The organism is Methylobacter sp. Wu8 (genome assembly GCF_036440755.1).
Classification (GTDB): domain Bacteria; phylum Pseudomonadota; class Gammaproteobacteria; order Methylococcales; family Methylomonadaceae; genus Methylobacter_A; species Methylobacter_A tundripaludum_A.
Window position 1 is genome coordinate 1 of record NZ_JAZGVT010000074.1, and the last position, 57,671, is coordinate 57,671.

Sequence of the window (57,671 nt, forward strand, 5' to 3'; positions counted from 1 at the left end):
CTGCCCCATTACATGATTCCGGCCACCCTGACCGCGATTGAGCGTATTCCGCTAACCGTTAACGGCAAGGTGGACAGGGAGGCGCTATTGCAATTAGTCGGCGAAGCGCAGGTCGAGGTTATAAAAACACCGCCATCCACCTCGATGGAAGTGCTTATCGCGCCGATTTGGAGTGAATTGCTGGGCCAGGACGTTTGCCGCGAAGATAATTTCTTTGGCCTGGGCGGCAACAGCCTGCTGGCCGTCGCGATGGCGCATCGCCTGTCCAAGGCCTTGGCGGTCAGCATTCCTGCGCGTTATCTGTATACCGCGCCCACACTGGCCGCATTTGCCGCCCGTGTCGATGATACCCGGATTCAATATCAAAATCTTACCAAATCACCCGAAGCCAGCGACATAGCCACCGAAGGCGAGCTTGAATTCTGGGTGGCCGAGCAGGCAGGGATTAATACCACCCCCTTCATAATGCCTTTGATCCGCAAGGTGCAGGGTAATATTCCCGGACTGGAAAAATGGAACCGGGCATGGGCCAAGTTAACGGAACGACACGAATCATTGCGGACACAATTTGTCGAAGACGATCAAGGAACTTTACGCCGTGTCGTGACCCGGATAGCCCAGCCGGGACTTGAAGAAATAACAGTCAGCGACCTGGCAAGCGCCAATACGCTTATCCGCGAGCGTCAAAGCCGGCCTATTCCGCTCAATGTCGCGCCGCTTTGGCAAGGCGGCTTGGTGCATGTCGGACAAACAAACGAAACGCTGTTTTGGCTTGCGATGCATCATGCCGTTGGCGATGGAGTTTCCTTTAATATTTTACTGGATGAGCTGGCCCTGTTATTACAGGATAAAGAGCTGCCCCCGCTCGTGGGAAGCTATGCGCATTCCGCTGCCAGAGCCTTATCCTATCTGGCCGGTGATGAGTTTAAGCATGATTTTTCGTATTGGCGCAATAGTCTGGCGGCCTTGCCGGAAACGGCCTTTGAAGACTGGTCATTGGATATGCCCCGGTTGCAGACCGGCAAGCCCGGCTACCATCGGCTGCAAATATGCCTGCCGGCCGATATTACGTTAGGATTAAAGGCCATTGCCCAGCGCTACGACAGCAGCATGCATGCGCTGATGCTGACCCTTCTTGCGCTGGAAACCCGCCGACGTTCGCAACGGCGGCAATTTTTGATCGGCACGCCCGCCGACATGCGCGAAACCACCGAAGAAGCCGGCATCATCGGCTATTATGTCAACATGTTGCCGTTGATCATGGACGGCGATGCCGGCGATAGCTTTGAGACCCAATTAACCGGCACCCAACAGGTGTTGGCCGCCGCCTTGCACCACGGACGCGTGCCGTTTGCGCGCATTTATAACGACTTCCGCCAACAACGTCCCGGTTACCGCCATCCGTCCCGCTATCCGCTGTTTGACTTTGCGGTCAATGAAAACCCTCAAGCCCGGATAGATAAAGCCGATATAGGCTTCCGGTCTTTGGCGCGTTTTAGTGAGGCTATTGAATACGAATTGGTCGATGTCTCCCCGGGCCAGGATATGGTGTTCATCCATGAAATCCTGCCCGGCGGCGAACTCATGCTACAGCTGCAAGTAAACTCCGCTGTTTACTTGTTGGAGACCGCTACCGCCTGGTTCAACTCGTTGCGCTGGTGGGTTGAGTGGTTGTGTGCGGACAAAGGCCATGCCCGGATGCCTCTGCCTAAACTGTTGCCGCAAGAATCGAAACTTCTGGCGCAAAATGGATACGGCCGCACCGTTCACCGCCCCAACCAACGTTTTCATGAATTATTTGAATCGGTTATCGACAGCATGGGGGCCGACAGTTCAAAACGCCTGGCCGTCATGACGCCTGAAAGCCGATTTTCCTATTTATCGGTTGAGGAACAGGCCAATCGCTTGGCTAATGCGTTGATTCAATCGGGCATTAAACCCGGCGCGGTCATAGGCGTGCTGACCGGCCGTTCGCCGCAGTTGCCGTCGACAATTTTAGGCATTTGGAAAGCCGGGGCGATTTATCTTCCCTTGTCGATTGATCTGCCCGTTGAACGGCTGTGCCATATGGTGAACGATGCGGCAGTCCGGCAACTGATTGTTTTAGATGGGCTGGACATACCTCAAGCCATCGCCCAAGTTACCCCAACGCACTTACGGCCAGAACAGCTGGCAGATTTTCATAGCCATCGTCCCTCCATTTCAGGGGACGCCGGGGATACGGCCTATATCATCTACACTTCCGGCTCTACCGGATTGCCCAAGGGGGCGTTAATCGCTCACAAGAGCTATGTAAACATGGCGCTTGGCTGCGGGGAAATTCTGGGCATTAACTCAGACGATCGTTGCCTGATGTTCTATTCGCCGTCTTTCGATGTTTCCTTGTCGGATATTGGCGTACCCTTGCTTTTTGGCGCGACGGTTTGCCCTGTCCATGACGACTTGATTGATTCTCCCAATCAATTCATGAAGTTTTTAAACGACACCCAAATCACCGTTGCCGACATCAGCCCTACCTATTTAAGGCTGTTTGACAGTGCCGATTTCCAATATCTCAGGATTTTAGTCACGGGCGGTGAAGCGCCATTTCCTGACGACATTGTTAAATACTCAAAACAAATCAGCTACTTCAATGCTTATGGACCTACGGAAAACACGGTAACCTGTGCGTTGGGCCAACTGACCATAAACCACACCCGCACGCCATCGTGCGGCTTGCCTTTGCCCAACACCAGCATCCACATCTGCGATGCCAATGGCAACCTTCTGCCTCCGGGTGAAATAGGAGAGCTATGGCTAGGCGGCATGGGGCTGGCAAACGGCTATTTAGGACGGGAAGACCTGACTCTCGCCAGTTTTGTCGAGACACCTGAAGGACGCCGGTACCGATCCGGCGACATCGGCCGCTGGTTGACCAGACTGCCCAATAGTCCGGGCGCCGTCGATGAAGTGCAGTTCATGGGGCGCATGGACAGCCAGATTAAAATGAATGGCATCAGGATAGAGTTGGGGGAAATCGAACATATCGTCAACGGCCACCCTTCCGTATTTCAGGCTACGGTACTGGCCGATGAAATTGCGGACAAAAAACAGCGCCTGTCCGCTTTCATCCATCTTCGCAATAATCGGGCCTGCCCTTCCGATATCGAATGGCGGGACTATCTGTCCGCCCATTTACCGGCCGCCACGATTCCAACGTCTTTCATTATCGTCGATTCCATTCCGGTCAACAGTTCCGGCAAGGTCGATGTCGCCAGTCTGCGCGGTCTTGCCCATGCACAGCAAAACCATACTGTTTCGGAGAATCCGCCGCAAACGCCAATGGAAAAACGCGTGGCGGCGATATGGTGCGAACTTTTAAAGCTGGAAACAGTCCGTAAAGACGATAACTTTTTTGCGCTGGGCGGCCACAGTCTGGTGGCCATAGCCGCGGCTCATCGGCTTGAGCGCGACCTTAACCGTCCGGTTGCGGCCAGGGAATTATTCGCCTTTCCAATCCTGAGTGATTTTTCCCGCCGTATTGACGTGGAAGATCAAGCGCCTGCCGCTGATTTTACACCGACAGACAGGGCGACAACCGGCCAGTTGGAGTTTTGGGTGGCTGAAAAAATCGGCAAGGCGAACCGTGGCCTCAATCTGACATTCTCCGTCGCAGAGCAAGACCGTAAAGTGGCCGCCGAACAATGGCGACAGGCCTGGGGCGAACTGGTCGGCCGCCATCCTGCCTTGCGCACTTATTTTAAAGAGGATGCCGACGGCCAATTGCTACGGCAAATTTTGCCGGCGCTGGACATGGAACTGGAACGCCAATGCCTGCCCGACTTATCGGCCGCGCGTATCCATATTGCTAACCTGCAAGCCATGACCATCCCAATGTCCTCGGCCCCTTTATGGCGCGCCGGCCTGGTCTTTGTTGAAGATACCCGGCAAGAGGTTTTTTGGCTGGCCCTGCACCATGCCGTTGGCGACGGCCTATCCATCGGCATTTTGCTCGACGAATTGTCCCAGCTGTTGGCGGGGGAGAAATTACCGGCCCTGTCGGGCGACTATAATCATTTTGCCGGTCGCGAGCTGGCCTATCTTAAAGACCGGGCCGCCGCCGATGCGGAGTATTGGAGCGAAACCCTGGACGGCCTTGGCAACGGCGATGAAAACACGCCGCAGCCCTTCGACGAGTGGCCCCTGGATTTTAGCCGTCCAATTAACAGCGGCGACGGAAAAAACAAGGGCGGCCATTTCTTCCGCATCGCCCTTGAAGCCGCCACGGCCCAAAAACTTAAGGCTTTTGCCAGCCGACATGGGGCCAGCCTCCATGCGCTAATGATGGCGCTGGTGGCAATGGAAACATCCAGACGTACCGGGCGTCCGAATTTCGTCATGGGGACCGTAGGTTCAACCCGCGAATTGGCGGAAGACTCGGCCGTGGTCAATTATTTTCTCAATATGCTGCCGATAGCCTGCCGGATTAACCGAAACGATTCGGTAGAACAGTCGATGGCCGCCATGCAGCTTGGCATCAGCCGGGCCTTGCAGCATGAACGTTATCCGTTTGCCCAAATCTGCCAGGATTTTCGCAATCGCCATGCGGCATCAAACCACCCTACCCGCTTTCCGCTATTTGATCTGGCCGTTACGGAAAATCCGGGTTTAGGTTCGGTCTCCGAAAGACATATCAAGCTTGTGCCTGTCAATGACAGCGCGACCAAGGAGATGCGCTACGATCTCCGGCCTAACCCGCCGCCACAAGACATGGTGTTGATTCATGAAGCCCTTGCCGATGACGGACTTGGGTTGTATTGGTACGTTGATGCGAACCTTTACGAAAAAGATACCGCGTTGGCCTGGGTTAATGCTTTGCTGGAGTGGATGCGCTTTATCGTATCCCCGGAACGCCAAGCGCAAACAGCTTTGCCGTTGCTGACCGCAGCTGAAGAAAAGCTATTGGATAGTTGGCAATACGGCCCGTCTTTGCCCAAGCCCACCGGCTATTTACAAGACCAATTTATGCGGATAGCCGGGCAAGAACCGCATAGCCCTGCTTTGCTGTTAGATCAAGAAACTCAAAGTTATGGGCAAATAGACAAGCAAAGCAACGGTCTGGCGCAGGTTTTGCGAAGGCACGGCATTGGCCCGGGCGTTGCGGTGGGGGTACTGACCGAGCGATCAACAGCCTTGCCTGCGACTGTTTTGGCGATCTGGAAGGCCGGAGGCTGTTACCTGCCTTTGTCTGCCGAATTGCCCGGAGAACGGCTAAAATTTATCGCCGAAGATGCGGACATCAACTTGTTAGTGGCGCTGGACGGACTGGCGATACCCTCCGAACTGGCATCCTATGCGTTCCTGCGCCCGGAAACGCCGGCCTACGAATCGACCGCTCCAATCAACCACGGCTGCCGGGATACTGACCCGGCGTATATCATTTATACTTCCGGCTCCACCGGGGAGCCCAAGGGCGTGGTCATAACCTTCGAAGGCTACGCCAATTTTTGCCTGGGCATGAAACTGGCGCTGAGCATTTCCCCTGACGACAAACTATTGCAAATTTCTTCGCCCTCGTTTGACGCCTGGCTTCACGAACTGGGGCTGGCATGGTTTCATGGCGGCGCCTTAGCGCCCGTAGTCCGCAGAGAATTGGACGACATTCCAGGGATGCTTTTAAAAATGCAAGGCCTGGGCATTACCATAGCAACCCTGTCGCCATCGTACCTGGGATTATTCGGCAATGCCGAATTCCCCGGTTTGCGGATGTTGCTGACGATGGGCGAGCCGCCGGTGAAGGCCAATGCCCTGCACTACGCCGAGCGCCTGACTTACATTAACGGTTACGGCCCGTCGGAAAACAGCGTGGGTTCTTGTATTGGTCAGATCACTCCCCAATCCACGCGCATGACTGCGGGACGCCCATTAGCCAATACTTCCGCCCATATCCTGAACAAGGACCGGCAGCCGGTGCCGCCGGGATCGGCCGGCACCCTCTGGCTGGGTGGCCGCGGCCTTTCGCCCGGTTATTTGAACCGCCCGGAACTGACGGCTGAAAGCTTTGTCGAAACCCCGGAAGGGCGCTTTTATAACTCCGGCGATTTGGCGCGCTGGACGCAGCAGGGCGAAATTGAAATCCTCGGGCGGATAGACAACCAGGTAAAACTTCGCGGTCAACGTATCGAACTGGAAGAAATAGAACACCAAATCGGCCTGCATCCTGACGTATTGCAGGCCGCCGTGGTTATTCATGGTATGGCGGACGGGACACCGGGTTTGTACGGTTTTGTCTGTCTGCACCCGGAAGCGTCCGCAATCGGTAACGGCGAATGGCGTTCATTTTTGGCGAAGAAAGTACCCGATTATATGATCCCCTCGGCGATAAAGGCGGTGCCGGGCATTCCAGTATCGCTGGCCGGTAAAGTCGATCGTAAAAGACTGATTGCCGACTATCTTGATCAAGACATCGACATGATCGCGTCAAACGATTCCGATGTCGGCAGGCTAACGCCCCCTGGCAACCGGGTCGAAAAACTGATTGCCGAAGCATGGTCGGAAATTTTTCCAGGACGCACCATCTACAGCGAGGACAATTTCTTTGAACTCGGTGGCCACAGCCTTGCGGCCATTAGTGTCGTGAACCGTCTTCGGCTGGAATTTACCTGCACCATCAATAATCTTTACGAACACCCGGTACTGGCCGATTTTGCCAAAACTTGCCAACCCAGGCGCGAACATATTCGCGATCTATTGGCTAAAGTTAAAGTAGATTGGCAAGCCTATTCGGACCACTTAGAGGCCAACCCCAATCAGCGCATTGACGGGCTTAAGGCTGCACAAGAACAGTATTGCGCCCGTAACAAAAAATACAGCGACATCGACCTCGGCCCTCGTAAAGATTATGAAAATATCTTGCTGACAGGGGCAACCGGCTATGTCGGCTGCTATTTGCTTCGGGAAATGCTAAAGGAAGGTAAGCGAAAGATCACAGCCTTGGTCAGAGGGACCGATCATGCGGCCAGCCGGGACAGGCTGCATCAGGTATTGGCGCATTATTTCGGCCCTAAAACGGGAGAGGAACTGGCTTATCATCCCCGATTGCAGGTATTGTCCAGTGACTTGAGCCGGCCAAGCTTGGGCCTGAGTCAAGATCAATGGACATGGCTGGCTACCCGGACCCAGGCTATTTTCCATTGTGCGGCCAATGTAAAACATTATGGCCACTACCAGGAGTTTCATCGGGATAACATTAACTCGGTGCAGAATTTGCTGGAACTGGCCGCATACAATTTGGACGCTCCCATGGACTTCCATCTGATTTCCACTACCTCGGTCGTCGGCAAGCCCCCGGAAAGCGGGTTCAAGTTGTTCACCGAATATGACTTGCCCAACCCGGACTTAAGCGACAACTACTATATACGGACCAAACAGGAAGCCGAGCGACTGGTGTTGGATGCACGGGTCAAGCTGAGCAACGCCAGCATCTACCGTGTCGGCAATGTAGTGTTTGCGACCGATGACAGTAACTTGCAGATCAATCTCAAAGACAATGCTTTTTTTCGCTTAGTCGCTGCATTGATTGAATTAGGCGCGGTTCCGAAAAAAGTTGAGGCCTTATTCTGCCATGTCGATTTAGTCGCCAGGGCGGTAATGCTGCTTGCGGAAACGCAGGCTTTGTCCAACGAAACGCATCATATCGAACATTCCCAGGAAACGTCCTTGGCGGAATTCATTAGCACCGCATTTCCATTAGTTACCTGCGATTTCGGCATGTTTATCGATCATTTGCTCAAGGCCTTGGACAAACCCGAACAGCAACAGGCTTTTTACGAAGTGCTGGACGGCTTTAACCTGTATGGGGGACAAGCTCCCCAAGTCAAAGCCCAGCATATTGAATTGACCAGTGGCCGCACCAACGAACTGCTTAAACGCTTAGGGTTGGCGTGGACCGATACTTCATCTGACGGCCAGCTGCGGTTCCTGCGGGAAGCTGCTTTACATTTTAAAAATTAAGGAGATAGCATGTTGAAGCACGTTCGCAATTTGGGGTTGCGTATTGGCGAGTTCGACTCACCAAATTTTGATACAAAGGAAATAGCGGCTTCGCTCGATATTCTGCACAAATATTTTGGTACAGATAGCTCTTCTATTCGTCCCCATCCTAACGAAGACATTATTCGCGATGAAATCCGCTCAATTGCTCCAAAGATCGCGACGCTGGCTGACACACTGATTGAAACCTTGGAAAGTTCCCACAGCGGCATATTTATTCCAAAATTTAAATTGGATACTTTTGATGTTGAAACGCGTAAATTTGTGTTGTACGCATTGACGCTATGCATGGGGCACCCTTCCGCTACCGATCAGGTCGATAATCGTATAATTTGGGATATAAAAGCACGAGACGAGCTTTTGCAACCGAACCATATACCCACTTACTCAGAACACGCAAATGAAGCCGAATTACATACTGACACCCAATATCACCCCGAGCCTGAACGCTATTTAATCCTGTACTTTATCAGGCAAGCTAACTGTGGCGGCGGGGCTTCGATATTGCGTGATTTCAATTCCATTAAACAAAATATGCGCCAAAGCGCTGAGGGAGCCTGGGCGGTTGATTATCTGGAGAAAACCAACTTACCCTTCCAAGTCCCTACCAGCTTTACATCCAACCGGCGCTCGGATAGCGTGGAAGTCACTATCGCCCCAATTTTCGGTACATTTCCGAGTATCCGTTACCGGCGCGATACTCTAAAAAGAGGGCTTCAGGCACGAACGGAATACGATACATCCGAGACACGCTATGCTGTCAATCTCTTAGAAAGAGAACTTCAAAATACAGAGTTGCTGGTCAAAAATACTTGTCATTCAGATGGTTTTTTAATGCTTAACAATCATGAAGCGCTACACGGCAGAGAATTGTTTACAGATCGAGATCGCTATGCTGTCAGAATACGCATTTCGAACAAAAATATTAATGCCGGAGTTGCTTAATGAATTTTCAATTTTTCACTTTTCTTAATAATGAAACGGGGGAAGTCAATTTCAAACTGATTTTAATGACCGCCACATCGGGGCTATCCAATACTTTGAATTTAGCGCTGATTAACGCATCCGTAGCATCGATGAAAGAGGGTGGCCCTTTTTGGCAACATTTTGTGATTTTCGGCATCAGTCTGACACTGTTCGTGTATTCCCTTCGATACATCCTCTACGAATCCAGCCGCATCGCTGAAAAAGCTGTCTGTAACATTCGCGCCCGGTTAGGAGATAAAATCCGCCGGTGTGATTTACAGTCGCTAGAAAAAATCGGTGAATCGGACATTCTAGCCCGTATCAGCCGGGATACAGGCATGATCAGCCAGACGACAAGACCGCTTTTTGCCGCTACCCAAGCCGCATTCATGGTTATATTTACCTTGTTGTACATTGCCGTAGAATCGCCGATTGCTGTTGTGCTATGCGGAATTATGATTCTATGTGGCGCTATTTTTTATATGAAGGATCGAGATGCCTATGAAAAAGGCCTGTCGGATTCATCGGACTCGGAAGATGAATTAGCCAAATCATTGACTGGTTTATTGAGAGGATTCAAGGAAATTAGAATCAATCAGAAAAAAAGCGATGCTGTATTTGCCGATTTTTGTGATATCGCATCAACCGTAAGCATCGTCCGCACTAAAGTTATGCAGTTGTATGCTGATACAGTGGTATTCATAGAAATGTTCTTCGTCATCCTTCTTGGCGGCGTTGTGTTTATACTCCCGGTCATTTCCAATGAGTTTGCAGGAACAGTCACTCAGATCGTAGCGGCGATTCTGTTTTTTTTTGGTCCGCTAGCAACTGTTATCATGATGTATCCTGTCTATACGCAGGCTAACATGACAGTGGACAATCTCTATCGTCTGGAAAGGGATTTGGACAGAGATCAAAAAGTCAAAAATGATACACATAGCATTGTTCAACAGGAATTCAACGATTTTAAAACCATACGTTTTGATCAAGTCGGTTTTATCTATGCCGATCCCGATGGCTTACCCAGTTTTCAAATCGGCCCCATTACGACGACTGTAAACCGGGGGGAAATATTGTTTCTGATTGGCGGCAATGGGAGTGGTAAAACCAGTTTTATGAAACTTTTCACGTTACTCTATTTACCCACCTCCGGTACTATTTTTGTCGATGACCAGCCAATTGACGATGGCAATATCATTTCATACCGAAACCTTTTTTCAGCCATTTTTTCCGATTTTTATTTATTCGATAAACTATACGGTGTCGGTGATGTTCCGCCGGAACGTGTGCAAGAACTCTTAAAACTGATGGGCATTGCCCATAAAACCGGAATTAAAAACGGCTGCTTTACCAATACCAACTTATCAACCGGCCAACGCAAACGCTTGGCGCTGGTAATGGCTTATCTTGAAGACAAGCCTGTATATATCTTTGATGAAGTGGCGGCTGACCAAGATCCACAATTTCGCAGCTATTTCTACGAAACATTATTACCCGAACTCAAGGCGGCTGGCAAAACGATATTAGTTGTCTCTCACGACGACCGATATTTCCATGTAGCGGATCGGATTCTGCAAATGGATTACGGTCAGTTATTTGCCTACATGGATAAATGACATGACATCATTCAAAACTTCACGCACAAAAAAGAGTAAGCCGCTATGAGAAGTATCATAAACTGGTTTCAGAATCGTTACCGTGCCCTTGGGAACCTGATAAGCCGCCAAGCTCCGTATATCGTCATTTTCATAGTCCTATTAAGTTTCGGTGCTGTGCTGTGTTTTGACAGGATCGTTATATCAGTCCACTCCGGGGAATTGGGGGTGCTCTGGCGGCGCTTAGGAGGGGGGACTGTGTTAGATACCGTCTACCATGAAGGACTTCATGTCATTCTTCCTATCAACAAAATGTATGTTTATAATGTCCGTAAACAGCAGTACACCGATTCCATAGAGACTTTAACCACTGATGGCTTATCTGTCCATGTCCAGTTTCAAGTCCGTTATTTCATCGCCCCTGACATGCTTCCCCTGCTCCATCAACGTATCGGCCCGGATTATGTCGATGTCATGATTCGTCCGGAAGTTCGAGCGGCAATCCGCACGGTCTTTGGTCAATATAAACCCGAAGAGATTTACAATAACCAGAAATCCAATCAAGAACGCATCAGCGAATTATCCAGAATACGCCTGGAAGCGGGTTATGTTTCATTGGACGATGTATTGATTGTGAGTATCACCTTGCCCGATAAAATATCGCAAGCCATTGAAAACAAAATGACATACCAACAAATTGACGGCGAATACGCTTACAGGTTATCAATAGCCCAAAAGGAAGCCAGTCGCAGAAAAATTGAAGCCGATAGTCTCGCTCTGTACAACACTACCTTAAAGTCCAGTCTAAGCCCTGATGTGCTTCGCTGGCGAGGCATAGCCGCAACTGAAGAGTTGGCAAAATCGAACAATGCCAAGACCATTGTAATTGGTTCAGGCGCTTCAGGATTGCCGATTATTCTGGGTAAAGAATAGAATTATGGACCGTCTTATTCGAGTGTTGTTTATTTTTGCCTTGATGACGTTTGTTTTTATTCAGCAAGGAAGATCGCTGGACAAATATGCTTTAAAACGGCAACAACATACCGAAAATTCACTCGCGCCCTTGACAGTCGGCGTCAGCTGGCCGTTCAATAAGGCGCAAGACGGCTTTGCTCAGGGCCTGGAGCTTGCCAAAGAAGAGATTGAGTCAAACGGGGGGCCACGAATTAAACTCATTATTAGAGATGACCATAATGATTGGGAAACATCACGGAAGATTGCCCTTGAATTCGTAAGCAACCCGGACATGACGGCGGTAATTGGCTATCGTGATGACAGCATTGCCATTCGGGTGTCGGGTATTTATGAACAGGCGGAGCTTTTGCACATGATTGTAGGCGCCACAACTGCCAGCCTCACAGAGCATGATTTCGTTTATATCGTAAGAACCATCAACCCCATAGAAGACGATGTGGTCCCGCTGGTAAGGGCCGCGCCCAAATCAAATAATGGCGAGTTAAAATATGCAATGGTTTGGGAGGCGCAGGAACGCTCCAGTGAATTAGCCTATCAATATCAAATCGCTCAAAATAAAAATAATGGCGAATTGATTTATCAGAAACAATATGATCCCGAAACGATGGATATCCGGCATATAGTCAATGAACTGCGTGGCGCGGCCCCCGACGTTATTTATTTTTCTGGCTCTCCTGAAACTACCGGGGAATTTGTCCGCACTACACGAAACTTGGGAATTGACATCCCCATTACCTTGATCAGCAAAGGCATGAGTGAGTTGGAGAAAATTGCCGGTAAAAATGCAATGCGTAACATAATCTATTTGGATTTTTATGACAAAGATGCAAAAAATAAAGAGAATGTCTATTTCGTAGAAAAATTTTTGGCCCGTTTTGGCAAGTACCCTGACACATGGGCCGCACAAGGATATGATGCACTCAATATACTTGCCGGCGCCTCGCGTCTAAGCCATTCCAACTTTGCGCTTGATTTAGCCTCTGCAATAAAATTTTCCCATCCTTGGCATGGAGCCAATGGAATCTATCGTTTTGATCGAAAAGGCGAGTTAAGGTCTAAACCGGTTTTTGTACGTGTGCTAAATAGCAACGGTGAGCAAGAGGGGGATCTCAGGTAATGGATAGTTTGGCTTGTCAGCGAGATTGTGTGGTCAGTTGCCCCCACAAAAATATTTGATGCACTCGATTCCGGCGTTATGTGCCAAAATCTCTTCCTAAAAAAACAAGTACAATACTGGTAAAAATCTAGCGCATGTAGCGGCGTCTGGCTACGTCACTGCGATTCGTCTTAAATCGCATTCTTATCCAATGCCTTCAAATGTTTTAATTTTTCCTTAATCTTGATTTCCAGGCCTCTATCCACCGGTTGGTAATAGTGCCTCCCTGCCAACTCATCGGGAAAATAATTCTCCCCGGCTGCATAAGCTTCCGGTTCGTTATGGGCATAACGGTATTCCTTGCCGTAATCCAGCGATTTCATCAGTTTGGTCGGCGCATTTCTTAAATGAACCGGCACACCCAGGCTGCCGCTTTGTCTGGCATCCGCCATCGCCGCGTTGTAAGCCATATAAACCGCATTACTTTTCGGTGCGCAGGCCAAATAAACAACGGCTTGCGCCAAGGCTAACTCGCCTTCCGGGCTGCCTAATCGCTCCTGGGCTTCCCAGGCGTTGATGCAAATCTGCAAGGCCCTTGGATCGGCATTGCCAATATCTTCGGAGGCCATCCTGACGATACGCCGGGCCAGATAGGATAAGTCACAACCGCCATCCATCATCCTGCACAACCAGTACAGCGAGGCATCGGGTGAACTGCCGCGCACGGATTTATGCAACGCCGAGATTTGGTTATAAAATTCTTCGCCCTGGTTATCGAAACGTCGCACGCCGCCCGACAACACTTCTTTGGCAATCACTTCATTAACCACCTGCCCTCCTTTTGCGGAGGCAAGCTCCACGGCGATTTCAAGCAAGTTGAGCAGTCTTCGGGCGTCACCGTCGGCAGCCTGAGCGAACTGCTGTTTGATGTCAACGTCCATTTCGATCGCCAAGCCGCCCAAGCCTCGGACTTTATCAGTCAGCGATTTATCGATCACGGCCAATAAATCATCAGCCGTTAAAGCGTTAAGCACGTAGACCCGCGCCCGCGACAATAACGCATTGTTCAGCGCAAAAGATGGGTTTTCAGTCGTCGCACCGACAAAATAAACCGTGCCGTCTTCTACGTGCGGCAGGAAAGCATCCTGTTGCGATTTGTTAAAACGATGCACCTCATCGACGAATAAAATAGTGCGGCGATGTTGTTCCAGTTGGATTTTTTTTGCTTCCGCAACCGCCGCCCGTATTTCCTTAACGCCGGATAACACTGCCGAAATCGGCATAAACTCGGCATCGGAATGATGGGCGATGATGCGCGCCAGCGTGGTTTTTCCGGTTCCCGGCGGCCCCCAGAAAATCATCGAGTGTAAGCGACCCGTGGCAATAGCCTCGTAGAGCGGCTTGCCCGGCTTCAGGATATGTTGTTGACCGACATAATCGGCTAACTCTGTTGGCCGCATCCGGTCGGCCAAGGGCGTGGTTAAGTCATCAAATAGCATAAGAGCTGGCTAAAGGCAAAAGACGAAAGGCTAACGGTACATACAGCTTGCGCCTTTTGCCTATATCAATCCGAGAAAACATCGACACCCTTGGGCGCATTAAACTCAAACAAAGTCTGTTTTAACGGTGGATTCAAAATAACATTGGAAAAATAAATACGCGTGAGCTGACCGAAATTGTCACTCAACTCCATGCCGCCCAGTGAATCGTTATTCAAGCCGATCAACACATATTTAAAACTGCTTTCCTGGTTTTTGGGTAATAACTTTACCCACATCAAGTCGCCGTCAACCCCCTGGTGTTCCATCGTGAAGTTATCATCCAGCAATATTTCGCCGCTTAGCAGCAATGCCGGCGTCGACCCCACCGATTCGTCCAGTTTTTTAACGGTGACTTGTTCCAGGTCGGTATCGTAAAACCAGACTTTACCCGACGTAGAGACAATCTGTTGTTGAAAGGGTTTTAAATAATCCCAGCGAAATTTACCCGGCCGTTGCAGATAAAAAACGCCGTAACTGGTTTGGGTAGGATTGCCCGCTTCATTAATCAATACCTGTTTAAAATCGGCAGTCAGCGATTTTGTATTCTTTAAAAACGCCTTCAACTGCCTGACCGGTTTGTCTTCCGCATGGCCCGGAGCATTAAACAGCATCATGGCGATCAAACCGGCGAAAATTGTAATTTTACTCATAAATACCAATACCTTTGTTTAGTTATCCGGTAACAAATTATTAATCATCGTTTCAATTTGATTAACAGGTGAATCGACGCACGGTGAAGATTCTTCCGGCGCTGAACCGGCAATGAAGGGATATTCCTTCGCTCCAAAGCAATTTTCATTCGCCAGTAAGCCGTTGGCCGGATCAACCCAAGCCATCTTGATATTATCGGGAGGAATCAGGGTCACCGGCTGGGTTGAAACCTGCTTCATTAATGAAGTCCAGACTTGCAAAGCGCCGCTTGCTCCCGTCAATCCGGCCGGCTTGTTGTCGTCCCGGCCAATCCAGACTACGGCCAAATAATCTCCGGTGTAACCGGCAAACCAGCTGTCTTTTGAATCATTGGTCGTGCCGGTTTTGCCGACCAAGCCATAATTTTCCGGAAACGATGAATATGCTGAACGTCCGGTACCTTCATGCATGACTTCCTGCAATATGGTGTTAACGATATAGGTGACCGATGGATCGAGCACCTGTCTCACCGTAAATGGATAACTTTGCAGGCGTGTGCCGTCGGCCGCGACGACCGCACGAATACCTTTTAACGGCGTTGCAAAACCGTCACCGGCCAGCGTTTGGTAAATCTGGGTGACTTCCATCGGCGTTAAGTGCGCGGCTCCCAGCAGAAGCGATGGAAACAGGTCAACCGGCCGGGTAATGCCCATGCTTCTTAATGTTTTGGCGACCCTGGCCACTCCTATATCCATCCCTATCCGAACGGTAGCCAGATTGTAAGAGTGCGCCAACGCCGTATGAAAACCTACCGTGCCATGCTCTTGGTGATCGTAGTTGCTGGGGCTCCAATCGTTGCCCCCCGCTCCCTTAACCACAATCGCCGTATCGCTGACCGGCGTGGTAATGGTGTACTTGTCAGGATATTCCAACGCGGTCAAATACACGACCGGCTTAATTAATGAGCCGATCGGCCTGACCGCATCCATAGCGCGATTAAATCCGGCACCGGATTGCTCACGACCACTCATCAACGCGGCTATTTCACCGCTGTCCCTACGCGTCACTACCGCGGCGGCTTCAAGTTCGTTCGCTTTAGGCAGCTTTTCCAGCTGATTCAGCTTTTTAGTCGCCGTTTCCTCCAGCGCATCCTGAACCCGCGTATCCAGCGTGGTAAAAATTCTCAGCCCTTCGGAAGTTAAATCTTCCTCCTTATAATCCTGTCTTAATTGCCGCTTGACCAAATCAAGAAAACCCGGATAGCGGTTGGTTGACCGGTGGGTATTGGCAATTACGTTTAAAGGCTTTGCTCTTGCCTCGTCCGCCTGTTTTTTAGTGATATAGCCTTCCGCTTCCATCTCTTCCAGCACCAGATTGCGCCGCTGCATGGATCGATCGGCATAACGCCGTGGATCATACTCGGAGGGTCCGCGAACCAACGCAATCAACGAGGCTATATGTTCCAACGGCAAGTCCTTTAAAGAGCTGCCGAAATAGAATTCGCTGGCCAGGCCAAAGCCATGTACAGCGCTGGCGCCATCCTGGCCCAGATAGATTTCATTCAAATAGGCTTCCAGAATCTCGTCTTTGCTGTAGCGATATTCCAGAATCAGCGCCATCAAGGCTTCTTTTACTTTACGCGACAAGCTGCGTTCAGAGGTCAAATAAAAGTTCTTAACCAGCTGTTGCGTGATCGTGCTGCCGCCTTGCACCATATGCCCGGCCAGCACATTCATCCACATTGCCCTGGCAATGCCTTTAAATGAAATGCCGATGTGCTGATAAAAGTCCCGGTCTTCTGAAGCCAACAAGCCCTTAATCAGTGCATCCGGCGCTTCTTCCAGCTTAATTAAAATCCGGTCTTCCTTTATGGTGGGGTATAAGCTGCCGATTTGCACCGGATCCAGGCGCACAATGGCAAGGTCTTTGGTTTGCGACGCATCAACGATATTGGCAATGCCTGATACGGTAAAATTCACCCTGATAACACTGCTGGGTTGGGTTTGATCCCAAAAGGTAAACGCCCTGGTTTTTACGCTGATTTGCGAGCCGCTTTTAAAATACGTGCCTTCCGAAGACAGCTGCGCATCATGACGGTAATGCAGCGTTTGCAACAACTCTTCAAACTTCGCGGTCGTCAGGTTATAACCGGCATAGAGTTCTACCGGACTGGCATAAACCCTGGCCGGAATAGCCCAGCGTTTACCTTCAAATTGGGTACGCACGTTATAATCCAGGTAGCCCAAATAACTTGCCAATAAAAACGCAAATCCGGCCATAAAAACCAGTACTGAATTTCTAAACCAATGTGAAGTCGATTTTTTTGGGGTTGGTTTTTTCGTGTCATATCGACCTGATCCGCGTTTTCTTGTTTTTTCTGCCATAACCTCTTACAACATTCTTTTAATTAGCGTCTGCTATTATACATAGGAGGATTGCCCGAATCAGCAACCATCTGTCTGTTATCCGTATACAAAGCCGCGTTGCCATGCATTATTTCTGCCCACTGATGCTCCTTGCGACCGCGCTATATGATCAGCACAATTTTTCCTGTGCTATGCCCGGTTTCTATCAGCTCATGGGCTTTCGCGGCTTCTGCCAGCAACAACTGTTTGCCGATATGGGTTTTTAATTGCCCTTTCTCAAGCCACTGCGTGCATTGGTTTAAAATTTCAACGTGTTTGTCTCTTGCCTCCGGCAAATCTCTAAGCATCGGCGTTAACATCAGCTCAAAGCCTATCAATAAATTGCGTATTCGGGCTTCAGCCAGATTCAGCTCACCCGGATCAAGCAAGGTCACCAGACGACCGAAGTGCGCTGTCGCCTGGATGCTTTGTTTAAACACTTCGGCTCCCACCGTATCAAAAACCAAGTCCGCGCCTTTACCGTCAGTAAGTTCATTGACTGCATCGGCAAAACCGCCTTTGGTATAACGGATGACTTCATCAGCACCCAACGCTTGGACGAATTCAGCTTTCTGTTCTGAACTCACCGTAGTAATCACTCGTGCGCCTTTCAGTTTTGCCAACTGTATCGCCACATGCCCTACCCCGCCGGCTCCGGCGTGAATCAATACGGTTTGCCCTGATTGCAATCCGCCGCGATCTATCAGACCGCCCCACGCGGTAATCAACACCAGCGGCAATGCAGCAGCCTCGGTAAATGAGCTGGTTTCCGGCATCAAACTGACCCAGCGTTGATCCAGTACATTATATTCGCCGTAGTTGCCCTGTTCACGGCCTAACCCACCGTGGCAAAACCAGACTTTGTCGCCCGGTTTGAATCGGCTGACTGCACTGCCTGTTTCAACAACCTCCCCTGCTCCGTCGCAGCCCAATACCGCAGGCAATGGATTATCGTAAAGCAAGCCGTTACGCCTGATTTTGGTGTCGACAGGATTGACGCCAGCGGCTTTAAGCCTGACCTTAACTTGCGTTGCGGTAGAGATCTCCGGCTCAGCAATATCCTGTAATTCCAAAACATCGGGATTACCGATTGCGGTCATCATTATCGCTTTCATATTTTTAACCTTTTTTGAGTAATTGAAAATGTACAGACATCTGTCTTAATGAACGCTGAATCATCACGTACTCTTAATCAGCCAGCCATTGCCGGCGATAATCCTGATAATCATAATGTTTCAATTTTTTTACCCGCAGGGAGTTGCTGACATAAATATCCGGCAGATTGTAACCATTAAAGCGGTTTGCCTTGATCAGGGTGTAGGCGCCGACGTTGTTAAAAACCACTTTATCGCCTACTGCCAAAGGCGCTTTAAAACAATATTTGCCAAATACATCCCCAGCCAGGCAGGTGCAGCCCGCCAAAATAGCGCTATATTGTCCGTCGGGATCATGTTCGTGCAATTCGGGCTGACGCTGATACTCGAACACTTCGGGATGGTGATTGATTGAAGTGTCCAGTATGGCAATAGTTTCACCGTCGCTGACAAAGCTATCAATCACTGTCGCCACTAAATGCCCTGCTTGGCCTACAATCGCTTTGCCCGGCTCGATATAAACCTCAAGGCCGAAATCGTTTTTCAGTTTTTTTACCAGCTCAATAAACGGCCGGTGATCTTCAATTTGGCCGAACAAATAGCCGCCTCCGAGATTCAACCATTCCAGTTCAGCCAATCCTATCCCCAAATAGTGTTGGAGTTTTTCAACGGTTTTAATCAACGGGGTAAAATCGGTTGACGAAAAAACATTATGAATATGCAAGCCCTGAATTTGATCCAGACCAATTGATCGACTCAACTCTTCAATCGCCACCCCCAGTTTTGAATGCTGCCGACAAGGGTCAAACCGATCGTCATGCAGAAAAGACAGCTTTGGATTAATCCTCAGGCCGATTGAGGTCAGTGCCCCAGCCGTCTCGGCATAGCGTTGATATTGCGTCAAAGAATTGAAGCTAATGTGTGAACACAGCAAACTTAACTCGTCCAGTTCGTCCGTCCTTATGCCTGGCGTGGTCAAATGAATAGAGCCTTGTCCTGATAAAACCTCACCGGCCAGCCTGGCCTCGAATAAGGAACTGGCCGAAAAGCCGTCAACAAAAGGTTTCGCCATGTCCAGTACAGCGGAAAAAGGCAATGCTTTTATCGAATATAAAACCTTGCAGCCGCACTGATTCCTCAGGTCGGCTAACATTGCCAACGCCTTGGCAGCTTCTGTTTCATCCAAAACAAAAGCCGGCGAGGAATAAACACTGTCTTTCAGTACTTGGAAATCCATCAACGGGAAAACTGCCGTCCTTTGCTGGCATAAAGCGTTTTTTCGGTCATTACATAATCCATAGCCACATCATGAGCATCGGCAACGACTTGCTCAACTAACTGCGATTCAAAACAAACGCCGACCAACACCGCATCGGCCCTGACATTCTTCAATAAGCGGTCATAATAACCCGCGCCATTGCCAAGGCGCCCTCCATTTCGATCAAAAGCCACACCCGGCACCATGATGCAATCGAGTTCTCCTGGGTCAACTTCTTTCCCCGGCTCCCCCCATCGTTGTTTGGGGGGCTCCAAAATCCCCCACGTTCCCTGTATTAGCTCGACAAAACTCTCCAGCCTCCACAAGCCTAATTTGTTATGCCCCTGCTCATCTTTAGTACAGTAAGGGATGACGATACGCTTACCCGTTGCCAGTTCGTCTGACAATGCCTGTCGAGTCCTTACTTCTGAGCGGCAATGGTTATACCACATGATTGTTTTTGCCTGCCGGTAAATCGGTTGCGCAATAAATCGGGAGCAAATGAGCCTGCTGAGCTCATCCTTATCTATTTGCCCATTGCGTGCATCGTAAATCTTGCGGCGCTGTTGATTTTTCAGATCATTCATCCGCACCTCGTACCATACCCAAAACACATAAAATTGTTTGGATGATACACAGATTCATCATCGGTTTAAAACTCAAATAGGTAAGGACATTTTTATTCTGCTGCTTTTTCTTTTATACTTGTCCGATAATTCATAAGGAGAGATCATGGAAAAGCCATTCATTTTACACATGCTAACCACAGCCAAAAACCTTAGTCCATTTGATGTCAATATGGCATTGGATGCTGGCTGGGTTTCCGCACTACCCTATATCAATGTTGAGCCTAGCGAAGTCCAGGGTCTGGTGCAGGATGCCATTTTTTCCCGCAGCCCCAAAAACTTAAAACGCACGGGGATATTCATTGGCGGACGCGATACCAAACAAGCGATGGATATGCTGAAAACTGCCAAACGCTCCATGTTTGCTCCTTTTGAAGTTTCCGTGTTCGCCGATCCTAGCGGCGCATTTACCACTGCGGCAGGCATGGTTTCTGCCGTTGAACGCGAATTAATGACTAAATTCGACACCACGTTGGAAGGAAAAAATATTCTAGTTTTGGGCGGAACCGGTCCTGTCGGCCAAGTGGTTGCAGTAATTGCCGCTCAAGGTGGGGCGCACGTCAAGCTTATCGGTCGTCAATTGGATAAGGCTCAAGCCATTGCCGACATGTGCAACAATGAATTTGGCGAAGGTAAAATTAACATTGAAGCCGGTGCCGATGCGAATAAAGGTGAATATATCAAAACAGCTGATGTTGTTTTTGCAACCGGCGCGGCGGGCATTGAATTATTAAGTGCTGAACTCATCGCATCGGCCCCTCAACTTAAAGTCGCCGCCGATGTTAACGCAGTGCCGCCATCAGGTATCGCGGGCGTTGACGCTTTCCATAACGGAACCCCCATTGAAGGCTCAATCAGCGGTGCTGTCGGCTTGGGCGCTATGGCAATTGGTAATATTAAGTATCAAACCCAGATCCTCTTATTGAAAAAAATGATCAGCAGCGAAAAACCTGTTTACCTGCATTTCGAGCACGCCTTTGAAACCGCCAGAGAATATATTAAATCAAATGCTTAAGTCTAACTTCTCGAATTAACCTGCATAACGATAACAAGGAACTCTAATGGCGAAACGCAGCATTCTTCACATGCTTGATCCCATGCCGAACAACAGCCCATTCGACATTAATATGGCACTGGATGCGGGTTTTGATGTGCTTATTCCCTATAACAACGTCAAACTGGATAGCGTTTACGGCCTGACTCAAGACGCAACTTTCTCCCGCAGCCCATCAGGCGTTAAGCGCACCGGCATTTTTATTGGCGGCCGCGACTTAGGTCTAGCCATGGACATGCTGAAGACAAGCAAGCAAGCCATGGTTTCGCCTTTTGAAGTATCGGTTTTTGCCGACCCCAGCGGCGCTTTCACCACAGCAGCAGCATTAGTCACCTGTGCAGAGAAAGAACTGAAAGCAAAACACAACAAAGAACTGAAAGAGTGTTCAATTGTTATTTTTGGCGGAACAGGTCCTGTGGGTATTGCGACAGGCATTATTGCCTCGTTAGCCGGCGCCGATGTGACATTAACCGACCACTTATCGGCTGATACGGCTTTGGACGTTGCTAAAGCCTACAATCGTCGTTTTAATTGCACTCTCAAAGGAGCCTTGGCCAATTCAGAAGCCGATAAAGTTCAACTGGTTGCTAATACCGATATTATTTTTTGCACGGCCAAAGCAGGCATTCAAGTTTTAAGTGCCGGGGTGCTAAAAGAAGCAACACAGCTAAAAGTAGCTGGCGATGTTAACGCAGTTCCACCTTTTGGCATAGAGGGCGTCAAAAACGACGATTGCGGCGCCCCCTTAAGTCACGCGACAAAGGCTCCAGGCGCAGTAGGCATTGGTGCTTTAGCCATAGGAAATGTTAAATTTCAACTACAGCATGAATTATTAGAAGCAATGCTGGGACCTGAACAGCCGTTGTATATTGACTTTAGATATGCGTTTAACAAAGCCAGAGAAATGCAATTCGGCCCCACTATAGACTAGAATAACAAGCAATTTGCGAGTTAAGCTAACCGATAACTCAGGTTTCCCGTTAAATTATGGGAACCTGAGTTGTTAAATCAAAGCATCATCAATATAGCCGAATTTAATTGCCAATCGAATTAATTCGACATCATTTTTTACGTGCAGTTTGCCGTAAAGACGATAGCGGTAAGTGTTTACCGTTTTATCACTGAGAAGCAACATTTCAGACATTTCTTTGATGGTTTTTCCCTGAAGAATTAAAGTAACAACTTCAGCTTCTCTTTGGGATAGCGCCGAAAATGGCGATTCATTACCCCCCGGCAAACTTTGAAACGCCAGGTTATTCGCAACTTCGGAACACAGATAACGTTTACCCTCCATTACCTTCCGAATGGCGTTAACCATCTCATCGACCGGGGATCCCTTAGAAACAAAACCTAAAACGCCAAGCTTGAGCAATTGATGAGGGATAGGACCGTCATTACGAACAGATACCGCAATGATCTTTACTTCAGGATCTTGTTGCAGGATTCTACGACAGGCTTCCACACCACCTATTCCGGGCATGTTAACATCCATCAACACAACATCCGGGGACAACGTAACAACCGTATCGACAGCTTTCTCACCCGATTCAGCCACACCGATAACCGTAATATCTTCGGCATCGTTTAATAATGCCTCAATTCCGGTTCGAACGAGCTCATGATCATCAACAAGCAGGACACTAATCATAACTTTTTTCCATTCCTTTATTGGTTAATTATAAAACAGTTCGCTACATAAAAATGATCGCATTCCTGTTTTCCAAGATTATCAATGCGCATTATATATCCGTATTTACACATAAAGTAGATTTAGCTGCATCGATGTAATATGATTTTACCAGATCAAAAACCATGAATACCCGCAGAATCAACATGTTCTGATATTATTGCAAAATGAAATTCAAAAAGACATCTCTACAAGCACTCCCAAAAAAAGTTAACTACTCAACAGCTGTAGGTATTTTCCTCAGCATTATTCTATTCCTTTTCATTGTTATATTTGCTGCAAATGACCCGCTTTCTTTTCTAAATCTGACAGGTTTTGTGATTGTTATTGGCGGCACGATTGCCGCTATCTTCTTAAGCTACCCTTTAAGAGACATTAAACACAGCTTGAAATCGCTCAAACTTATTTTCTTTTATGAGAGCTTAAATCCGCAACGAGAGGCCAATGAAATTATTACGGTTTCTCGAATGTGGTTTAACCGGGACAAACTCGCAATAGAAAACATTATCGACAGCATCAACAACCCTTATTTGAAAACAGGTTTCCAGCTTGTCGTAGACAATACGCCGGTAGAAGATATTCTAGCATTGCTCAAATGGCGCATTGCCCGCTTAAGAGCCAAAGAAAAAACCGAGGCTAATATATTTTATAGTCTGGCCGCCTACTCTCCGGCGTTTGGTATGCTGGGTACCCTGATAGGCATGATCAACATGCTGCAAATTATTGAGCTTAAAGACATAGCGGGCATAAGTTACAACATGGGGACTGCGTTAATTACAACCTTTTACGGCCTCATTATGGCTAATCTCGTTTTTCACCCTATCGCCATAAAACTGGAAAGACGTACCGAACAGCGCATCATGATCATGAGTATGGTCATGGAAGGCATTACACTGATAGCTGATCGCCGTAGCCCATCATTTATACGGGAAACACTCAAATCATTCATTATGCACTACGATAATGAATTAAAAGACTAAGCGTCCAACTTATCAGCACTGTAAATGAGTAAAGCCCCATTTTCAAAATTACAATCCTCCTTATCCTTAGAGGATCTACTTAACCAGCCGAGTAATCGCAACCCGCAAAACTGGCTGCTAACCTATCTGGATGTCTTTGTCCTGATCGTCATGTTGGTAATTACATTAATTACTGTCAGCGACATTAATACGGAACAAAAACCAACAACCCGTAAACCTAAAAAAGCACCTGTCATGGCATGTCAAACTATTGCTGCGCCTGTCTTCGTAAGCTGCCCACCCTCCGTTTTTATTGAAAATCCGCCTATCCAACAAATCATGCTCACTGAACAGATAGCCGAGATCAAGACTGAATCCAAAGAAAGCAGCATTGTTACCCCTACGCCAGAAATTAAAACCGAAACCACAATAAACCCTCCGCCAAAACCGGCCGACATCGACTCAACAGATGAAAATAAATTACACCAACAGTTAACTAAAACAATTGATGAGTTTGGTCTTAACAAGGCCGTCAATATAAAAATCGCTCAAGGCTATGCGCAGCTTGAGATTCAGGACAAAGTATTATTTAAATCCTCAGAGGCGGCGCTAACGGCGTCTGGAGAGTCATTATTAAAGCGCCTTACGCCTTTATTGAAACAGGCGGTCGGCCTGATTCTAATTGAAGGACATACAGACAACATTCCCATTAAAACCGCCCAATTTCCATCCAATTGGGAGCTGGGTTCTTCCCGAGCCACCAGTGTCCTGCATTTTCTGGTCTCGCAACAACTCGACACCAGCCGCTTACGAGCCATCACTTACGCAGACACCATGCCTATAGCCGATAATTCAACACCGGAAGGAAGAGAAAAAAATCGCCGCGTTAATATCTTGATAAAATTTTCAGAACACTGAAACAAGCAGCTTCCTTGGGAATAGGGGCTGAACATAAGAGAATATAATCAGCAGGTTCGGCTTTGATATTTTTAAATATTAACGATTAGACGCCAAAACTGACACCTTTTCTATCCTCGTATTTAACAAAATAACGCATCATTACTGTATCATATACTTCTAAATAACCTTAAAAAACGCCATATCTTGTCTACTTTTAGGCAAAACGTAGGCGGTATCTTTATAAATAACAGGGGAAATTAATGACTGTTGGTGTTGATGATTTTAAAAAAGCGATGCAACTATGGGCCAGCGGCGTCACTGTTGTGACGACGCACTCTGAAAAATTCGGCCTTCAAGGCATGACCGTAACCGCATTTTCCAGCGTATCGATTAATCCGCCTCAAGTATTGGTTTGTATTAATGAATCAGCTGACACCGGAGTAGGAATTCAAGAAAGCCAATGCTTTGCCGTCAATGTATTAACCGCATCTCAACAAGACGTTTCCAATCAATTTGCCGGCGGCAGCAGTCAAGAGCAGCGATTTGAAAATACACCATGGACGCCCGGCATTATCGGAGCTCCTATTCTGGATAGCAGCCTGACATCTCTGGAATGCATAGTCATTGAAAAAATCCACGCAGGTACGCACTGGATTATAATCGGCGAAGTACAAAACTGCGTATGCCGCTCAGGCGAACCGCTTTTGTATTATCGAGGCGCTTACCAACAACTTTTGATTCAGCCATAAACCAGGAATAACCATCTCTTAGTTGACATGCCGCGCCACCGCATTCACCTAATTTTTATAATAAATTTATCCCATTTGAAATTTTTATTACGATTGCAATGGAATTATCTTTGGACCTAGTTAAAATATTTTGCTCTGCTTATCTTTTTAGTGCTATCATCTGCCGCAGTTAAAGTTTGAGCCGGCTTTATTATAGAGCTGGGATTTGTAACGCCGACAAAAATTGGCGAATTTTTTAAGTAAGAGTGTGATATGTCAGAGCAAGTTGTAGGTACCGTTAAGTGGTTCAATGATGAAAAAGGTTTTGGATTTATTGAACAAGAAGGTGGCAAAGATGTTTTTGTTCACCATAGCGCAATTAACGGCACCGGTCGCAAGACCTTAAGGGAAGGCCAGAAAGTTACTATGGAAGTAACTCAAGGCCAAAAAGGTCCACAAGCCGAAAATGTAACCCCAGCGTAACAAACTCAATATACTTGACTCAAGACTCGCATCAGTCTTGAGTCAAGCTCATATTAAGCAGTTTTGAACTTATGGGCATAAAACCCATCAAGTAGAAGCTGGCTTAATGTCAAACAGTTATCGCGTTTTTTCCTATCTTTGAGCGCATCTGCAAAGATACTTCATTAATATTACGCCCCCTAAAACGAGTGCCCCGGAAAAAATACCCGTCAGCGCATTGAATAGCGAAAAAGCCAGAGTTTCAATCACGCCGCCAATACTAGGCACGATGTTGGCGCTTTGAGCCAGATGATCAGTGAAGCGGTGTGCGGCCGGAATGCCGTGGACTAGAATTCCACCACCGACCATAAACATTGCCGCAGTGCCGATAATTGTCAGCAATCTCATCAGGTACGGCGCACCAAACAAACATGCACGACCAATTTTATGCAGGATTCCCCCCCATAGTCTAAGGCCCTGCCTTTGACATAAATAGAATCCAGCATCGTCCAGCTTCACAATGAGGGCCACCAGACCATACACACCGATGGTCATAATCACCGCAATACCGGAAACTACCGCTACTTTGGTCGTAAAAGCCGCAGTTGCCACAGTACCCAACGTGATGACAATAATTTCTGCTGATAGAACAAAATCGGTGCGAACCGCTCCTTTAATTTTGTCCTGCTCAAACGCCACCAGATCGATCTCCGGATTAGCGACTGCCGCAGTCAGCTCGGCATGTTGAGCTTCATCCTCAGCGTGAGCATTCAACAACGGGTGCACCAATTTTTCAAACCCTTCAAAACACAGATAAGCGCCTCCCAACATCAGCAACGGCATGATTAGACCCGGCGCAATCCAACTTATTATTAGAGCCGTAGGCACTAAAATCAGTTTATTTTTCAATGAACCTTTCGCGACCGCCCATACTACCGGTAGCTCGCGATCCGCCCTGATACCGGATACCTGCTCGGCATTCAGCGCCAAGTCATCACCCAAAACACCAGCCGTTTTCTTTGCTGCAACCTTGGTCATCAGGGCTACGTCATCCAGGACCGCAGCTATATCATCAAGTAAAACTAAAAGACTGGTACCGGCCATCTTGAATTATTTTCAAATAGAAGTGAATGCATGGCTTTTTATAATTTGCCTATCCCGATTTGTAATATGTAAGTATTTTTAAGGCCCACTAAATTTATTTAAATAGTAATTTTCTCCCCTACCCGAGGAATATTCGCACTCCACCCTGTGCGTTTAAAACAGGTCTGCAATGATAACATAGCCGCTTTCTCGCCATGAATCAGATAAAGTCTCGGCTTGGGTTCATCAAAATGCCCCGCCCACTGTAACAACTGGCTTTGATCAGCATGAGCGCTTAACGCACCGAGTGTATGCACCTTAGCCGCTACGTTAACATCAGCACCCAGGATTTTTAAATGTGATTTCTTACCGTCGACAATAACCCGACCCAAAGTACCTTCGGCTTGAAAGCCCGCGATAATGATATGCGCATTGTGCCGCCATAAATTGTATTTAAGATGATGACGAATGCGGCCGCCGGTACACATGCCGCTGCCGGCAATAATAATCACGCCGCCGGCGATACGGTTAACGGCCATCGACTCTTCCGCCGTCTCTGAATAGATCAACTCAGGAAGCCAGGCTTGCCAACCATCGGGAGCAATTTTAGTGAATTCGGGATCGTCGATATTGAATAAATGAGCATTATCAGCGTAGATATTACTGGCTCTAATCGCCATCGGACTATCCAGATAAACCTGTTTCTGAGGCAGTCCGCCCTGACGCTGAATTTTACCTAGCCAGTAAATCAGGTCCTGGGTTCTGCCCACCGCAAAAGCGGGAATAATCACATTGCCGCCACTCTCTGAGGCTTCCGCCAATGCTGCGCGTAATTCCTCCAGCGTGTTTTCCAGCGGCTTGTGATCACGGTCGCCGTAAGTGGATTCAAGCAACAAGACATCGGCTTCGGTAAAAACAGTCGGGTCGCGCATTAACGGCGAATTCAAATTGCCCAAATCACCGGAAAAAACCAGTGTTTTGGTTTTGTCTTTCTCGTTAATGCGCAAACGCACGATGGATGAACCGAGTATATGGCCGGCCTCATGAAAAGAGACACTAAGACCGGGAAGTATTTTGCTTTCCGTGCCGTAGGCTATCGGCTGACGCAATTCCAGCAACGCGTTAACATCCGCTTCGGTATACAGAGGCTCAAGCAGCGGCTTACCGGCCCGTTCCCGGCGTTTATTTTCCCACTCGGTATCCCGTAATTGCAAATGGGCGGCATCCATCAACATCAATTCCAGTAGTGGAAAACTGGCTTCGGTCAAAAATACCGGCCCGTTGAATCCTCCTTTAACCAGCATCGGCAAACGTCCGCAGTGGTCGAGATGGGCGTGAGACAAGACCACGGCGTCAATACTGGCGGGATTAAACGGAAAATCGGCTTCATTTTGTTTTTCCGTTTCCTTGCTCCCCTGAAACAATCCGCAATCAAGCAGTATTCGACTGGAATCGGTTTCAAGTAAGTAACAGGAACCGGTAACTTGGCCCGTTGCGCCTAAAAAAGTAAGATTTGCCATTGCGTCGCCTAGTAGTTGATTGAAACTTAATAATGCTGTCGCCGCACGAATGGCTACCTCAAATTCCCACGACAATGCAGTTGATGTTAGAATCGTGCCGTCATCGAGCCATACAGCAAAAAGACTGATTATTATAAAAAGATTTATCGTAACCCAACTGCAATACTTAATATTACAAAATTTTTCAGCGAAGACATCAATTGAAAAAGACCATAGAATATTTTATTTCTCGATCGCTCATCTTTCTGTTCCTGATTTTCCCCATGCAGGCCCTACTTGCCGAAGAAACCATCAATCAGGAACACGGTATAGCCCGGGAAATTTCCGCGATTATTGCAGCCAAACAGCATCCTTACCTGATGCTGTCCAATTTTCCAAATCGTACCGAAGACCTTGAGTCCATCTACACGATGTCAAACCACCAACTGCTGTGGCTGGGCAACGCGAATGCTGAAAAAAACATTACCGATGTGCTCAATCTGTTGGCGAACGCAACTAGCCATGGTTTAAATCCAAAAAATTATGATGCCGATCCGCTACGGCAGAAACTGCTATCCATATTGAAACTTAAGCCTGATTCGTACAAAGAGTTAGCATTATATGACACGGCGATAAGTATATCGTTATTACGGTTCCTGCATGATTTACATTATGGCCGCGTAAATCCGCAAGGCATTAATTTTAACTTGAAGCTAAGAGAAAAAAAGCTGATCGACCTACCCTTGCTGATTAAAAACAGCTTGGCGCAAAATACGCTGATTCAATTACCGCTATCGGTCGAACCGACTTTAAAGCAATATCAAAAGCTAAAACAGGCATTGGCTAATTACCGTCAACTTGCCGCAACCGCGCAGCCTTTTCAGCTGGTTATAGAAAAAACCTTGCATCCCGGCGACACCCATCCGCAAATTGCCGAATTACAACGATTTTTAACTATTATCGGTGATTTGCCCAAAGATAAATCTGCCATCAGTACGGAAAACCCATTGCTATACACCGAGGCTATCGCTGCCGGAGTTAAGAATTTCCAAAAAAGACATGGGCTCACTGCCGATGGTCATATCGGAAAGAGCTCTGTGTCCACGCTTAACGTGCCTTTAAGCCAACGCGTAACACAAGTCGAGTTAGCTATGGAAAGACTGCGTTGGCTGCCTGAGTTCAATGGCGGAGCATCCATTATTGTCAACATCCCGGCCTTCCAGTTATGGGCGTTCGATGACATTGATCAAGCCGATGCCAATATAATTAATATGAGAGTCGTTGTCGGTAAAGCGCTGAAATACCAAACACCGGTATTGATGGCGGAAATGCATTTTATCGATTTCATGCCTTACTGGAATGTCCCTTACAGCATCATAAAAAACGAAATATTACCCAAACTAACTCGAAACAGTTATTACCTTGATAAAGAAAACATGGAAGTCGTTTCTGTATTTCGCGACTCGGAAAGCCCTATGGCGCTTAACGAGGAAACAATGAATCTGCTTAAACAGGGAAAGTTAAGAATCAGGCAGCGCCCCGGGGATAAAAACGCCTTGGGTAAAGTCAAGTTCATTTTCCCCAATAAAGACGATGTGTATTTGCACGATACGCCGGCAAATGCGTTGTTTAGCCAGTCAAGAAGGGATTTCAGTCATGGCTGCGTGAGAGTTGCCGCCCCTCAAAAACTGGCTGAATTTGCGCTTAAAAACCAGGATAATTGGAATGCAGAAACGATACAACAGGCCATGAACACGGCCAAAACGCAACGTGTGATCTTGAAAAAGCCAATACCGGTGTTGTTTTTTTATACCACGGCTTTTTTTGACCAGAATGATAATTTAGAATTTTACCCTGATATTTACGGTCATGACGCGGCATTGATGGAGGCTCTTAGCAAACCGGACGACCTACCCGACCAATTGCTTTTTATCGGCACTAATACTGCGCCGGGAGCGCTAATTAAATAAAAGCGGCAATCCGGCACATCATATTAAATAACTTTCGAATAGAAATCTAGCTACCCCAGGTTCTCACACTACCTGTATCCAGATGCACAAAGTCGGATTTTTCGTAATAGCCGACGCCGCCGCGACGCATGGCAAGCGCTGCATTTCTGATTCGTCTGGTATCCAAGCCCTCAATGCGTATATCAATCGCCCTGCCCTGCATATGCAGGCTGTTTTTGGCGACGCCATCGCTGTGTTTGCGCAAATCGGCATTGGTAGCCGGCGACCTATAACCGGAGACGATATGAAAAGGCTTCCTGACCTCAAGAGTATGTTTCAGATCATACAACTGATCCAGCAATGCCGGGTCAATAGGGTGGACACTACCGTCATGGTAGTCACGAAACAAATGATTAATTTCGTGAAGAGCATCTTTGATGTAACGGCCCTGCTCAAAATAAGTCAGCTTCAGCTGGTCACCTGTATGGGTGTTATGGAAAGCAAGCACCTTATGCGAGGGCGAGTTCCGATCAAATAGGTTATTGACATCCGCCTGATGCGAAGACATATGTGAAGACAAATGCCGATGCAGCGTGTCATGAATGCGCGTCTTATGGGAAGTCGAATGCGAATTAAGCATTGCGTGCGAGGCTATGTGTTTAACTTTAGCGTTTGCGGTCCCGATTCCCCCTGCCATCAGCAAGGAGCCATAAGCCATGTTTTTTAGGAACTTGCGTCTTGATGAAATAATGTCGCTTTCAGTCATAGTCGTGGTACTCGTGTCCATGCTTTATTACGTATAATTACAGAGATTTCATTTTGGTCATTTAACCTTAAATTAATCTTAAGTATTCCATGCATAAAGACATATAAAGCCTTAAATATAGATAATTATTTAAAATTTGCGACATTGAAATCCCCATCGGCTTTATCTATCCATTGAAACCTTGAATGCGATTTTGTCACGGACGCAGCTGCCCCCTCAAAAGCCGGTTAATCGAGTGATGAAGCAGCGTAAATATTTCATTCTCCACAAAGATCGCCATAAAACTTCGTGACCTACGTGGTGAATTTAAATATGTAATAAAGATATACTTACAACCTTGAACACTGCATCTCTAATGGACGACACTCATGCGCAAAAAAGCCATTAAACCCTCCGCTTATCTGACCGAAGTCAAAACGCTATCGGACCGGATCGTCAAGGCTCAACAACCGATCCGCATACTCGACGCGATCAAATGGGATGATCATATCAAACAGGCTTTTTTTGACAGCGATTGCAAACAATCGCCGATAGTCACCCCCGATTATTATCAAAAACGTCCCTTGGGCTTTGACCCGAACGAAAAGAAACAGGAGTTTTACCAAATCGAGCGTGATTTGATGCGCAAGCTTGGCCAGCTCAACCCGCTCAGCGTGATCATGCGCCGCATTTGCAAGGAATACCTGGACGTGGTGCGTATGCTGGAGACCAGAGGGAAACCGACCTTCGCCAATATTTCCCAGGAATTATACGGCTCATCCCAGGACGTTTTTCATGTCGGCGACCCAACCATTGCCGATCTCGGCAGCATGATGGAAGAAACCCTGTCGCAACTGCTGAAACTGGATTTCCTGGTCGAGGAGCCCAAAACCATCAACGCCAAGGATGCTGTCGCCATCCTTAACGAAAAAATTGAAACCGTGTTTCCGGGCGACGGCCTGCGCGCGATGCTTAGCGACGGTATCGTCGCCGATGCCGCCGCCGGCACCGATTACATTAAATTGCGCGCCGATGCATGGTTCAACATGCGCGACCTGCGCGTACTTGAAGTTCACGAAATATGGGTGCATTTGGGGACTACCCTGAACGGTCTGGCTCAACCCTATTGCACATTCCTCGGCAAAGGGCCGCCGTCCGCGACCATCACCCAGGAAGGGTTAGCTGTACTAATGGAGATATTAACCTTCAGTTCCACACCGAACCGGCTGATGCGCCTGATCAACCGAGTGCGCGCCATCACGCTGGCCGAAGAAGGCGCTGACTTTATGGATATATTCGATTTCTTTAGGGATAAAGGCTTGGACAAGGAAGAAAGTTATACGCTCAGCAGCCGGGTATTCAGGGGCAGCAGCTCTGACGGCATGCCGTTCACCAAAGACCTGACCTACATCAAAGGCTTTGTACTGACTTATAATTTCATGCGCCTGGCGGTCAGCAAGGGCAAACCTGATCGCATCCCGTTGCTGTTTTGCGGTAAAACCATGATAGAAGACATGAAGGTGCTGGTGGACCTGGTTGAAGAAGGCACCGTGATAGCGCCACGCTTTTTGCCGCCGCAGTTTAAAGACCTGATGGGCCTTTCGTCCTGGATGAGTTTCAGCCGTTTCATGTCGACCATGAATTTCCGGCAACTGGAACAAGACTATGCCAATGTTTTATGATTTGTGCATATAATTGCGCTTTGGCAGCGGCAGGGCCCCTCTTTACTGATCACGACAAAAATAATAATGACAAGGTAATCCTATGAAAGCACCAAGACTACTAGCCCTATTTTTTATAGTTTCCTGCTTTAGCGTCAGCGCAAGTCATGCAGCAGAGCATCATAGCGGACACGGCGCAAGCAGCAGCGGTGGCGGCGGCGGGGAAAATGCCTGCTCAAAACCGCAACTTACCAAGTTTCTGCCTGCAAATTTAGCAACCGTTGCGCCGGGGTCCGCGTTCTCTTTTTACGCTTTTAATGTGGAAAAACCCGAGCAAATCAAAGTCACTGTAAAAACCATCCCCGTTGAAGTGACAACGGAAGATAAAGAATCGTTTATTGTAGTAAAAGGGCATTTACCCGCCGAATTAGTTAACACAACGGCAAGAATCAACATCAAGGTTAACGCCAAGGTTTCAAGATGTAATGGCGAAGACGGCTGGCTGGTAAAAATTGCCGAGTAATAGCGGTTCTTTTTCATCTGCATCGGCAGATGGAAGTATCTGTCTGCCGACACGATCAACGAATGTTAATTTTTAAGAGCGTTTCATGTCTGAAAACCAGTCCATTAAACACTGCGTAGCTTTTTGTCTGGCGCAAAGCTTTGATATTAGCGCATTGGCAAAATTGCTTTCAGATTCATCGCTGATAAGAATTATTAAAGGCGCTTTACTGATTGAGGATGATCAATCCTGGTCGGTGGTCTTTGCTTACGGCGCTGTTGTGCACTGGAATGTCAGTTCGGAACAGCAGACCAAGTTGCATCAATTATTGTTGGATCATGCAGCTTATCCGCTGATTTCACCGGAGGAAGACAACTTCAGTTTCGCTCTCGATTGCCCCAACACCCGCATTGTTGAAGACCATATTGAAATCGAATCTTCGGATCCCATTCTGATATTTGCATTATCCCAAGGCATGGCCCAATCGATTAAGCTGGCCGCTTTTGAAACCAATGCCATTACAACCATCAACAACACCAGCTACATTCCCAAATCATTAGCTGAAAACGGAAGAATCAAATTAAGCCGTCATAAAATAGCGAAAATCCGCGGACAGCTGTTTTTAACCAAAAGCGACATCATTTTGAATTACGACCTGCTCGATACGCCTGATTTCTTTTGGGAATACCCGGAATATGAGGCTTTTTACGGCGTCACCGCCAAGTACCTGGAAATAGCCCAGCGGACCGAGGTTTTGTCAAAAAAGCTGGAGACTATCCACGAGTTATTTGAAATGCTGGCGGACGAGCAAAAACACCGGCATTCAACGATATTGGAGTGGATTATTATCTGGCTGATTGCTTTCGAAATAGGCATGACGATATTCGACAAAGTACTCTAAACAATTAAATCCATCATGCTCAGCTACCGACATTCCTTTCACGCGGGCAATTTTGCCGACGTACTAAAACATATCGTCCTGATACAATCTCTTGGATACTTAACAAAGAAAGACAAGCCCTTTTGCTGCATCGATACCCATGCAGGCCCCGGAAAATACGAGCTGGACGGCGACTACGCATTAAAAAACCGGGAGTTTGACACCGGCATCGGCAAGCTATGGCAACGCAATGACTTGCCGGAATGCGTTGCCCACTATGTCAGCCTGATCAAACGCTTTAACGGCCCCGGCAAATTAACCCGCTATCCCGGCTCTCCGTTAATTACCAAACAGTTGCTGCGCGACAAAGACCGGCTGTGTTTATTTGAACTGCACAACACCGAAATAAAGCTATTAACCGCCGAAGCCGACAAAGATAAGCGCATCAGCGTATTTCATGGCGATGGTTTAAAAAGCTGTTTAAAGTTGTTGCCGCCATTCGAACGCCGGGGACTGATACTGATTGACCCTTCCTATGAAATAAAAAGCGATTACCAAGAAGTTGTTGAAGCACTGGCCGTCATGCATAAGCGTTTTGCTACAGGCACTTATGCGCTCTGGTATCCGGTCATTGAGCGTAGCCGCAATAAGAAACTGGAGCGCGCAATTCAAGCCAGCGGCATCAACAATGTGCAGTTATTCGAACTGGGCATACGCGCTGACAGCGACGAACACGGCATGACCGCCAGCGGCATGATCGTCGTCAATCCGCCGTGGACTTTGGCAGCTGAAATGCAACAGGTTTTGCCGTGGCTGGCCGATGTTCTGGGCAATGACGGCGAAGGTTTTCACCGGATACAGACGCTGGTTGCCGAATAGCCCAGCAGCGCCCATTCAAGGTATAATTGCCTGAAAAAATAGAACACGGACAACAGTGATAAGACGGATTTAAACGGATTTTTTCCTTTTTTTATCAGTGCCAATCAGCCAAATCCGCATCTATTATTAATAGTCCGTATCGGCCAAGTAACACGTATAATTGACATAAACCCACTTCAATAACAAAAACCAATGTCCACAAACGATAACCAACCTACGTCAAACTTTATCCGCCAGATCATCGCCAATGATCTGAAAGACAACAAAAACAACGGCAAAGTCATCACCCGCTTCCCCCCCGAGCCTAACGGCTACCTGCATATCGGTCATGCAAAATCGATCTGCCTGAATTTCGGCATCGCCGCCGAAAACAACGGCCGCTGCAATCTGCGTTTTGACGACACCAATCCCGAAAAAGAAAGCGACGAATACGTGGAATCGATCAAGCGCGACGTACACTGGCTGGGCTTTGAATGGTCGGAATTACATCACGCGTCGGATTATTTCGAGCAGCTCTACGACTATGCCGTGCAACTGATCGAACAAGGACTGGCCTATGTCGACAGCCTGTCCGCCGAACAAATCAGGGCCTATCGCGGCACCTTGACCGAACCCGGCAAGGAAAGCCCCGACCGTAGCCGTCCTATAGCGGAAAACCTCGATTTATTCAAACGCATGCGCGCCGGTGAATTTGCTGACGGCCAGTACGTGCTGCGCGCAAAAATCGACATGGCTTCGCCCAACATCAACATGCGCGACCCGGCGTTGTACCGGATTCGCCGCGTGCATCACCAACGCACCGGCGACGACTGGTGCATCTATCCGATGTACGATTACACCCACTGCATTTCCGACGCGCTGGAAGGCATCACCCATTCGCTGTGTACGCTGGAGTTTGAAGACCACCGCCCGCTTTACGACTGGGTGCTGGATCAGGTTAAGACACCGACCCATCCGCAGCAGATTGAATTTGCCCGCTTGCAGCTCGAGTACACCATCGTCAGTAAACGCAAACTCAACCAGTTGGTCACCGAAAAACACGTAAACGGTTGGGACGACCCACGCATGCCGACTATCGCCGGTTTGCGCCGCGCAGGTTTTACGCCTAAATCGATACGCGATTTTTGCGAGCGCATCGGTCTGACCAAGCAAAACTCATGGATTGAAATGGGCGTGCTGGAATACTGCATCCGCGAAGATTTAAACGAGAATGCGCTCAGAGCCATGGCGGTTCTACAGCCGCTGCGCGTGGTCATCGACAATTATCCTGAAGGCCAAACAGAGCAACTGGAAGTCAGCAACCACCCGCAAAAACCCGAGCTGGGCAAACGCATCGTGCCTTTCTCCAAGGTCATTTTGATCGAACGGGATGATTTTGCCGAAAATCCGCCGCCAAAATTCAAGCGTTTGGTGGAAGGCGGCGAAGTCCGTTTGCGCGGCTCTTACGTTATCCGGTGCAACGAAATCATCAAGGATGCTGCTGGCAACATCACCGAATTGCGTTGCAGCTACGACCCCGACACCTTGGGCAAAAACCCCGAAGGCCGAAAAGTCAAAGGCGTGATCCACTGGGTTTCCGAGCAGCATTCGCAACCGGCGGAACTGCGCCTGTATAACCGCTTATTCAGCGTGCCTAACCCTGACAATGAAGAAAATTTCCTGGACGTCATAAACCCGGATTCGCTGGAAGTCCTTAGCAATTGCCGGGTCGAGGCCAGCTTGGCCCATGCTCAAGCGGAAAACCGTTACCAGTTTGAACGTACCGGCTATTTTTGCCTTGACGCGATAGACAGCGTGAATGGCAAACTGGTGTTTAACCGCACCGTGACCCTGCGGGATAGCTGGGAAAAAGACTAACCCAATATCACTCTGAATTTATCAACCACGGAATCACTATGAACCAACAAGACAGCATCAAACTTGTAGAACAATACTACGCCGCATTCAACGGCGGCGACATGGATACTTTCCTTAATCTGCTGACCGACGACGTCATCCACGACATCAACCAAGGCAGACGCGAAATTGGCAAAGACGCCTTCACCCAGTTCATGGCCTGCATGAACAACAATTACAAAGAACAGCTGGTCGACATGGTCATCATGGCGACAGAAAACGGCAAACGCGCGGCTGCGGAATTTGTGGTGCTGGGCGAATATATTAAAACCGACGAAGGCCTACCTGCCGCACAAGGGCAAAAATACCGCCTGCCGGCAGGCGCTTTTTTTGAAATCCGCGACAACAAAGTGGCCCGCATTACCAACTATTACAACCTGCAAGACTGGATTGCGCAAGTCAGCGAAAGTTAATCTGCACCATCTTTAAATAAAAAAACTGAGGCAGGAGTGACCAATATGCACTTCTGCCTCGGTCAACGCCCCTCTAGTTAGGACACTTCGGACCATCAAAGTAAACAATATGTCGCCCAGTCACCAGCGGTATTGTTATGCATATCGATGGTATAGCACGATGCGGTGGCTGATTTGCTCTCAATGTAGTTCCAGCACAGATCAAGCTCTGATAAGCCGTATGAAGCCACGGTATTAACGAATTTTCCGCTCCTCTTCCGCCCTCTGTCCGATGCCGTTTCCCCACCGTGCTTCACATATGGCGGTCTACCGGATACCTCAGTGTCCGATGCTATTGACTACACAAACAAGAAAAAACTTACAAAAAAACAGTCGATGCTTTCCCCAAAATCATCATCCACCGATATTTTTTTAGGATGCCTTTCCGTAGACTTGCATGCCATGCGTCGGAAGCATATTGCAATCGAAGCGAATGCCGTATGGTTCTGGATTATTGTGAAGATGCTACTTGAGCGCAAGACTGTCCGCGCCGGCAGAATCCGTTCAAGCACCCGACTTCGCCAGTTTGTCATAATCTCCCGGCCTGCATAGTTTTATCATCATGAGGTGGTAAAAACATATCTGTGCTCATATTGAGCGCCTTTCTCCAATACATTTTTGATAAACCAACGAAGGAAGTATCTTATGAAGAAGAATCGCTTGTTGAATATTATTATCCTAATAATGATGATGACTATCGCCGGACAGGCAAGTGCGGATGTGGTTTATGCTTCATACACCGGTTCGCAACAAGGTGTAACCGTTCGCGATCTGAAGTTGAACCAACTTTCGTTCTTTAACACGGGGTTCAATGCCAGCGGTATCGCTCCGGGGCCTAACAATGATGTGTACTTGGCTTCTGGAAACCATCTGTACAACTATAGCGCCAATGGTGCTTTGATAACCGACATGACTTTCCCCGACGGCGGCATCAACTACACAAGCGTAGCCGTTAGCGGAGACAAGGTGTATGCATCGTATACCGGTTCACAACAGGGTGTAACCGTCCGCGATCTGAAGTTGAATCAACTTTCATTCTTTAACACGGGCTTCAATGCCAGCGGTATCGCTGCCGGACCTAACAATGATGTGTATTTGGCTTCCGGAAACCACCTGTATAACTACAAAGTCGACGGCACCCTCATAACCAATATGACCTTTCCGATCGCCACCATCAACTATACCGACGTAGCCGTTAGCGGCGGCAAAGTGTATGCTTCGTACACGGGTTCGCAACAGGGCGTAACCGTCAGAGACTTGAAGCTGAACCAGCTTTCGTTTTTTAATACGGGCTTCAATGCCAGCGGCATCTCGGCCGGGCCGAACAATAACGTGTACTTGGCTTCAGGAAACCACTTGTACGATTACAACGTCAACGGTACCCTCATAACCAATATGACGTTTCCTATCTCAACCATCAATTACACAGACGTAACCTTTAAATAATGCCGGCATTAAAGATGAGACGCAGAGCATAAGGCAGATTGACCGTTAACCAATCTGCCGCAAACGGAGCGACAGACCTCAGCCTCTGCCGGATCTTTCCAGACAGAGGCTTTTTTTATTGCTGATGCCCTATGCTGATTGTTAACGTGCCGACAACCAGAGCAGCAGTCAATGCATGATCACTTTGGCGCCCTGACCTTGAACGACCCTATGATACAGGTTTCGGCATCGCCTGCCGGTTCTTCATTGTGCGAATTTATTTCAGTTGCATTTAAGATTTATCGTATATCATAGCGTCTGGAAAGCAGTGGTCTTTCCAATTATTTATTTTCAGGCGTAGTCTGGAAATCACATCAAAACACTTCATAGGTATATGATGAATTTAATCAAAAAAGCAGTAATCACCTTCATTATGGCTATCTCTTTCGGTGCAAGCACCGTTGTTTTGGCTGAAGATGCAAAAGCCGCAGAAGTTATTGCGCATCTTGAAGCAGCGATAGCCGAAATCGGCAAACATGATTTCAATGCCGCTTATACACACGAGAAAGCAGCACGTAACGCTTCTGAAGAAATCGTCGGCAACGAAACTGTTGTAAAGCAAGGCCTTGATAGCATTATCAAAGCGCAAATCATCGGTAAAAGTGCAGATGAAGAAAAAGCCATTGCTGAATTAAACAAAGCATTAGGCTTTTACAAGTCGATCAATCACTAAGATCCGATTTTAATTGGGGCAGGGTTAACTTAAGTTGATCCTGTCTACCATTAAAACTACCGCCCACCCCCTCCTGATTTTTTTGCCCGGCCTAGCCGAGCTCCCTTGCTTTCATGCACAAATCTTACCAGCCGCAATCCTGCTATATATGCCCCCTTTGCGCGGCCTCACTACAGCTTAATCAATCGGCTAAAAATTACGTTTGCGAAAACAACCATCAATTCGATCTTGCAAAAGAAGGTTACCTGAACCTTTTGCCGGTGCAGTTCAAACATTCTGCGGAACCCGGCGATAACAAGCAAATGATGCAGGCCCGGCGAGAGTTTTTGGAAGCCGGTCATTATGAACCGCTGGCCAAAGCGGTATCGATGATGATTGATGCAAATCATCCCAATCATCTGCTGGATCTGGGTTGCGGCGAGGGCTATTACAGCCGGAAGATTGAAACCTATTGTTCAAATCCGATGATGCTGCATGGCGTCGATATTGCCAAGTTTGCAGTCGCCGCAGCCGCGAAAAAACAGCCCAACGCCCGATTCATCGTCGCAAGCGCCAACCGGTTGCCTTATGCAGACCGTTATTTCGATTTTGTATTGAGAGTATTTGCCCCGTCAAACGATGATGAACTGAAACGGATACTAAAACCGTCAGGGCTTTTACTAACCGCAACACCGGGTCCCAGGCATCTGTGGCAATTAAAACAATTCATCTATGCCGAAGTGAAGGAACATGCTTTGGAGAATGAACTGCCGCAAGGTTTCGAGCGCATTAATACACAGCGTATCAGTTATAAAATCACCCCGGCTCCCGAACAAAGAATCGCCCTGTTGCAAATGACGCCGTTTGCGTGGCGAGCCGACCCAAGCGTCCAACAAGCCATTAAAGATGCGGAGGAACTGGAAATAGAGACCGATTTTGTTTTGACGCTGGCCGTAAAATTAAAATCTTAATTCTTAGCGCCCTACCCTTCCGGCATTGCGCCCGATACCATGAACGTATAACATCTGACCAGTCATTACGTTGAGGTTATAAGCATGAGCAATGAAACAGCACCGGATTCAAGCCTCACCCTGATCAAGGCATTATCTAAAGCTAATGCCTGTAGCCTCATTGAAACGCATATCTCCTGGCTGCTGCTGACCGGCCAATACGTCTACAAGATCAAAAAACCGGTTAACTTCGGTTTCCTGGATTTTTCCACGCTGGAAAAACGCCGCTTTTGCTGTAATGAAGAACTAAGGCTGAACGAGCGCTTAGCCGCCGAGCTGTATCTTGAAGTTGTACCGATAACCGGCACTGAGGATCAACCCCAACTGGGCGGTGCCGGCGTAGCCATCGAATACGCCGTCAAGATGGTTCAGTTTCCTGCCGGACAATTGTTAGGCGAATACGCCAGAACCGGTCAACTAGGTACCGATCACATCGATCAACTTGTCGATATTGTTGCCGATTTTCATCAAACGATTGCGCAAACCGACAGCAAGTCTCCCTATGGCGATAGCGCCAACATCAACCATTGGTTTGCCGAGAATTTCGACCATATCAAACCGTTACTGGTCGACAATGCTGAAAAACAGCAGCTACAGCGCATCCGGCAATGGGGCGATACCGAATGGCACAAGTTGACCGGGTTGATGCAGCTGCGCAAGCAACAAGGCTATGTCCGTGAATGCCACGGTGATCTGCATCTGGGCAATATGACGCTGATAAACGGTAAGGTCACCTTGTTCGATTGCATCGAGTTTAACCCGATGCTGCGCTGGGTCGATGTAATCAGCGAAGTGGCTTTTTTGTTCATCGACCTGCTGCACTTCGGATATGACCGCTACGCTTACCGTTTCCTTAACCGCTATTTGCAACGCACCGGCGATTATCAAGGATTGGCGCTGCTGCGCTATTACCTGGTTTACCGTGCGCTGGTGCGGGCCAAGGTTTCTTTATTACGCATGGCGCAGCAGCAGGGCGACGATGCCGTTACCAAACAGGCGCGTTGCGAATACGCGGCGTTTGCCGGCCTAGCCGAGCGTTTTACCACAAGCCGCCGACCTGCTCTGATCATTACCCACGGCTATTCTGGCTCAGGAAAATCCACCCTAGCCGCTCAGCTCGCCGAAAAAATCGGCGCCTTCCAGATCCGCTCCGACATAGAGCGCAAACGGCTGTTCGGCTACCAAGCTTATGCGCAAACCGGCAGCGGTATAGACGACGGGCTTTATACCCAAGATGCGAGTCTAAAAACCTATCAACATCTTAAAGAACTTGCCCGAACCGCGCTTGAAGCCGGTTTCCCGACAATTGTCGACGCTACCTTTCTTAAAGCCGGACAACGCGAATTGTTTCGGCAGCTTGCAGCTGACTGCGGAGCGCCGTTTCAGATCATTACTTTTCAAGCGTCCGATCGGGAATTGTGCCGGCGCATCAAACAACGGCAAAACGATGCATCGGAAGCCACTGTAGACGTACTGCATCGGCAGCAGCAATCGGCACAGCCGCTGTCGGAGCAAGAGCAATCCTGCGTAATAACGATTGATACCGAGAACGGCAATGCTCTGGAAACCCTGTTGGATAACTTTCAATGACCGGTTTTTACTGGCGATAATTTCTTTTTCAGCGCTATGCGCGTAACATCGAGGCGCAGCAGCTTTAATGATTACATTCCATCAAAAAACGAACGGCATTGCATCCGCTTATGGAATCTGCTTTGCCTTTAGGAGGTCAAAATGAATGAAGACACATTAAATATCGAAATCAGAAAATTCCTCAAAAACGTCGGCATCACCTCGCAACGTGAGATTGAACACGCCGTACTCAAAGCGGTTGAAACCGGAAAACTGAACGGTTCCGAAACCCTGGACATCAAGATGACCCTGGATGCTCCGGCTATTGGCATCAGCCATAGCATCGAAGGGAAAATAGCGCTCGAATAGATAGCTTAAGCTTGGCCTGGTTCACATCAACTCGGTTTAAATCGGCGAGGTTTTTACTACTGAATCGCCACAACAGGCGGAGGATAAAAACCATGAATAAACATTTAAAATTAGTCAGGGAATTTCACGACACATTTTCACTCCCGCAAGCAGAATATGGGGCAAATACGCGCTTGTCCGACATGGATATTGTTGAACGTCAAGCACTGCTGATGGTGGAAGGCAGTGCGGTATTAAAAGCGATTAAAACGGGAGAGATGGTTGAAATGCTGGCCGGTCTGGTTAATCTGGCTTATTACGCATTGGACGCTATCGCAATACGGGGCAGCGACGTTACAGACCGTCCGGTAACATGGCGGAATGACGGCTTCGTCATATCCATCATGCGCACCCTGTCCGACAAAATCAACAACTGCACCTCCGGCGGCGCCGATGCTTATTCGGACGTGTATTGCCTGTGCGTTCATTTAACAAGCAATTTTATCAACGCGGATTTCGATAAAGCCTTTCAGATGATCCACGACAGCAAGTTGTCCAAACAAGCTAAAGCGCCCGACTTGAGCGAATGTCTTTATGAATGATTTTTAAATGGCCATCTAAAATGTGCTCGGCATAGGCCGGAATAAGGCCATCCAAGTGCGCAACGCGAGGCGGCGTTTCCGGCAGAATTTTGAGTGTTAAAGCGGGAATATATTCCTGCTCTATTTGGGAAAAATCATTTCCTCGGGACGGATCAGCTTATCGAACTCTTCCTCGGTCACAAAACCGCCGGAAACCGCCTCTACCCGTAAGGTACTGCGATTTTTAAAGGCCCGTTTCGCAATTTCTGCGGCATTGTCGTAACCGATGCGCGGCACCAAGGCGGTAACCAGCATCAGCGAACTTTCCATCAACTCGGTAATACGGTCGACATTCGGTTCAATACCGGCAATGCAGTGATCGGTGAAACTGATCGCCGCATCGCCGATAAGACGGATCGACTGGAGCACATTATAAATAATGACCGGCTTGAACACATTGAGTTCCAAATGCCCTTGCGCCCCGGCAAAGGTGACGGTGGTGTGATTACCGATGACCTGTGCGCAAACCATCGTCATCGCTTCGCATTGGGTCGGGTTCACCTTGCCCGGCATGATTGAAGAGCCCGGTTCGTTTTCAGGCAGCGACAGTTCGCCGATGCCGGAGCGCGGACCTGAGCTCAACAGGCGGATATCATTGGCTATTTTATTGAGGCTGACCGCGATGGTATTTAGCACCCCGGAGATTTCCACCATTGCGTCGTGCGCGGCCAACGCCTCGAACTTATTGGCCGCGGAAACGAACGGCAACCCGGTGAATTTCGCGACTTCTTCGGCAAACTTGTCGCCAAAACCCGGCTTAGAATTCAGCCCCGTACCCACTGCTGTACCGCCTTGCGCCAAGGGATACAGCCGTTTGAGACTGTCGTTGATCCGGTCTATGCCCAATTGCATCTGGGCGGCATACCCGGAAAACTCCTGCCCCAAGGTCAGCGGGGTTGCATCCTGCAAATGCGTTCGCCCGATCTTGATTATTTCGCTCCATGCCTTGGATTTCTCCGAAAGCGCGCAGTGCAAATGTTGGAGCGAGGGAATCAGCGAATGGTGCAACTGCTCGACTGTCGCGATATGCATGGCCGTCGGAAAAGCGTCATTCGAAGACTGGCTGCGGTTGCAATGGTCGTTCGGATGAACCGGCGTTTTAGATCCCAAAACGCCGCCGAGACGCTCGATAGCCAGATTAGAAATCACCTCATTGGCGTTCATGTTGGACTGGGTGCCGGAACCGGTCTGCCAGACAACCAGAGGAAAATTGTCGTCCAGGTTGCCGTCGATAACTTCTCGGGCGGCCCCCGCTATCGCGTAGCCGGTTTTTTCGTCAATGCTGTTCAGCGCGATATTCGATAATGCGGCGCAATATTTGACGATGCCCAACGCCCGGATCAAAGGCCGGGGCAGGCGTTCATTGCCGATGTTGAAGTTGATCAGGGAACGCTGGGTTTGTGCGCCCCAGTATTTGTCGGCGGGGACCTGTATGGGGCCGAAAGAGTCGGTTTCGGTACGGCTATTGTCGATACTTTTTGTCATGAGTGTCCTCTGTGGTTGAGTTTAAGCGTGGACAAGCTCTAGCCGTAACAAGCCCTATGTTGGGTTGCCTCTGTTTGGAGGCAACCCACAACCTTTTCTCTACAAACTTATTTGAGCTGCTGATAATACTGAGCCAGATCCCTGATTTCTTCATCACTCAGTTGCTGGGCGATCAGACGCATGCGACTGTAAATATCGTTATGCCGCCGGCCGTTTTTATAAGCTGCCAAGGTTTTCGCAAAATAATCGGCCTGTTGCCCCGCCAGCGCCGGAATATCCATTTTTTCGCCCTGCCCTTCGTTTCCATGACAAACAAAACAGGGCGGCAGGATGCGTTTGCCGTCACCCTGCTCAACCATTTTTTCCGCTCTGGCAAGGTTCCGGTTAGCCGATTTGTTTTGTGGCGGCGGCAGGGAATTGAACCAGACCGCGAGATCGGCGGCATCCTGCTCGGTCAGTCCCTTGGCAATCGAGGTCATCGAATCATGACTCCGGCTGCCGTTAAAATAATCGCGCAACTGTTTGTAGGTATAAGTGGCGACCTGTCCCGCAAGCGCCGGAATCGCCGGAAGCGTTTCGTCATCCCGGGTTTCCTCCTTCATGCCCTGACCTTTATCGCCATGACAGCTCTTGCAGGATTCGGCCAGGTCCTTACCCTTGTTTACGTTGCCGTTTTTAACCCTGTTCAGCGCTTCAGGCGTCCAGGCAATTTGAGAAGCAGGCTCGGCATTAGCCGAAAGCGGTGCAATAAACGCCAGTAATAGCAGCATTCGTTTCATGTTTAAAATCCCCATGCAGATGAACCCGAAGTGTTCATAAAAAAGAACTGTAAGATTGGATAACCGAAGCTGATGGCCATTAATACGGCAATCACTTTGTTCCAGGGTTTAAAGTCGTTCAACCATTCGGGAAGCGACTCTACTGCATGTATCGGTTCGGCAAATTCAATTTGTTGGTCGAATGCTTCCGAAGCGGGACTCAACTGGGTCTTTGCCAGATTGTAGATAAACAGACAAGCCGACCCCAGCAATATCAAGCCGCCCAGTATCATCATCAATTCGTAAGGCTTCCAGGACAGCGTCAGCAGGTTATTGTAAACAACGCTGGAAATGCGGCGGGGCTGGCCTAGCAAGCCCAGCACATGCCAGGGCGTCGTCAATATGCTCATGCCGATAAACCATGTCCATAGCTGAACCAGGGCCATCGATTCGGAAAACAATGGTTTTTTAACCAGCATGGGCCACAAATAATAGGCAATCGCGAAATACATGATGACGGTGGTGCCGGCAAAAATCAGATGGAAGTGTCCTGGCACCCAGGCGGTGTTGTGTATCATCGCGTTCATTGCATAACTGGCGTTGACGATGCCGCCGAAGCCGCCAAAAATCAGCATCAGTAACGACAAAATAACCGCCAGCACCATCGTATTGGTCCAAGGCAAACTGCCTATCCAACCGAACAACCCTTTGCCGCCGCGCAAGCGTCCGGCAATTTCCAGTGAGGCGATAACGGTAAAACCCGTCACCAAAGTAGGCAGGGCGACCACGAAAGTGCCGATGCCGTGCAGTAACTTCCAACCCTTGGCCTGTTCAGGATCCATATAAAGATGATGAAAGCCTATCGGCAGCGCGAACACGGCCAGTACGATAAAGGCAAGCCGGGCCATTTCATCGCTGAACAGGAAGCCGCCCGCCTGTTTGGGTACAAACACGTAAAAAGCGGTGTAGGCGGGAATCAGCCAGAAATAAACGATCGGATGCAAAGTCCAGGCGAATAGCGTTCTGGCCAGACCCGGATCAACCGTATCGATCCAGCCCAAGGACAGCGGAATCAATTGAAACAACACCTCCAAGGCGACACCGGCGCTGGTCCATAGCCACAGCAAGGCATTCATTGCGGTGGCAAACATCGCTAAAGGCACCGGTTGCCCGGGCTTGGCTTTTTTCCATTGAACAAACATCACCAGCATGATCACGCACCAGACCCATGAGCCGACAACCAGCAAGGTGGCGCCGATATAAAATGCCGCATGCGCGACAATAGGCGGGTAAAACGTATAAAGCACCGAAGCCTTGCCGGTAAGCAAAGGGATCGCGGCCAGCACGACGCCGAACAAGGCGAGCCAGAATGCGCCCCATGCCAGCGGCTTGTTCCATACCGGTTGTTTCAGGCTGGTGGCGGCGATGTAATAGCCAAAACCCATGATAAAAAAGGTCGTCAGCACAAACGCCATCAATACCCCGTGGGTGCTGACCGAGGCAAAATACACACTGGGCGAGTCCAGCGCGGAAATAAAACCGCTACGTTCCAATACCTGATATTCGCCCATGAAACAAGCCAGGATGAAGGCGATAAAAGCCACCCAGAGATGGCTTAACGCCAATTTTCGTTCAGCTGCATCATTCATTGTTTGATCCTCCTTTAGCAGACGATTTGGCCGGAGCCGTCCAGTTTTCTTTGGCGATTACGGAAATATTGCTCCACATGTGGTTATGGCCCAAGCCGCAATATTCATTACACAACATCGGATACTCGCCCGGTTTCGGAAAAGTGGTGGTTATTTCCGCGACATAACCCGGCACAATCATCGTGCTCATGTTGGTCATCGGGATATGAACGCCGTGCAAGACATCCATACTGACCCAACGGAAGGTTAATGTTGTTTCGGCGGGAACGGTGATATGTTTGGGGAAAAAGGAATAACGTCCGGCCACCATTCTGACTGTGACATTGCCCTTGTCATCGACTTGCACGCCCAGATTGTCCTCCGCAAATTCCTTGTTTAAATGCAGGCTGGCGGAATCAATAGTTTCAACCTTGCTGGGCGGGTTAACGCCGTGGAACAGCGCATCGATGGTGATGATGCCGACGAAAAGACCGATCACAATCAGCGAGATGGTGATCCATTTTCGTTCCAGTTGATCGATATGAATGGCACGAAGCTGCGCGTAAAAGTCCCGCAAGAGCTGTGCATATTTTTGTTTTAATGGTTCTATTTGCATAATGAACCCCTAGCCTCGCGGCAGAAATACGCCGTAATAAAGAAACAGCCATGCGACGACCATGCCGCCGATAACCAATGACATTAGTGCAAAAGTGCCGATTGGCGGGCTTTCGAGAATACGCTTGCGATCTTCTTCACTCATTTTATCCATCTCATCCTCTCTTTTAATTATTATGAATAACACCCGGTTTTTATAGTACACCATTGCCCGCTATTTCAATAAAAGCATTACGGTAATCCAAGCATGCGGTTTGGAAATCAGCGAATTTAATCCAGAAAAAGATTTTAAAAATAAAACCGTATACTTGATGAAAGATATTATTGAGGCGTTCTATGGCGAACCACAACGTATCCGTTACTGGCAAGACTTAGGAGTTCCCGTGCTTTTTACAGGTGAAGATCGAATGGTTCGGGGAATGACGCCTTCAGGGTAATAGGTTCCGTGACGCGGCGATAAAATAAACTCGTTCCAACGGCCAAAATCTTCTTCCAAAGCGGAAATGACATGAGTTAAAAAATTTTCCAGGCCAATAATCTGTACCAGTTTTTGGATGTCGGTAACGGTAAGAATCTTCATTATTTGTCTGTTCGTAACCGGTTAAGCCGCATGCTTTAAGCCGAATTGAATGAAAAACTGGCCGGATCCGGGCGGCGAGTCTTGTTCGTAATACAGTGCTTCAAGCGTCAGGTTGCCCTCCGTTCCCAGCGTTGAACCGGTCAGCAAGGTACGAAAATCTTTACCGCCGATTAACTGGTGGGTAATGGTCAAGTATAGCCTTGATAACTGCCTGTCCCTGATCATAGTGTCAAGCATCTGGGGCCCGGCAATAAGATAAATAGTCTTGTAACCCAGCGCGCTTAACTGACGAATCAAAGGCGCGCCCCGAACCATTCGATCTTCACCTGTAAAAAGCACGGGGACTCCTAAGTCTTGCCAGTAACGGATACGTTCTGGATCGGCGTTTCTCCCCGTAGCAATATAAACCGTCTGCGCATGTTCCTGAAGACTGTGATGAAGCGGGAAATTCAGACTGGCGCTGGCGATTATCACTGCGGGCTGGGGTTTTAAACCGTTGTTCCGGCGCCATTCAACATGATCTTTGTTTCTGACCTGCAAGATGTTGCCCAAACGTCCCGCACCCAGCGCCCGCATATAGCCGCCATGCGTAATCAGGCAATCCGCCTGCGCATGTAGTTCCATGAACAGGCCAAAGTCAGAGGCTGTTGTTATATGCTTGGGGATATAGGTGTCTTGAGCCGCATCTTCCAACGCAATGCGCCCGTCCAGACTCGACAGAAAGTTGGCGTAAACAAAAGGCGATTCGATTGAGCCCTGTTTATGCAATTGATGGGCAAGATAGAGGCCTTTAATGGAGACTTTTTCGCAGGGAGAAGGATAGATTTTTTGCATAAACATACCCCTTTTGCGTTTGAAAGTTCGATGTCAGCCCGAGTGAAAGTTGCCGGGGGCGCACTGGCTGATCCTTAACCAACCGCCGAATTCAATGCGCGATGAGTATATTAATCAGTCTGGAAAGTTTCCTTGCAGCGGCGTTAATAGCCGTTTCTTGATACGAAATCAAAGCATTTAAAGAAAAGAGGCGGAATTACCCGCCCCTTTCCTTCGAAGCTGTATTGATGTTATTTTTTATTGTTGTTGCCGGCTTTAATGTGCTCTACAGCCGCTTCAGCATGTGAGGTAGCCACGCCTACGTGGCCCAAAGTGCCTTGATCAATAGCTTCCTGCAACTCTTTAGCTCCGGCGTCTAAATGGTTTTTTGCCACGCTCTTAGCGACTATGGAGGCTGCCAGCGCATCTTCCAATGCCGCCTTTGCGTGTTCGAGTAAAAGCGGTGTGTGTCCGGCTTTACCATGTTCTACCGCCGCATTAGCGTGTTTCAGCGCTTCAGAAGCATGGTCTTCAGCAAAAACAGAAGTACTTAAAAGAAGTAATAAACCTGCACATACGGATGCTAATTTTTTCATAATTCTCTCCTCATATTAATGTTTATATTTAGTTGTCGATACCACGTTTTATTTTTCTCTTTGAAAAATGGCGAAAACTCTTACGAATCGACATATATATTCATATCATCATGTAATTTATTTTGCAATACCCATGAGTTTACGAGGCGAATACATTAAAAACACTTGGAATACCCGGAAACAGGTCCTTTGATAATGGCCGATCAACAATCAACGCCAAAGTTGATAAATATACTTGCGCTTGAGCTTTTCCCATCCGAAGAAAATAGCTTGCAGCCATTGCGGCGGTGCAGGCTCCAACGCGCTATCAAACAAACCGTTTTTACTGCCTTGTTCAACAACCGGATCTTCCAGCCAAAGTGTTTGTATGCCTAATTCGGCATCTATTTTTTCAAACTGATTGTCGATAGGCTCGGAAATTTTGTGCGCCGCTATCCAATCCAGTCTTTTTTGTGCGGTAGCGCTGTCGATAATATAGGAATCGGCGAATCTGACCCGGGAACCTACATAGAGATACTGCCCCGCTTTCCTCTGGCTTTTAGGCGTAAAAAAATTACCGCCCGAACCGATATAAATGACTTTATTTCCGGGAAATTGTACGCTTTGATCTAATGCGCGCTGTAACCCTATAGCAAAATCTTTGGCGAACACGGCATCGTCTTCTAAAATCAAATTAAACTCGCTGTCCGCAACCGCTACTTTTTGCAAGGCGCAAAGATGCTTCATCGCACAGGATTTTTGCGCCGGAGAGAGATTATTATCATCGGTAAAATATCGATCGATGATTTCATCGTTCAGCTCATCCGCATCCCAATCGAAAATAAATTCGGCTGGCAAAGCATGCTCGGACAGCTGCTTTTCCATAAATAAGCGGCGTTGAGTGAATTTTTTTACATTCAGCACATAAACACGAGTTGGTTTTTTGACAGGTGGCATGTAAATGATCCTAAAAAATATTTGCTTGGTAGCGATTAGCCAAGGGCAGGCAATTAACCGGCCCTCCTCATTACCCAATATAACCCACCGCAGGATGACGGCTCAGCGATAACTTATATTCCCCTAGCCAGTTTTTCCGCATATCCGGTGTAATTGCGCGGCGTCAACTCCAGCAAAATGGCCTTCGCTTCAGCGGGAATTTCCAGTTTTTCAATAAACGCCTGCATTTGTTCGGGAGTAATGCGTTGACCTCGGGTCAGTTCCTTTAATTTCTCATAGGGTTTTTCGATACCGTAACGACGCATTACGGTTTGGACCGGTTCCGCCAACACTTCCCAGTTGGCGTTGAGATCGGCTTCAATCGCATCGACGTTGATTTGTAACTTGGATATGCCTTTCAAGCTGGCCTGGATGGCGATACTGGTATGGGCAATGCCGACACCGATATTTCTCAACACGGTCGAGTCGGTCAAATCCCGCTGCCAGCGCGACACCGGCAGTTTTTCGGCTAAAAAGCCGAATAAGGCATTGGCAATCCCCAAATTGCCCTCGGAATTCTCAAAATCGATCGGGTTGACTTTGTGCGGCATCGTGGACGAGCCGACTTCACCGGCGATAGTTTTTTGTTTGAAGTAACCCAGGGAAATATAGCCCCAGATGTCGCGGTCGAAATCCAGCAAGATGGTGTTGAACCGGGACAAGGAGTGGAAATACTCGGCAATATAATCGTGCGGTTCAATCTGTATGGTGTAGGGGTTAAATTGCAGTCCCAAGGATTCGACGAAGTTTTGGGAAAATTCCGCCCAATCGACATCGGGATAGGCCACGCAATGCGCATTGTAGTTGCCCACTGCGCCGTTTATTTTGCCTAATAATTGCACGGCGGCTAATTGGTCATACTGGCGCTGCATGCGTGCGGCAACGTTGGCGAATTCCTTGCCTGTGGTAGTCGGCGTGGCCGATTGCCCGTGGGTGCGCGACAGCATCGGCTGGTCTGCGGTTTCCACGGCAATGGTTTTGAGCGCCGCGATGCAGTCGCCCATTTGCGCCAGAATCACCTCACGGCCTTCTTTAAGCATCAGCGCGTAAGACAGATTGTTGATGTCTTCCGAGGTACAGGCAAAATGGATGAATTCGCTGACTTTTTCCAGCTCTGTGCAACCTGCGATCTTTTCTTTCAACAAATACTCAACGGCTTTGACATCGTGATTGGTGGTTTTTTCGATGTCCTTGACGCGCTGCGCGTCGGCTTCTGAAAAATCGCTGACGATGTTGTTTAACAACTGCGTTGCAGCGTCGCTAAACGGGCTGACTTCGGTAATCAACGGATGATTGGCCAAAGCTTGCAGCCAGCGCACTTCAACGAGCACTCGAAAACGAATCAGGCCGTATTCGCTGAAAATTGGGCGCAATACAGTTACTTTGTCGGCATAGCGCCCGTCGATAGGGGAAATAGCGGTTAAGGCAAAATTAGTCATGGGTGTGTCCGGGTATTTTAGTATGTTGTTATTCGTTAGATTTGGATTCAATAATACCGCCGCCTAAGCATATTTCTCCATCGTAAAAAACGACGGATTGCCCTGGAGTGATTGCTCTTTGCGGCTGGTCAAAGGTAGCTTTGCACCTGTCTTCGCCTATCGGCTCTAAATAGCAGGTCTGATCAGCCTGACGATAACGGGTTTTAGCGGCGCAACGTATGGGTTTAGTTAACGGCTGATTGCTGCACCAATCCAATTGGCTGGCTTCCAGTGTGTTATGCAACATCAACGGATGATCGTGACCCTGGCCGACAATCAGCACGTTGTGCTCCAAATCTTTTTCCAGCACATACCACGGTTCATCCGGCGCATTTTTAACGCCGCCGATGCCTAAGCCCTGGCGCTGCCCGAGCGTGTAGTACATTAGACCGTGATGTTTACCGATATACCGCCTTTCGGGAGTACGCATTTCGCCCGGTTGCGTGGGCAGGTAACGTTGCAGAAATTCAGTGAACTTGCGCTCGCCGATAAAACAAATGCCGGTGCTGTCTTTTTTGCGGCTGTTGGCAAAACCGGCTTTATCCGCCATAGCCCGGATTTCCGGTTTATGCAGATGGCCAATCGGAAACAGCGTGCGCGACAGCTGCTTTTGTCCCAGCGTGTAAAGAAAATAGCTTTGCTCTTTATTCGGGTCCAGGCCTTTTAACAAAAAGAACTCACCGTCTTTTTCCGCCACGCGCGCATAATGACCTGTAGCGATATATTCGGCACCCAAGTCTTCAGTCGCATAATTCAGGAAGGCTTTGAATTTAACATGCTTGTTGCACAGAATATCGGGATTAGGCGTGCGGCCCGCTTTAAATTCGGACAGGAATACTTCAAATACCTCATCCCAGTATTCGGCGGCAAAATTCACGGTTTTCAGTTCTATGCCCAATTTATCGCAGACCTGCTGGGCGTCGGCGAGGTCTTCCATTGCCGTGCAGTACTCGGTGCCGTCATCTTCTTCCCAGTTTTTCATAAACAAACCGGTGACTTGATGGCCTTGTTCCAAAAGCAGCAAAGCGGTTACCGAAGAATCGACACCGCCGGACATGCCGACGACTACATTTTTACTCATGGTCAAGGTCGATAAATGATTTAAGTAGTGATAAGGGGTGGCGTTGCCCGCTGAGATATTCGTCTATACTGATAAGCACTAGAGGGCTACGCAAACGATGGCGCTCCGCTTCGATTTCATCGCGAGTCAGCCAGCGCGCGGCGACTATGCCGTCATCCAGTTGTTGCGCCGGGTTATGCGAATGGCAGCGACCCGAAAAGCACACCCTGACAAAGCTCGGCGAGTCAGGATTTTTTCGCCAAAGCTGGATCGAAACAACGTATTCAGGCTCAAACCGCCATGCGGTTTCTTCCAATACTTCACGTTTGACAGCGGCAATCAGATCCTCGCTTTTTTCCAGGTGCCCTGCAGGTTGATTGAATTGAAGTCCGCTGGAGGTTTCTTCTTCCACGAGTAAAAAACGTCGGTCTTGTTCAATAACTGCGGCAACTGTAACGTGTGGTTTCCAAACCATTGCAAAATTCCGACTGCAAAAGCCGATATTTTACTAGATTTGGATAGATTATGCTGGTAAAAAAGACACAACCAGAAAGACTCAAAATGCTTGTTAATTTTGTTGCAAACATAAAGAGTTGAAATTCCCCCTGATTGGCACTATGTTAAGTGCTTAAAATAATTTCGTTATTACCGTTATGTCCGATTTTGATCCGTTTAAAGATAAAGATGGCGGCCTGGCCATTCAGGAAGCCAAGCCTAAGCTGAAAAAACCGCCTTTATACAAGGTTATCCTGCTGAATGATGACTTTACACCGATGGATTTTGTCATTGAGATTTTGATGGATTTTTTTGCGATGTCTGAAGAAAAGGCGACTCAGGTGATGCTGCAAGTACATACACAAGGTGTTGGTGTGTGCGGAACATATTCTAAAGATGTTGCTGAAACCAAAGTATATATTGTTAATGACTATTCACGGGAACATCATCATCCGTTGATGTGCTCGATGGAAGAAGTGTAGGTTGGAGAGCTTATGTTAAGTAAAGAACTTGAAATCACATTAAATAATGCCTTTAAAAATGCACATGACAAACGCCATGAATTTATCACGGTTGAACATTTGCTGCTGGCATTGCTCGAAAACCCTTCCGCGCAGCCGATTTTAATAGCATGCGGTTGTGACATTAAGGCGCTACGCGGCCAGTTAACGCAATTTATCGATGAAACCACCTCCCTAATTCCGGCGGGTATCCAGCGGGAAACCCAACCTACCCTGGGATTTCAGCGGGTTCTACAACGCGCTGTGTTTCATGTCCAGGCATCCGACAAGAAGGAGGTTTCCGGCGCCAATTTATTTGTAGCTTTGTTCAGTGAGCAGGATTCCCATGCGGTTTATCTGCTAAATAAGCAGGATATTTCAAGACTGGATGTGGTTAATTACCTGGCTCACGGTATTTCAAAAATCGATCCTGAAAACGACCCGTCAACTAGCAGGTCGCAGGAATCCGGCAATCCCGATGCCGAAGCGACCGGCAGCCCTTTGGATAAATACGCCACCAACCTCAATGAAGAAGCTTTAAAAGGCCGAATTGACCCTTTAATCGGCAGAGAAGCGGAAGTCGAGCGCACCATTCAGACGCTGTGCCGCCGCCGCAAAAACAATCCTTTATTGGTCGGTGAAGCCGGCGTGGGCAAAACCGCTATTGCAGAAGGCTTGGCGAAACGGATTGTCGAGGAGCAAGTGCCGGACGTTTTGATGAACAGCGTGATTTACTCACTGGATCTGGGTGCTCTGGTTGCCGGCACCAAATACCGGGGGGACTTCGAAAAACGGCTTAAATCCCTGTTAACCCAGCTTAACAAGGAACCTGATTCGATCCTGTTTATCGATGAAATTCACACCATTATCGGAGCCGGTTCTGCTTCCGGCGGAGTGATGGATGCATCCAATTTGATTAAGCCGGCATTGGCTTCAGGCCAGTTGCGCTGCATAGGTTCTACCACTTATCAGGAATATCGCGGCGTTTTTGAAAAAGATCATGCCCTGGCGCGGAGATTCCAAAAAATCGATGTGCTTGAGCCTTCCGTTGAAGACACCATCCTGATTCTGAAAGGGCTTAAATCCCGTTTTGAAGAGCATCATGATGTTAAATATTCTTCCGATGCATTGCGTGTTGCGGCGGAATTATCGGATCGCTACATTACCGACCGGCATTTGCCCGATAAAGCCATTGATGTTATCGATGAGGCGGGCGCAAAGCAGCGCATGACCGCTGAAGCCGAGCGCAAACAGCTGATTGACGTTGCAGAAATAGAAGACATCGTATCCAAAATCGCCAGAGTTCCCGCAAAATCGGTATCTTCCAACGATATAGACAAGCTTGGCAACCTGGAAAAGAACCTGAAAATGCTGGTCTTTGGCCAGGACGAAGCTATTTCCGCATTGGCGTCGGCGATAAAATTATCGCGCGCCGGCCTCAGGGATACGCAAAAAACTATCGGCTCATTCCTTTTTGCAGGCCCTACAGGTGTAGGTAAAACCGAAGTGACGCGGCAGCTGGCTAAGGTGTTGGGCGTGGAATTGATTCGCTTCGACATGTCCGAATACATGGAGCGGCATACTGTTTCCAGACTGATAGGGGCCCCCCCAGGCTATGTGGGTTTTGATCAAGGCGGCCTGCTAACCGAGCAGGTGACCAAGCATCCTCATGCCGTATTGCTGCTGGACGAATTGGAAAAAGCCCACCCTGACGTATTTAACCTGTTATTGCAGGTGATGGACCACGGCTCATTGACCGATAACAACGGACGCAAGGCGGATTTCCGTAACATCATTCTGGTGATGACCACCAATGCAGGAGCGGAAGAAGGCAGCCGCGCCTCTATCGGCTTTACTCAGCAGGATCATGCGACCGACAGCTTGAAGGTTATCGAAAAAGGCTTCTCGCCCGAGTTCCGCAACCGTCTGGATGCGATCATCCAGTTTAAGCCGCTAGATATTTCAATTGTCGGCCATGTGGTTGATAAATTCATCTTTGAACTGGAAGCCTTGCTGGCGGACAAACATGTGACGCTGGCATTGGATGCCGATGCCCGGTTATGGTTGGCCGAAAACGGTTGCGATCCGAAGATGGGAGCCAGACCGATGGCGCGACTCATTCAAGAGAAAATCAAAAAACCGTTAGCTAATGACTTACTGTTTGGCGAATTGGCGCACGGCGGACATGTGCGGATTTACGTGAAAGATAACGAACTGAACTTCGATATAGAAAGCGCTGACTCGATTGTTCCTGAAGCCAATTTTTAGTACGAGGACTAACCAAGGAACTTGCGTTAATCCTGTCGATAACAGGATTAACGCATACGGAATGTAATACGGCCTTTGGTTAAATCATAGGGAGTCATTTCAACTTTAACGCTGTCGCCGGTAAGAATACGGATGTAATGCTTGCGCATTTTTCCTGAGATATGGGCCGTCACAATATGACCGTTTTCCAATTCGACGCGGAACATAGTATTAGGAAGGGTATCAATCACCTTCCCTTCCATTTCAATTTGATCTTCTTTAGCCATTTATAATAATCCAGGTAATTAAAACCGCCAATTATACCATAACCGCGTTTTTAACAACAGAAGTGTAATAGTGGTAAGGTATTTGTTTTTCAAAAATCCGTGCTTGATTGATTAAAACTTACTATTAATCAGCTTAATAAATTCACTTTCAGCAAAAATATCCATATTGTTTTCAACCCTATCCAGGTAGGTTTTACCCTCCAAATGATCGAACTCATGTTGAAAGATTCTTGCTACAAACCCACTTAGCTGAGCCTCCACTAAGCCGCCCTGTTGATCGGTATAGTGGATCATTATTTCATGATATCTCGGCACTAAGGCGCGTATCCCCGGAATACTCAGACAGCCTTCCCAGTCCTTTTCCTGAGTTTCAGACAAAATCTGAAAACCGGGATTAATCATCACTGTCGGCTCCATCAGCGGCGCAGATGGGTAACGCGGCGTAGGCCGCGAAGCCATGATGATGATACACTTTGACTCGCCGATCTGCGGCGCTGCAATGCCGACACCCGAGGTTGAGGCCAAGGTAGCCTGCATGGCCTCGATTATCCGCCTAACCTCGGCATCACGCACATCGGCAACCGCTTCGGCTTTTTGCCTGAGCACTTTTGCGCCCAATTGGGCAATTTCATATACGCCCGTCATTGAACCTCCTGCATAAGCAGTGCTTGCGCCTGAACCGGCTCTTCAGCGTCGTTTTTCTGTATCTGCTGATAGCTTCCGTCAGGCTGCAAAAGCCATGCTTGGCTGTTATCGGTTAAGTACAAATTCAGATCCTGCAGAATCCGGTTTTGCAATTTCTTATTCTCGATAGGAAAACAAATTTCAACACGGCGGAACATATTGCGATTCATCAAATCGGCGCTGGACGCGTAGACTTCCCTATCCCCGCCATT

52 protein-coding genes (1 of these 52 running past the window's edge) are annotated in these 57,671 nt (G+C 48.3%); 28 read left to right on the plus strand and 24 right to left on the minus strand.

Translation table 11 applies throughout. The features are described from left to right. The first annotated feature begins 12 nt into the window (after nucleotides 1-12). The 5 genes from V3O24_RS16525 to V3O24_RS16545 are packed head-to-tail and all read left to right on the plus strand — an operon-like array spanning nucleotide 13 to nucleotide 12,684. Nucleotides 13-7,992, plus strand: a complete 7,980-nt coding sequence (locus tag V3O24_RS16525) for an amino acid adenylation domain-containing protein (protein WP_331308074.1) — start codon at nucleotides 13-15, stop codon at nucleotides 7,990-7,992. 9 nt (nucleotides 7,993-8,001) lie between these two features. Next, complete coding sequence (locus V3O24_RS16530; RefSeq protein ID WP_104424825.1) at nucleotides 8,002-8,976, plus strand: TauD/TfdA family dioxygenase; 975 nt, start codon at nucleotides 8,002-8,004, stop codon at nucleotides 8,974-8,976. After that, complete coding sequence (locus tag V3O24_RS16535) at nucleotides 8,976-10,613, plus strand: cyclic peptide export ABC transporter (protein ID WP_331308075.1); 1,638 nt, start codon at nucleotides 8,976-8,978, stop codon at nucleotides 10,611-10,613. The genes V3O24_RS16530 and V3O24_RS16535 overlap by 1 nt, the downstream gene beginning before the upstream one ends. Nucleotides 10,614-10,658: 45 nt before the next feature. Next, nucleotides 10,659-11,525, plus strand: a complete 867-nt coding sequence (locus V3O24_RS16540) for a prohibitin family protein (RefSeq protein ID WP_331308077.1) — start codon at nucleotides 10,659-10,661, stop codon at nucleotides 11,523-11,525. Between the two features lie 4 nt (nucleotides 11,526-11,529). After that, a complete protein-coding gene (locus tag V3O24_RS16545; RefSeq protein WP_331308079.1) occupies nucleotides 11,530-12,684 on the plus strand; it encodes an ABC transporter substrate-binding protein in 1,155 nt (384 codons plus the stop codon). A 170-nt stretch (nucleotides 12,685-12,854) separates the two neighbouring features. Here the strand turns inward: V3O24_RS16545 and V3O24_RS16550 are convergent, their stop codons facing one another. From V3O24_RS16550 to V3O24_RS16575, 6 genes are all read right to left on the minus strand, one after another. Further along, on the minus strand, nucleotides 12,855-14,162 hold the full coding sequence (locus tag V3O24_RS16550; protein WP_331308080.1) for a replication-associated recombination protein A: 1,308 nt from the start codon (nucleotides 14,160-14,162) through the stop codon (nucleotides 12,855-12,857). A gap of 65 nt (nucleotides 14,163-14,227) precedes the next feature. After that, a complete protein-coding gene (lolA, locus tag V3O24_RS16555; RefSeq protein WP_331308081.1) occupies nucleotides 14,228-14,854 on the minus strand; it encodes an outer membrane lipoprotein chaperone LolA in 627 nt (208 codons plus the stop codon). Nucleotides 14,855-14,872: 18 nt separating this feature from the next. Continuing rightward, nucleotides 14,873-17,218 (minus strand): penicillin-binding protein 1B, encoded by a 2,346-nt coding sequence (mrcB, locus tag V3O24_RS16560; RefSeq protein WP_331308082.1) that lies wholly within the window; start codon nucleotides 17,216-17,218, stop codon nucleotides 14,873-14,875. Nucleotides 17,219-17,361: 143 nt separating this feature from the next. After that, on the minus strand, nucleotides 17,362-18,354 hold the full coding sequence (locus V3O24_RS16565; RefSeq protein WP_331308083.1) for a zinc-dependent alcohol dehydrogenase family protein: 993 nt from the start codon (nucleotides 18,352-18,354) through the stop codon (nucleotides 17,362-17,364). Nucleotides 18,355-18,427: 73 nt separating this feature from the next. Continuing rightward, nucleotides 18,428-19,570 (minus strand): carboxynorspermidine decarboxylase, encoded by a 1,143-nt coding sequence (locus V3O24_RS16570; protein WP_331308084.1) that lies wholly within the window; start codon nucleotides 19,568-19,570, stop codon nucleotides 18,428-18,430. Beyond that, nucleotides 19,570-20,178, minus strand: a complete 609-nt coding sequence (locus V3O24_RS16575; protein WP_331308085.1) for a 5-formyltetrahydrofolate cyclo-ligase — start codon at nucleotides 20,176-20,178, stop codon at nucleotides 19,570-19,572. Before V3O24_RS16575 ends, V3O24_RS16570 begins: the two co-directional genes overlap by 1 nt. A gap of 145 nt (nucleotides 20,179-20,323) precedes the next feature. On the opposite strand from V3O24_RS16575, the gene V3O24_RS16580 reads away from it, so the two are divergent. Continuing rightward, complete coding sequence (locus tag V3O24_RS16580; RefSeq protein ID WP_104424835.1) at nucleotides 20,324-21,232, plus strand: NADP-dependent methylenetetrahydromethanopterin/methylenetetrahydrofolate dehydrogenase; 909 nt, start codon at nucleotides 20,324-20,326, stop codon at nucleotides 21,230-21,232. Nucleotides 21,233-21,278: 46 nt separating this feature from the next. After that, complete coding sequence (locus V3O24_RS16585; RefSeq protein ID WP_104424836.1) at nucleotides 21,279-22,202, plus strand: NAD(P)-dependent methylenetetrahydromethanopterin dehydrogenase; 924 nt, start codon at nucleotides 21,279-21,281, stop codon at nucleotides 22,200-22,202. Between the two features lie 72 nt (nucleotides 22,203-22,274). Here V3O24_RS16585 and V3O24_RS16590 read toward each other — a convergent pair whose 3' ends face one another. Then, nucleotides 22,275-22,919 carry a response regulator gene (locus tag V3O24_RS16590; protein ID WP_331308086.1) on the minus strand — a complete coding sequence of 215 codons (645 nt, stop codon included), beginning with the start codon at nucleotides 22,917-22,919 and terminating at the stop codon, nucleotides 22,275-22,277. A 206-nt stretch (nucleotides 22,920-23,125) separates the two neighbouring features. Here V3O24_RS16590 and V3O24_RS16595 point away from each other — a divergent pair, with 206 nt between their 5' ends. The 4 genes from V3O24_RS16595 (at nucleotide 23,126) to V3O24_RS16610 (ending at nucleotide 26,028) form a co-directional block, all read left to right on the plus strand. Then, nucleotides 23,126-23,938: a MotA/TolQ/ExbB proton channel family protein gene (locus V3O24_RS16595; RefSeq protein ID WP_104424837.1), complete on the plus strand. Its 813-nt coding sequence runs from the start codon at nucleotides 23,126-23,128 to the stop codon at nucleotides 23,936-23,938. Nucleotides 23,939-23,962: 24 nt separating this feature from the next. Next, a complete protein-coding gene (locus tag V3O24_RS16600) occupies nucleotides 23,963-24,835 on the plus strand; it encodes an OmpA family protein (protein WP_331308087.1) in 873 nt (290 codons plus the stop codon). Nucleotides 24,836-25,077: 242 nt separating this feature from the next. Beyond that, a complete protein-coding gene (locus tag V3O24_RS16605) occupies nucleotides 25,078-25,566 on the plus strand; it encodes a flavin reductase family protein (RefSeq protein ID WP_104424839.1) in 489 nt (162 codons plus the stop codon). Between the two features lie 252 nt (nucleotides 25,567-25,818). Further along, a complete protein-coding gene (locus V3O24_RS16610; RefSeq protein WP_104424840.1) occupies nucleotides 25,819-26,028 on the plus strand; it encodes a cold-shock protein in 210 nt (69 codons plus the stop codon). 132 nt (nucleotides 26,029-26,160) lie between these two features. On the opposite strand, the gene V3O24_RS16615 is transcribed toward V3O24_RS16610, so the two are convergent. Both V3O24_RS16615 and V3O24_RS16620 read right to left on the minus strand, forming a co-directional pair. Continuing rightward, complete coding sequence (locus V3O24_RS16615) at nucleotides 26,161-27,111, minus strand: DUF808 domain-containing protein (protein ID WP_331308088.1); 951 nt, start codon at nucleotides 27,109-27,111, stop codon at nucleotides 26,161-26,163. A gap of 98 nt (nucleotides 27,112-27,209) precedes the next feature. After that, the gene (locus V3O24_RS16620; protein ID WP_104424842.1) at nucleotides 27,210-28,610 is read right to left on the minus strand and encodes an MBL fold metallo-hydrolase; all 1,401 of its coding nucleotides are present in this window, start codon (nucleotides 28,608-28,610) and stop codon (nucleotides 27,210-27,212) included. A gap of 263 nt (nucleotides 28,611-28,873) precedes the next feature. Between V3O24_RS16620 and V3O24_RS16625 the strand changes: the two genes are divergently transcribed. Then, nucleotides 28,874-30,559 carry a L,D-transpeptidase family protein gene (locus V3O24_RS16625; protein WP_258076694.1) on the plus strand — a complete coding sequence of 562 codons (1,686 nt, stop codon included), beginning with the start codon at nucleotides 28,874-28,876 and terminating at the stop codon, nucleotides 30,557-30,559. 46 nt (nucleotides 30,560-30,605) lie between these two features. Here V3O24_RS16625 and V3O24_RS16630 read toward each other — a convergent pair whose 3' ends face one another. After that, on the minus strand, nucleotides 30,606-31,304 hold the full coding sequence (locus tag V3O24_RS16630; RefSeq protein ID WP_104424843.1) for a DUF882 domain-containing protein: 699 nt from the start codon (nucleotides 31,302-31,304) through the stop codon (nucleotides 30,606-30,608). Nucleotides 31,305-31,672: 368 nt separating this feature from the next. On the opposite strand from V3O24_RS16630, the gene V3O24_RS16635 reads away from it, so the two are divergent. The 13 genes from V3O24_RS16635 (at nucleotide 31,673) to V3O24_RS16695 (ending at nucleotide 43,219) form a co-directional block, all read left to right on the plus strand. Further along, nucleotides 31,673-32,965 carry a flavohemoglobin expression-modulating QEGLA motif protein gene (locus V3O24_RS16635; protein ID WP_331308089.1) on the plus strand — a complete coding sequence of 431 codons (1,293 nt, stop codon included), beginning with the start codon at nucleotides 31,673-31,675 and terminating at the stop codon, nucleotides 32,963-32,965. Nucleotides 32,966-33,047: 82 nt separating this feature from the next. Continuing rightward, nucleotides 33,048-33,467: a hypothetical protein gene (locus tag V3O24_RS16640; RefSeq protein ID WP_331308090.1), complete on the plus strand. Its 420-nt coding sequence runs from the start codon at nucleotides 33,048-33,050 to the stop codon at nucleotides 33,465-33,467. 85 nt (nucleotides 33,468-33,552) lie between these two features. Next, nucleotides 33,553-34,347: an RMD1 family protein gene (locus V3O24_RS16645; protein ID WP_104424846.1), complete on the plus strand. Its 795-nt coding sequence runs from the start codon at nucleotides 33,553-33,555 to the stop codon at nucleotides 34,345-34,347. Between the two features lie 15 nt (nucleotides 34,348-34,362). Further along, complete coding sequence (rlmJ, locus tag V3O24_RS16650; protein ID WP_104424847.1) at nucleotides 34,363-35,205, plus strand: 23S rRNA (adenine(2030)-N(6))-methyltransferase RlmJ; 843 nt, start codon at nucleotides 34,363-34,365, stop codon at nucleotides 35,203-35,205. A gap of 192 nt (nucleotides 35,206-35,397) precedes the next feature. Then, nucleotides 35,398-37,062 (plus strand): glutamine--tRNA ligase/YqeY domain fusion protein, encoded by a 1,665-nt coding sequence (locus V3O24_RS16655; protein ID WP_331308091.1) that lies wholly within the window; start codon nucleotides 35,398-35,400, stop codon nucleotides 37,060-37,062. A gap of 38 nt (nucleotides 37,063-37,100) precedes the next feature. After that, nucleotides 37,101-37,514: a ketosteroid isomerase-related protein gene (locus V3O24_RS16660; protein WP_331308092.1), complete on the plus strand. Its 414-nt coding sequence runs from the start codon at nucleotides 37,101-37,103 to the stop codon at nucleotides 37,512-37,514. Nucleotides 37,515-37,835: 321 nt separating this feature from the next. Further along, nucleotides 37,836-38,105 carry a hypothetical protein gene (locus tag V3O24_RS16665; RefSeq protein WP_331308093.1) on the plus strand — a complete coding sequence of 90 codons (270 nt, stop codon included), beginning with the start codon at nucleotides 37,836-37,838 and terminating at the stop codon, nucleotides 38,103-38,105. Nucleotides 38,106-38,198: 93 nt separating this feature from the next. Then, entirely contained in the window at nucleotides 38,199-38,999 is an 801-nt protein-coding gene (locus tag V3O24_RS16670) for a hypothetical protein (RefSeq protein ID WP_219820888.1), read from the plus strand. Between the two features lie 373 nt (nucleotides 39,000-39,372). Next, the gene (locus tag V3O24_RS16675) at nucleotides 39,373-39,711 is read left to right on the plus strand and encodes a hypothetical protein (protein ID WP_331308094.1); all 339 of its coding nucleotides are present in this window, start codon (nucleotides 39,373-39,375) and stop codon (nucleotides 39,709-39,711) included. Between the two features lie 113 nt (nucleotides 39,712-39,824). Beyond that, nucleotides 39,825-40,661, plus strand: coding sequence for a 23S rRNA (guanine(745)-N(1))-methyltransferase (rlmA, locus tag V3O24_RS16680; protein ID WP_331308095.1), 837 nt, complete (start codon nucleotides 39,825-39,827; stop codon nucleotides 40,659-40,661). A gap of 84 nt (nucleotides 40,662-40,745) precedes the next feature. Next, nucleotides 40,746-42,290, plus strand: coding sequence for an AAA family ATPase (locus tag V3O24_RS16685; protein ID WP_331308096.1), 1,545 nt, complete (start codon nucleotides 40,746-40,748; stop codon nucleotides 42,288-42,290). A gap of 141 nt (nucleotides 42,291-42,431) precedes the next feature. Continuing rightward, complete coding sequence (locus V3O24_RS16690; protein WP_104424852.1) at nucleotides 42,432-42,638, plus strand: DUF6494 family protein; 207 nt, start codon at nucleotides 42,432-42,434, stop codon at nucleotides 42,636-42,638. Between the two features lie 92 nt (nucleotides 42,639-42,730). Beyond that, the gene (locus V3O24_RS16695) at nucleotides 42,731-43,219 is read left to right on the plus strand and encodes a nucleoside triphosphate pyrophosphohydrolase family protein (protein ID WP_104424853.1); all 489 of its coding nucleotides are present in this window, start codon (nucleotides 42,731-42,733) and stop codon (nucleotides 43,217-43,219) included. 120 nt (nucleotides 43,220-43,339) lie between these two features. Here V3O24_RS16695 and fumC read toward each other — a convergent pair whose 3' ends face one another. From fumC to V3O24_RS16720, 5 genes are all read right to left on the minus strand, one after another. Beyond that, nucleotides 43,340-44,743, minus strand: a complete 1,404-nt coding sequence (gene fumC / locus V3O24_RS16700; protein ID WP_331308097.1) for a class II fumarate hydratase — start codon at nucleotides 44,741-44,743, stop codon at nucleotides 43,340-43,342. Nucleotides 44,744-44,850: 107 nt separating this feature from the next. Next, entirely contained in the window at nucleotides 44,851-45,522 is a 672-nt protein-coding gene (locus tag V3O24_RS16705; RefSeq protein WP_331308098.1) for a c-type cytochrome, read from the minus strand. A gap of 2 nt (nucleotides 45,523-45,524) precedes the next feature. After that, nucleotides 45,525-47,150, minus strand: a complete 1,626-nt coding sequence (locus V3O24_RS16710; RefSeq protein WP_331308099.1) for a b(o/a)3-type cytochrome-c oxidase subunit 1 — start codon at nucleotides 47,148-47,150, stop codon at nucleotides 45,525-45,527. Continuing rightward, entirely contained in the window at nucleotides 47,143-47,745 is a 603-nt protein-coding gene (locus tag V3O24_RS16715) for a cytochrome C oxidase subunit II (protein ID WP_331308100.1), read from the minus strand. The genes V3O24_RS16710 and V3O24_RS16715 overlap by 8 nt, the downstream gene beginning before the upstream one ends. A 9-nt stretch (nucleotides 47,746-47,754) precedes the next feature. Then, nucleotides 47,755-47,889, minus strand: coding sequence for a hypothetical protein (locus tag V3O24_RS16720; RefSeq protein WP_258076701.1), 135 nt, complete (start codon nucleotides 47,887-47,889; stop codon nucleotides 47,755-47,757). Between the two features lie 109 nt (nucleotides 47,890-47,998). Between V3O24_RS16720 and V3O24_RS16725 the strand changes: the two genes are divergently transcribed. Then, nucleotides 47,999-48,181, plus strand: a complete 183-nt coding sequence (locus V3O24_RS16725) for a hypothetical protein (RefSeq protein WP_331308101.1) — start codon at nucleotides 47,999-48,001, stop codon at nucleotides 48,179-48,181. A gap of 164 nt (nucleotides 48,182-48,345) precedes the next feature. On the opposite strand, the gene V3O24_RS16730 is transcribed toward V3O24_RS16725, so the two are convergent. The 6 genes from V3O24_RS16730 to V3O24_RS16755 form a co-directional block, all read right to left on the minus strand. Then, nucleotides 48,346-49,158: a dihydrofolate reductase family protein gene (locus V3O24_RS16730; protein ID WP_331308102.1), complete on the minus strand. Its 813-nt coding sequence runs from the start codon at nucleotides 49,156-49,158 to the stop codon at nucleotides 48,346-48,348. Between the two features lie 230 nt (nucleotides 49,159-49,388). Continuing rightward, nucleotides 49,389-49,733 carry a small metal-binding protein SmbP gene (smbP, locus tag V3O24_RS16735; RefSeq protein WP_104424859.1) on the minus strand — a complete coding sequence of 115 codons (345 nt, stop codon included), beginning with the start codon at nucleotides 49,731-49,733 and terminating at the stop codon, nucleotides 49,389-49,391. A 210-nt stretch (nucleotides 49,734-49,943) separates the two neighbouring features. Continuing rightward, complete coding sequence (locus tag V3O24_RS16740; protein ID WP_331308103.1) at nucleotides 49,944-50,669, minus strand: glycosyltransferase family 25 protein; 726 nt, start codon at nucleotides 50,667-50,669, stop codon at nucleotides 49,944-49,946. Nucleotides 50,670-50,782: 113 nt separating this feature from the next. Then, the gene (gene purB, locus V3O24_RS16745) at nucleotides 50,783-52,147 is read right to left on the minus strand and encodes an adenylosuccinate lyase (protein ID WP_331308104.1); all 1,365 of its coding nucleotides are present in this window, start codon (nucleotides 52,145-52,147) and stop codon (nucleotides 50,783-50,785) included. 28 nt (nucleotides 52,148-52,175) lie between these two features. Then, nucleotides 52,176-53,267: a tRNA 2-thiouridine(34) synthase MnmA gene (gene mnmA / locus V3O24_RS16750; protein WP_331308105.1), complete on the minus strand. Its 1,092-nt coding sequence runs from the start codon at nucleotides 53,265-53,267 to the stop codon at nucleotides 52,176-52,178. Then, nucleotides 53,260-53,721, minus strand: coding sequence for an NUDIX hydrolase (locus V3O24_RS16755; protein WP_104424865.1), 462 nt, complete (start codon nucleotides 53,719-53,721; stop codon nucleotides 53,260-53,262). The genes mnmA and V3O24_RS16755 overlap by 8 nt, the downstream gene beginning before the upstream one ends. A 178-nt stretch (nucleotides 53,722-53,899) precedes the next feature. Between V3O24_RS16755 and clpS the strand changes: the two genes are divergently transcribed. Next, complete coding sequence (clpS, locus tag V3O24_RS16760; protein ID WP_104424866.1) at nucleotides 53,900-54,223, plus strand: ATP-dependent Clp protease adapter ClpS; 324 nt, start codon at nucleotides 53,900-53,902, stop codon at nucleotides 54,221-54,223. Nucleotides 54,224-54,235: 12 nt separating this feature from the next. After that, nucleotides 54,236-56,509: an ATP-dependent Clp protease ATP-binding subunit ClpA gene (clpA, locus tag V3O24_RS16765; RefSeq protein ID WP_331308106.1), complete on the plus strand. Its 2,274-nt coding sequence runs from the start codon at nucleotides 54,236-54,238 to the stop codon at nucleotides 56,507-56,509. 47 nt (nucleotides 56,510-56,556) lie between these two features. Here the strand turns inward: clpA and infA are convergent, their stop codons facing one another. The 3 genes from infA to ppk1 all read right to left on the minus strand — a co-directional run. Beyond that, a complete protein-coding gene (infA, locus tag V3O24_RS16770) occupies nucleotides 56,557-56,775 on the minus strand; it encodes a translation initiation factor IF-1 (RefSeq protein ID WP_006889822.1) in 219 nt (72 codons plus the stop codon). A 111-nt stretch (nucleotides 56,776-56,886) separates the two neighbouring features. Continuing rightward, complete coding sequence (gene def, locus V3O24_RS16775) at nucleotides 56,887-57,420, minus strand: peptide deformylase (RefSeq protein WP_331308107.1); 534 nt, start codon at nucleotides 57,418-57,420, stop codon at nucleotides 56,887-56,889. Then, nucleotides 57,417-57,671: the end of a polyphosphate kinase 1 gene (ppk1, locus tag V3O24_RS16780; RefSeq protein ID WP_104424869.1), read on the minus strand. It continues 1,833 nt past the right edge of the window; only the last 255 of its 2,088 coding nucleotides appear in the window; its start codon lies beyond the right edge, outside the window — the gene reads right to left on this strand; it ends in the stop codon at nucleotides 57,417-57,419. The genes def and ppk1 overlap by 4 nt, the downstream gene beginning before the upstream one ends.

Bases quoted from the DNA above. Each gene is read 5' to 3' on its own strand.
- V3O24_RS16525 (WP_331308074.1), top strand. From the start codon at position 13: ATGATTCCGGCCACCCTGACCGCGATTGAGCGTATTCCGCTAACCGTT.
- V3O24_RS16530 (WP_104424825.1), top strand. From the start codon at position 8,002: ATGTTGAAGCACGTTCGCAATTTGGGGTTGCGTATTGGCGAGTTCGAC.
- V3O24_RS16535 (WP_331308075.1), top strand. From the start codon at position 8,976: ATGAATTTTCAATTTTTCACTTTTCTTAATAATGAAACGGGGGAAGTC.
- V3O24_RS16540 (WP_331308077.1), top strand. From the start codon at position 10,659: ATGAGAAGTATCATAAACTGGTTTCAGAATCGTTACCGTGCCCTTGGG.
- V3O24_RS16545 (WP_331308079.1), top strand. From the start codon at position 11,530: ATGGACCGTCTTATTCGAGTGTTGTTTATTTTTGCCTTGATGACGTTT.
- V3O24_RS16550 (WP_331308080.1), bottom strand. From the start codon at position 14,162: ATGCTATTTGATGACTTAACCACGCCCTTGGCCGACCGGATGCGGCCA.
- lolA (WP_331308081.1), bottom strand. From the start codon at position 14,854: ATGAGTAAAATTACAATTTTCGCCGGTTTGATCGCCATGATGCTGTTT.
- mrcB (WP_331308082.1), bottom strand. From the start codon at position 17,218: ATGGCAGAAAAAACAAGAAAACGCGGATCAGGTCGATATGACACGAAA.
- V3O24_RS16565 (WP_331308083.1), bottom strand. From the start codon at position 18,354: ATGAAAGCGATAATGATGACCGCAATCGGTAATCCCGATGTTTTGGAA.
- V3O24_RS16570 (WP_331308084.1), bottom strand. From the start codon at position 19,570: ATGGATTTCCAAGTACTGAAAGACAGTGTTTATTCCTCGCCGGCTTTT.
- V3O24_RS16575 (WP_331308085.1), bottom strand. From the start codon at position 20,178: ATGAATGATCTGAAAAATCAACAGCGCCGCAAGATTTACGATGCACGC.
- V3O24_RS16580 (WP_104424835.1), top strand. From the start codon at position 20,324: ATGGAAAAGCCATTCATTTTACACATGCTAACCACAGCCAAAAACCTT.
- V3O24_RS16585 (WP_104424836.1), top strand. From the start codon at position 21,279: ATGGCGAAACGCAGCATTCTTCACATGCTTGATCCCATGCCGAACAAC.
- V3O24_RS16590 (WP_331308086.1), bottom strand. From the start codon at position 22,919: ATGATTAGTGTCCTGCTTGTTGATGATCATGAGCTCGTTCGAACCGGA.
- V3O24_RS16595 (WP_104424837.1), top strand. From the start codon at position 23,126: ATGAAATTCAAAAAGACATCTCTACAAGCACTCCCAAAAAAAGTTAAC.
- V3O24_RS16600 (WP_331308087.1), top strand. From the start codon at position 23,963: ATGAGTAAAGCCCCATTTTCAAAATTACAATCCTCCTTATCCTTAGAG.
- V3O24_RS16605 (WP_104424839.1), top strand. From the start codon at position 25,078: ATGACTGTTGGTGTTGATGATTTTAAAAAAGCGATGCAACTATGGGCC.
- V3O24_RS16610 (WP_104424840.1), top strand. From the start codon at position 25,819: ATGTCAGAGCAAGTTGTAGGTACCGTTAAGTGGTTCAATGATGAAAAA.
- V3O24_RS16615 (WP_331308088.1), bottom strand. From the start codon at position 27,111: ATGGCCGGTACCAGTCTTTTAGTTTTACTTGATGATATAGCTGCGGTC.
- V3O24_RS16620 (WP_104424842.1), bottom strand. From the start codon at position 28,610: ATGGCAAATCTTACTTTTTTAGGCGCAACGGGCCAAGTTACCGGTTCC.
- V3O24_RS16625 (WP_258076694.1), top strand. From the start codon at position 28,874: ATGCAGGCCCTACTTGCCGAAGAAACCATCAATCAGGAACACGGTATA.
- V3O24_RS16630 (WP_104424843.1), bottom strand. From the start codon at position 31,304: ATGACTGAAAGCGACATTATTTCATCAAGACGCAAGTTCCTAAAAAAC.
- V3O24_RS16635 (WP_331308089.1), top strand. From the start codon at position 31,673: ATGCGCAAAAAAGCCATTAAACCCTCCGCTTATCTGACCGAAGTCAAA.
- V3O24_RS16640 (WP_331308090.1), top strand. From the start codon at position 33,048: ATGAAAGCACCAAGACTACTAGCCCTATTTTTTATAGTTTCCTGCTTT.
- V3O24_RS16645 (WP_104424846.1), top strand. From the start codon at position 33,553: ATGTCTGAAAACCAGTCCATTAAACACTGCGTAGCTTTTTGTCTGGCG.
- rlmJ (WP_104424847.1), top strand. From the start codon at position 34,363: ATGCTCAGCTACCGACATTCCTTTCACGCGGGCAATTTTGCCGACGTA.
- V3O24_RS16655 (WP_331308091.1), top strand. From the start codon at position 35,398: ATGTCCACAAACGATAACCAACCTACGTCAAACTTTATCCGCCAGATC.
- V3O24_RS16660 (WP_331308092.1), top strand. From the start codon at position 37,101: ATGAACCAACAAGACAGCATCAAACTTGTAGAACAATACTACGCCGCA.
- V3O24_RS16670 (WP_219820888.1), top strand. From the start codon at position 38,199: ATGAAGAAGAATCGCTTGTTGAATATTATTATCCTAATAATGATGATG.
- V3O24_RS16675 (WP_331308094.1), top strand. From the start codon at position 39,373: ATGATGAATTTAATCAAAAAAGCAGTAATCACCTTCATTATGGCTATC.
- rlmA (WP_331308095.1), top strand. From the start codon at position 39,825: ATGCACAAATCTTACCAGCCGCAATCCTGCTATATATGCCCCCTTTGC.
- V3O24_RS16685 (WP_331308096.1), top strand. From the start codon at position 40,746: ATGAGCAATGAAACAGCACCGGATTCAAGCCTCACCCTGATCAAGGCA.
- V3O24_RS16690 (WP_104424852.1), top strand. From the start codon at position 42,432: ATGAATGAAGACACATTAAATATCGAAATCAGAAAATTCCTCAAAAAC.
- V3O24_RS16695 (WP_104424853.1), top strand. From the start codon at position 42,731: ATGAATAAACATTTAAAATTAGTCAGGGAATTTCACGACACATTTTCA.
- fumC (WP_331308097.1), bottom strand. From the start codon at position 44,743: ATGACAAAAAGTATCGACAATAGCCGTACCGAAACCGACTCTTTCGGC.
- V3O24_RS16705 (WP_331308098.1), bottom strand. From the start codon at position 45,522: ATGAAACGAATGCTGCTATTACTGGCGTTTATTGCACCGCTTTCGGCT.
- V3O24_RS16710 (WP_331308099.1), bottom strand. From the start codon at position 47,150: ATGAATGATGCAGCTGAACGAAAATTGGCGTTAAGCCATCTCTGGGTG.
- V3O24_RS16715 (WP_331308100.1), bottom strand. From the start codon at position 47,745: ATGCAAATAGAACCATTAAAACAAAAATATGCACAGCTCTTGCGGGAC.
- V3O24_RS16720 (WP_258076701.1), bottom strand. From the start codon at position 47,889: ATGAGTGAAGAAGATCGCAAGCGTATTCTCGAAAGCCCGCCAATCGGC.
- V3O24_RS16730 (WP_331308102.1), bottom strand. From the start codon at position 49,158: ATGCAAAAAATCTATCCTTCTCCCTGCGAAAAAGTCTCCATTAAAGGC.
- smbP (WP_104424859.1), bottom strand. From the start codon at position 49,733: ATGAAAAAATTAGCATCCGTATGTGCAGGTTTATTACTTCTTTTAAGT.
- V3O24_RS16740 (WP_331308103.1), bottom strand. From the start codon at position 50,669: ATGCCACCTGTCAAAAAACCAACTCGTGTTTATGTGCTGAATGTAAAA.
- purB (WP_331308104.1), bottom strand. From the start codon at position 52,147: ATGACTAATTTTGCCTTAACCGCTATTTCCCCTATCGACGGGCGCTAT.
- mnmA (WP_331308105.1), bottom strand. From the start codon at position 53,267: ATGAGTAAAAATGTAGTCGTCGGCATGTCCGGCGGTGTCGATTCTTCG.
- V3O24_RS16755 (WP_104424865.1), bottom strand. From the start codon at position 53,721: ATGGTTTGGAAACCACACGTTACAGTTGCCGCAGTTATTGAACAAGAC.
- clpS (WP_104424866.1), top strand. From the start codon at position 53,900: ATGTCCGATTTTGATCCGTTTAAAGATAAAGATGGCGGCCTGGCCATT.
- clpA (WP_331308106.1), top strand. From the start codon at position 54,236: ATGTTAAGTAAAGAACTTGAAATCACATTAAATAATGCCTTTAAAAAT.
- infA (WP_006889822.1), bottom strand. From the start codon at position 56,775: ATGGCTAAAGAAGATCAAATTGAAATGGAAGGGAAGGTGATTGATACC.
- def (WP_331308107.1), bottom strand. From the start codon at position 57,420: ATGACGGGCGTATATGAAATTGCCCAATTGGGCGCAAAAGTGCTCAGG.